52 protein-coding genes, 1 tRNA gene and 1 pseudogene are annotated in these 54859 nt (G+C 36.7%); 29 read left to right on the forward strand and 25 right to left on the reverse strand.

The features are described 5' to 3' along the window. The coding region (locus B5440_RS13510; protein ID WP_143533314.1) for a transposase at positions 1-268 on the reverse strand (268 nt) is incomplete at its 3' end. 76 nt (positions 269-344) lie between these two features. Between B5440_RS13510 and B5440_RS13515 the strand changes: the two are divergent. Then, a pseudogene (locus tag B5440_RS13515) lies at positions 345-797 on the forward strand (DUF892 family protein); the annotation flags it as partial. 164 nt (positions 798-961) lie between these two features. On the opposite strand, the gene B5440_RS13520 reads toward B5440_RS13515, so the two are convergent. Next, complete coding sequence (locus B5440_RS13520) at positions 962-1855, reverse strand: diacylglycerol/lipid kinase family protein (RefSeq protein WP_070054331.1); 894 nt, start codon at positions 1853-1855, stop codon at positions 962-964. A gap of 218 nt (positions 1856-2073) precedes the next feature. Between B5440_RS13520 and surE the strand changes: the two genes are divergently transcribed. The 4 genes from surE (at position 2074) to B5440_RS13540 (ending at position 7071) form a co-directional block, all read left to right on the forward strand. After that, positions 2074-2805 carry a 5'/3'-nucleotidase SurE gene (gene surE, locus B5440_RS13525; protein ID WP_070054332.1) on the forward strand — a complete coding sequence of 244 codons (732 nt, stop codon included), beginning with the start codon at positions 2074-2076 and terminating at the stop codon, positions 2803-2805. A gap of 132 nt (positions 2806-2937) precedes the next feature. After that, positions 2938-3591, forward strand: a complete 654-nt coding sequence (locus B5440_RS13530; RefSeq protein WP_070054374.1) for a flavodoxin family protein — start codon at positions 2938-2940, stop codon at positions 3589-3591. 147 nt (positions 3592-3738) lie between these two features. After that, positions 3739-4146 carry a BLUF domain-containing protein gene (locus B5440_RS13535; RefSeq protein ID WP_070054333.1) on the forward strand — a complete coding sequence of 136 codons (408 nt, stop codon included), beginning with the start codon at positions 3739-3741 and terminating at the stop codon, positions 4144-4146. Positions 4147-4404: 258 nt separating this feature from the next. Further along, positions 4405-7071, forward strand: a complete 2667-nt coding sequence (locus B5440_RS13540; protein ID WP_232756019.1) for a cation-translocating P-type ATPase — start codon at positions 4405-4407, stop codon at positions 7069-7071. Positions 7072-7477: 406 nt separating this feature from the next. Here the strand turns inward: B5440_RS13540 and B5440_RS13545 are convergent, their stop codons facing one another. The 3 genes from B5440_RS13545 to B5440_RS13555 form a co-directional block, all read right to left on the reverse strand. Further along, complete coding sequence (locus B5440_RS13545) at positions 7478-8683, reverse strand: site-specific integrase (protein WP_070054335.1); 1206 nt, start codon at positions 8681-8683, stop codon at positions 7478-7480. A 247-nt stretch (positions 8684-8930) separates the two neighbouring features. Next, positions 8931-9004: transfer RNA gene (locus tag B5440_RS13550), tRNA-Pro, on the reverse strand. Between the two features lie 326 nt (positions 9005-9330). Beyond that, the gene (locus tag B5440_RS13555; protein WP_070054336.1) at positions 9331-10593 is read right to left on the reverse strand and encodes a carboxypeptidase-like regulatory domain-containing protein; all 1263 of its coding nucleotides are present in this window, start codon (positions 10591-10593) and stop codon (positions 9331-9333) included. Positions 10594-10765: 172 nt separating this feature from the next. Here B5440_RS13555 and B5440_RS13560 point away from each other — a divergent pair, with 172 nt between their 5' ends. Together B5440_RS13560 and nusG are read left to right on the forward strand one after the other, a co-directional pair. After that, a complete protein-coding gene (locus B5440_RS13560; protein ID WP_070054337.1) occupies positions 10766-11641 on the forward strand; it encodes a cation diffusion facilitator family transporter in 876 nt (291 codons plus the stop codon). A 285-nt stretch (positions 11642-11926) separates the two neighbouring features. Next, positions 11927-12400, forward strand: a complete 474-nt coding sequence (gene nusG, locus B5440_RS13565) for a transcription termination/antitermination protein NusG (RefSeq protein ID WP_070054338.1) — start codon at positions 11927-11929, stop codon at positions 12398-12400. Positions 12401-12512: 112 nt separating this feature from the next. Here nusG and B5440_RS13570 read toward each other — a convergent pair whose 3' ends face one another. Together B5440_RS13570 and B5440_RS13575 are read right to left on the reverse strand one after the other, a co-directional pair. Continuing rightward, positions 12513-15539 (reverse strand): SbcC/MukB-like Walker B domain-containing protein, encoded by a 3027-nt coding sequence (locus B5440_RS13570; protein ID WP_070054339.1) that lies wholly within the window; start codon positions 15537-15539, stop codon positions 12513-12515. 3 nt (positions 15540-15542) lie between these two features. After that, positions 15543-16760, reverse strand: coding sequence for an exonuclease SbcCD subunit D C-terminal domain-containing protein (locus tag B5440_RS13575; RefSeq protein WP_070054340.1), 1218 nt, complete (start codon positions 16758-16760; stop codon positions 15543-15545). Between the two features lie 117 nt (positions 16761-16877). Here B5440_RS13575 and trhA point away from each other — a divergent pair, with 117 nt between their 5' ends. The 8 genes from trhA (at position 16878) to B5440_RS13615 (ending at position 23479) form a co-directional block, all read left to right on the forward strand. Next, positions 16878-17528, forward strand: coding sequence for a PAQR family membrane homeostasis protein TrhA (trhA, locus tag B5440_RS13580; protein WP_198550883.1), 651 nt, complete (start codon positions 16878-16880; stop codon positions 17526-17528). Positions 17529-17627: 99 nt separating this feature from the next. After that, positions 17628-18260, forward strand: coding sequence for a Crp/Fnr family transcriptional regulator (locus tag B5440_RS13585; protein ID WP_057481758.1), 633 nt, complete (start codon positions 17628-17630; stop codon positions 18258-18260). Between the two features lie 70 nt (positions 18261-18330). Then, complete coding sequence (locus tag B5440_RS13590) at positions 18331-19128, forward strand: sulfite exporter TauE/SafE family protein (protein ID WP_070054341.1); 798 nt, start codon at positions 18331-18333, stop codon at positions 19126-19128. A gap of 38 nt (positions 19129-19166) precedes the next feature. After that, positions 19167-19619, forward strand: a complete 453-nt coding sequence (locus B5440_RS13595; protein ID WP_070054342.1) for a methyltransferase family protein — start codon at positions 19167-19169, stop codon at positions 19617-19619. Between the two features lie 56 nt (positions 19620-19675). Further along, positions 19676-21073 (forward strand): cytochrome ubiquinol oxidase subunit I, encoded by a 1398-nt coding sequence (locus B5440_RS13600; RefSeq protein WP_079711158.1) that lies wholly within the window; start codon positions 19676-19678, stop codon positions 21071-21073. Between the two features lie 2 nt (positions 21074-21075). Then, on the forward strand, positions 21076-22113 hold the full coding sequence (locus B5440_RS13605; protein ID WP_070054343.1) for a cytochrome d ubiquinol oxidase subunit II: 1038 nt from the start codon (positions 21076-21078) through the stop codon (positions 22111-22113). A 132-nt stretch (positions 22114-22245) separates the two neighbouring features. Further along, positions 22246-22860, forward strand: a complete 615-nt coding sequence (locus B5440_RS13610) for a class I SAM-dependent methyltransferase (RefSeq protein WP_070054344.1) — start codon at positions 22246-22248, stop codon at positions 22858-22860. Between the two features lie 7 nt (positions 22861-22867). Then, the gene (locus B5440_RS13615) at positions 22868-23479 is read left to right on the forward strand and encodes a class I SAM-dependent methyltransferase (protein WP_070054345.1); all 612 of its coding nucleotides are present in this window, start codon (positions 22868-22870) and stop codon (positions 23477-23479) included. Between the two features lie 52 nt (positions 23480-23531). Here B5440_RS13615 and B5440_RS13620 read toward each other — a convergent pair whose 3' ends face one another. The 5 genes from B5440_RS13620 to B5440_RS13640 are packed head-to-tail and all read right to left on the reverse strand — an operon-like array spanning position 23532 to position 26856. Further along, on the reverse strand, positions 23532-25181 hold the full coding sequence (locus B5440_RS13620) for a bifunctional metallophosphatase/5'-nucleotidase (protein WP_079711159.1): 1650 nt from the start codon (positions 25179-25181) through the stop codon (positions 23532-23534). An 11-nt stretch (positions 25182-25192) separates the two neighbouring features. Beyond that, entirely contained in the window at positions 25193-25612 is a 420-nt protein-coding gene (locus B5440_RS13625) for a DsrE family protein (protein WP_232756020.1), read from the reverse strand. 32 nt (positions 25613-25644) lie between these two features. Beyond that, positions 25645-26061 carry a DsrE family protein gene (locus B5440_RS13630; protein WP_070054346.1) on the reverse strand — a complete coding sequence of 139 codons (417 nt, stop codon included), beginning with the start codon at positions 26059-26061 and terminating at the stop codon, positions 25645-25647. Between the two features lie 30 nt (positions 26062-26091). Beyond that, positions 26092-26499 carry a DoxX family protein gene (locus B5440_RS13635; protein ID WP_070054347.1) on the reverse strand — a complete coding sequence of 136 codons (408 nt, stop codon included), beginning with the start codon at positions 26497-26499 and terminating at the stop codon, positions 26092-26094. A gap of 60 nt (positions 26500-26559) precedes the next feature. Next, positions 26560-26856, reverse strand: a complete 297-nt coding sequence (locus B5440_RS13640; RefSeq protein WP_070054348.1) for a hypothetical protein — start codon at positions 26854-26856, stop codon at positions 26560-26562. Between the two features lie 138 nt (positions 26857-26994). On the opposite strand from B5440_RS13640, the gene B5440_RS13645 reads away from it, so the two are divergent. Genes B5440_RS13645 through B5440_RS13655 form a run of 3 tightly spaced genes read left to right on the forward strand, consistent with a single transcriptional unit; the run spans position 26995 to position 29471 of the window. Then, the gene (locus B5440_RS13645; protein ID WP_070054349.1) at positions 26995-27555 is read left to right on the forward strand and encodes a hypothetical protein; all 561 of its coding nucleotides are present in this window, start codon (positions 26995-26997) and stop codon (positions 27553-27555) included. Beyond that, entirely contained in the window at positions 27456-28217 is a 762-nt protein-coding gene (locus B5440_RS13650) for a hypothetical protein (RefSeq protein WP_141728129.1), read from the forward strand. The genes B5440_RS13645 and B5440_RS13650 overlap by 100 nt, the downstream gene beginning before the upstream one ends. Positions 28218-28232: 15 nt before the next feature. Further along, positions 28233-29471, forward strand: coding sequence for an MFS transporter (locus tag B5440_RS13655; protein ID WP_070054351.1), 1239 nt, complete (start codon positions 28233-28235; stop codon positions 29469-29471). A 240-nt stretch (positions 29472-29711) separates the two neighbouring features. Here B5440_RS13655 and B5440_RS13660 read toward each other — a convergent pair whose 3' ends face one another. Then, on the reverse strand, positions 29712-30704 hold the full coding sequence (locus B5440_RS13660; protein ID WP_070054352.1) for an aldo/keto reductase: 993 nt from the start codon (positions 30702-30704) through the stop codon (positions 29712-29714). Between the two features lie 303 nt (positions 30705-31007). Here B5440_RS13660 and B5440_RS13665 point away from each other — a divergent pair, with 303 nt between their 5' ends. Both B5440_RS13665 and B5440_RS13670 read left to right on the forward strand, forming a co-directional pair. Then, complete coding sequence (locus B5440_RS13665) at positions 31008-31898, forward strand: sterol desaturase family protein (protein ID WP_070054353.1); 891 nt, start codon at positions 31008-31010, stop codon at positions 31896-31898. A gap of 20 nt (positions 31899-31918) precedes the next feature. Beyond that, on the forward strand, positions 31919-33265 hold the full coding sequence (locus B5440_RS13670; protein WP_070054354.1) for an MBL fold metallo-hydrolase: 1347 nt from the start codon (positions 31919-31921) through the stop codon (positions 33263-33265). Between the two features lie 77 nt (positions 33266-33342). On the opposite strand, the gene B5440_RS13675 is transcribed toward B5440_RS13670, so the two are convergent. Further along, entirely contained in the window at positions 33343-33756 is a 414-nt protein-coding gene (locus tag B5440_RS13675) for a PepSY-like domain-containing protein (RefSeq protein WP_070054355.1), read from the reverse strand. Positions 33757-33922: 166 nt separating this feature from the next. Between B5440_RS13675 and B5440_RS13680 the strand changes: the two genes are divergently transcribed. From B5440_RS13680 to B5440_RS13705, 7 genes are all read left to right on the forward strand, one after another. Next, positions 33923-34408 carry an acyl-CoA carboxylase biotin carboxyl carrier protein subunit gene (locus tag B5440_RS13680; protein WP_070054356.1) on the forward strand — a complete coding sequence of 162 codons (486 nt, stop codon included), beginning with the start codon at positions 33923-33925 and terminating at the stop codon, positions 34406-34408. Between the two features lie 35 nt (positions 34409-34443). Continuing rightward, the gene (gene accC, locus B5440_RS13685) at positions 34444-35886 is read left to right on the forward strand and encodes an acetyl-CoA carboxylase biotin carboxylase subunit (RefSeq protein ID WP_070054357.1); all 1443 of its coding nucleotides are present in this window, start codon (positions 34444-34446) and stop codon (positions 35884-35886) included. Positions 35887-36017: 131 nt separating this feature from the next. Beyond that, complete coding sequence (locus B5440_RS13690) at positions 36018-37559, forward strand: acyl-CoA carboxylase subunit beta (protein WP_070054358.1); 1542 nt, start codon at positions 36018-36020, stop codon at positions 37557-37559. A 48-nt stretch (positions 37560-37607) separates the two neighbouring features. Beyond that, positions 37608-37754 carry a hypothetical protein gene (locus tag B5440_RS15565; protein WP_157823646.1) on the forward strand — a complete coding sequence of 49 codons (147 nt, stop codon included), beginning with the start codon at positions 37608-37610 and terminating at the stop codon, positions 37752-37754. Beyond that, positions 37745-38647: an NAD(P)-dependent oxidoreductase gene (locus tag B5440_RS13695; protein ID WP_070054359.1), complete on the forward strand. Its 903-nt coding sequence runs from the start codon at positions 37745-37747 to the stop codon at positions 38645-38647. Before B5440_RS15565 ends, B5440_RS13695 begins: the two co-directional genes overlap by 10 nt. 140 nt (positions 38648-38787) lie before the next feature. Then, positions 38788-39345, forward strand: a complete 558-nt coding sequence (locus tag B5440_RS13700) for a YeeE/YedE family protein (RefSeq protein WP_070054360.1) — start codon at positions 38788-38790, stop codon at positions 39343-39345. A gap of 9 nt (positions 39346-39354) precedes the next feature. Continuing rightward, a complete protein-coding gene (locus B5440_RS13705) occupies positions 39355-39768 on the forward strand; it encodes a YeeE/YedE family protein (RefSeq protein WP_070054361.1) in 414 nt (137 codons plus the stop codon). A gap of 26 nt (positions 39769-39794) precedes the next feature. Here B5440_RS13705 and B5440_RS13710 read toward each other — a convergent pair whose 3' ends face one another. Beyond that, entirely contained in the window at positions 39795-40424 is a 630-nt protein-coding gene (locus tag B5440_RS13710; RefSeq protein WP_070054362.1) for a trimeric intracellular cation channel family protein, read from the reverse strand. Between the two features lie 248 nt (positions 40425-40672). Here B5440_RS13710 and trxB point away from each other — a divergent pair, with 248 nt between their 5' ends. Next, on the forward strand, positions 40673-41665 hold the full coding sequence (trxB, locus tag B5440_RS13715; protein ID WP_070054363.1) for a thioredoxin-disulfide reductase: 993 nt from the start codon (positions 40673-40675) through the stop codon (positions 41663-41665). A 156-nt stretch (positions 41666-41821) separates the two neighbouring features. Here trxB and B5440_RS13720 read toward each other — a convergent pair whose 3' ends face one another. The 9 genes from B5440_RS13720 to B5440_RS13760 form a co-directional block, all read right to left on the reverse strand. After that, positions 41822-42790 (reverse strand): Gfo/Idh/MocA family protein, encoded by a 969-nt coding sequence (locus B5440_RS13720; RefSeq protein ID WP_070054364.1) that lies wholly within the window; start codon positions 42788-42790, stop codon positions 41822-41824. 76 nt (positions 42791-42866) lie between these two features. Further along, complete coding sequence (locus tag B5440_RS13725; protein ID WP_070054365.1) at positions 42867-44570, reverse strand: sodium:solute symporter family protein; 1704 nt, start codon at positions 44568-44570, stop codon at positions 42867-42869. A 105-nt stretch (positions 44571-44675) separates the two neighbouring features. Further along, positions 44676-47165, reverse strand: coding sequence for a PIG-L family deacetylase (locus B5440_RS13730; RefSeq protein ID WP_070054366.1), 2490 nt, complete (start codon positions 47163-47165; stop codon positions 44676-44678). A gap of 160 nt (positions 47166-47325) precedes the next feature. Then, the gene (locus tag B5440_RS13735; protein WP_070054367.1) at positions 47326-47865 is read right to left on the reverse strand and encodes a mechanosensitive ion channel domain-containing protein; all 540 of its coding nucleotides are present in this window, start codon (positions 47863-47865) and stop codon (positions 47326-47328) included. A gap of 149 nt (positions 47866-48014) precedes the next feature. Beyond that, positions 48015-48608, reverse strand: coding sequence for a Maf-like protein (locus tag B5440_RS13740; RefSeq protein ID WP_070054368.1), 594 nt, complete (start codon positions 48606-48608; stop codon positions 48015-48017). Positions 48609-48614: 6 nt separating this feature from the next. Next, the gene (locus B5440_RS13745; protein ID WP_070054369.1) at positions 48615-49526 is read right to left on the reverse strand and encodes a geranylgeranylglycerol-phosphate geranylgeranyltransferase; all 912 of its coding nucleotides are present in this window, start codon (positions 49524-49526) and stop codon (positions 48615-48617) included. An 8-nt stretch (positions 49527-49534) separates the two neighbouring features. Next, positions 49535-49861, reverse strand: a complete 327-nt coding sequence (locus B5440_RS13750) for a DMT family transporter (protein ID WP_070054370.1) — start codon at positions 49859-49861, stop codon at positions 49535-49537. After that, entirely contained in the window at positions 49861-50373 is a 513-nt protein-coding gene (locus B5440_RS13755) for a KdsC family phosphatase (protein WP_070054371.1), read from the reverse strand. The genes B5440_RS13750 and B5440_RS13755 overlap by 1 nt, the downstream gene beginning before the upstream one ends. Next, positions 50357-51118 (reverse strand): Rossmann-like and DUF2520 domain-containing protein, encoded by a 762-nt coding sequence (locus B5440_RS13760; RefSeq protein ID WP_070054372.1) that lies wholly within the window; start codon positions 51116-51118, stop codon positions 50357-50359. Before B5440_RS13760 ends, B5440_RS13755 begins: the two co-directional genes overlap by 17 nt. A 123-nt stretch (positions 51119-51241) precedes the next feature. On the opposite strand from B5440_RS13760, the gene ccsA reads away from it, so the two are divergent. Beyond that, complete coding sequence (gene ccsA / locus B5440_RS13765; protein ID WP_070054373.1) at positions 51242-54430, forward strand: cytochrome c biogenesis protein CcsA; 3189 nt, start codon at positions 51242-51244, stop codon at positions 54428-54430. Between the two features lie 234 nt (positions 54431-54664). Here ccsA and B5440_RS13770 read toward each other — a convergent pair. Then, positions 54665-54859, reverse strand: a 195-nt coding sequence (locus tag B5440_RS13770; protein WP_143533315.1) for a transposase, incomplete at its 5' end; no start/stop codon positions are given.

The following is a 54859-nucleotide window of genomic DNA, read 5'->3' on the forward strand; positions in this document are numbered from 1 at the left end:
AGGCGTTTTTTAAAAAATCATTCTCCACTTTAAGCTCCCCAATGACTTTAAGAAGCTGGTCTTTCTTTTCCTCTGCTTCCGATTTTTTTGATTTTTCACCCTTGGAAAAAACAGTATCGGCCTCCTTTAGGAAATCGCGTTTCCAGGTGCCTATTTGCTGAGGGGTGATTTCAAATTTTTGTGCAAGCTCCTTGACAGTTTGCCGCTCCTTCAAGGCTTCAAGGACTACTTTCGTTTTAAACTTGGATGTGAATTTTCTTCGTGTCATAATACAGTAAAATTAAGGTTATTTTTGAACTTAACTTACTGTCCTAATTTTTGGGGGATGATCACATTTATTCGAATACCAGATAAAGGACATTTATAGTGCAGAGGAGCAATTAACTGATGCCCTGCCAAAAATGCATGAAGAATCAGAGAGCAAAAACCTTCAAAAATTATTTTGGACTCATTTAGAGGAAACCAAAACACACAAGACTCGGATTGAACAGGTATCAGGTAGATTAAACATTGAACCTACAGGTCAAACTTGTAAATCAATGTTAAGACTTGGTGAAGGTGTAAATTGCTTTATAAAAAAGGAGGCAATAAATGAAATAAAGGATATTGGTCTTATTGATGAGGCTAAGAAAATAGAAAATTATAGAATTGCTTGCTATGAGGCCTTAATAAACTATTCGAAAAGTCTAGATTTAGAAAATCAAGCAGAGGAGTTGGAATTATCACTGAAAGAAGGTCAGAAAAGGTATAGAAATTTAAGTGATCTCTTAGAGGAAATCAATATTAAAAATGATTAATAGATGAGGGTGATTAAAAAAGTTAAACTGATTTTATTCAAATTTATTCCCAAGTTCTAAAGAAGGATTTTTTAAATCAAAAAAAGGGTATTTAAATTTATTAATTCTGTGGATTAAAACTATTTAATACCTTCCGGATCCTGCTCTTGAAGATTAATAAAATTTCACATCTTAAATTTGCCAGGTATATTTTCGATTATTATTTCTGCGTCAGACTGGTTCTCAATAACTTCATCGTCAACGTGCAGATTTGCATTTGAATTCAAAATTGACAAACTTCTTACCCGCCTGGTTTCGGTAAAATGCCTTAAATCAATATCGTTATTTTTATTTTTGTTTAAATTATCAATATATTTTGAAAATTTCTTCCGGGAGTGCTCTCTTATTAGGACCAGGTCAAAATAGGAATCATCAGGATTGGCATTTGGTGCCAGTTCAAGATTTGGCCCCAGGTATTTAATATTCATAACTTCCACCAGTAAAAAGGAATCTCTAATAATTTCTCCATCAATTTTGATGATGCTTTCGGTAGGTTTATAAGTTTCTATAAGATGTTTTAATACGGTGTGGGTATATTTTAATTTTTCAGAAGGAGTACGCTTAATTTCTTCATTTTTCATTTTGAGAATTAACTTAGGGAAAATTCCCAAGCCTAAACTCTCTATAAAAAATCTTTCTTTTCCTAATCCGTTAATATTTCCACAATCAAAAGCTTTAAATCTCGTACCTTCCTTAATAGTTTCAGGAATTTTATTATGGGCAATTCCTAAGGTTTTAGCGATATTATTCGCGGTTCCTAAGGGTAATATTCGTATCGGTACTTCCGTATTAACATCCTCGTTTTTTAGTAAGGCCTCGGTTACTTTATGAACCGTACCATCACCACCGGCTGCATAAATTATTTCTGGTTTTTCTATTAAAGAAGCTTCCCAATTTTCATCATCTGTTGAAACGAAATAAACCGTATAACCAGCATTTTTTAAAAGTTCAATTAATTGATCCTCATCGTGATCTTCATCTCCTGCAGTTGGGTTATAAACCAATTGTACCTTCTTCATATGGCCTAATTTATTTTAGAAAGAAATTAAATATAGGAGATAATGCTTGGTTTAAAATCTAATTTATTTAAAATTTAGAAAAATTTATTTCTTTCCGAGCCAATTGTTAAAATAAGAATAATATTAGCTTTCCCTGTCATTCTTCACAAGCTTCCCTAATATAAATTTTGTAATTTAAGTCTTGACATAATTTTATTGTTGAATTTAAAAATTTAGGAATGAAAATATTAGTGACAAATGATGATGGTATTTACAGTCCTGGCCTTATGTGTCTAGCTCAAGTAGCTGCTGAATATGGAGAAGTAATTGTTATGGCGCCAGATATAGAACAATCTTCCATGGGCCAGGCGATTACCTCTCGAAAACCTATTACCTATAAAAAATCACCCATACATTTTGAGGGTATTGAAGCCTATCGTGTCACCGGAACCCCAGCCGATTGTGTGGCTTTGGGATCTCACTTATTTGAAGATATAGATCTGGTGTTATCAGGAGTTAATATAGGCTCAAATATTGGAAATTCTGCCTGGCACTCAGGTACGCTTTCGGCAGCAAGACAGGCTGTTCTATTTGATATTCGAGGAATAGCTTTTAGTGTGTCTACAGGGGATGATGAACCCGATTTTGAAATGTTGCGTCCTCATTTGGTTGATGCCTTAAAAGAGGTAATAAAAGAAAACGAATTAAAATTATTAAATATCAACCTACCTAGAAAACCAAATGGGGAGATTGTATGGACTTCTCAATCTGTGAGGCATTATGATGGTAAAGTTATAGCAAATAAAGACCCTATGGGTAGACAGCATTATTGGTTTACTGTAATACCTTTAGAACCGGAGGAAGAAGGTTCTGACCGGTGGGCGGTAAAACATGGAAAAATTAGTATTACCCCTATGATCTTAGACCTTACTGATAAAGATTATCTTACTTCAAGAAATAAGGTGAATTGACAATTATCTTTTCTAAAATAGAGGAATAATTGGGATCCTTTGTAGACTTTGTTCTATTCTTTACCAATTATTTGCACCCTAGGAAAAACTATTTCTTTTAGTTATGCGTATTTCAACCTTAAATTAATAATTATGAAACTTAAAGCCTTATTCCTTAATTGTACATTAAAAAAGTCACCAGAAACTTCCAATACTGCAGCTTTTATAGAAAACACAGAAAAAGTTTTTAAGGAACTTAAGGTAGATACTGAGATTATTCGGGTAGTAGATCACGACATAAGTTTTGGTAATACTTCAAATGAAGGTGACAATGATGAATGGCCAGAAATTCTTAAAAAGGTAAAGGAGGCCGATATGCTAATTATCGCTACCCCTATCTGGAGAGGAGACCGTAGCGCTGTAGCCAAGATGATAAATGAACGCTTTGACGGAATTATGGAAGAAGGGAACGATGAGAATGGCCAATACCCTACTTACCACAAAGTGGGAGGTGTAATGGTAGATGGGAATGAAGATGGAGCGAAAAAAGCGATCTCCAGTATTCTTTTTGATCTTTCAGAACAAGGATTTAGTATTCCTGTGAATGCTTTCTGCTATTATGTAGGTAAAGCTGGTCCAGGCCCAAGCTACATAGAGGCTAAAGGGGGCAAGCACGAATTTACCAATAATATGATGCTACTGATGGTTCATAATATGGTACATCTAGCAAAAACACTTAAGAATAACCCTTATACCACAAACATCAAACAGCTTGAACAAAGAGCAAAAAAAATGAGTGAAGAATAAGAATGTGCTAAGGAAAACTCACCTTCGTAGGGAGAACTATTTGGTAAGAAGAGTTTGAAAATAAAGACTAAAATAAACATTGGAGAATAAGCAGGAATTTCTATTAATCATCTAAACCTATTTTTCAGCCTTGTAAAAAGTTATCATATGAAATATGCAATTTGTCATGTCAGTAATGCTAGTAAGAACTTAAATCTCCAAAAAATTAAGATCCTTTTAGATCTCTGGGAGAAAAAAAATAATTCCTTAGAGATAAAAGGTATATTACTCTATTCTGAAGGAAATTTTTTCCAAATATTAGAGGGTGAAAAAGATATTGTTTTACCATTGTTTCATAAAATACAAAAAGACTCTCGTCATTATGGACTTATTCAAATAATTGGAAAAGATATTGCACACGGTTCATTTGATGGCTATATAGCAGATTTATTAGATGAAAATTCCCCTGACAATTTTCGAGTACCCAAAGAATATATGGAAGCCTTAAATGGTATGTCTCCTGAAGTAAAAATTCCAATGGAAAGAATGCTAGAGAACTTTATTGCTACGCGATAAGTTCCATAAGATTTGGATATTTAGCTTGTGCATATAAAAATGCTATTCTAGCTATTATTTCTAGCACTGAAACGGTAGAAGACGTGAATTTCAACTTTAACCGAATTAAACTGTAATTTGAGTTGCTAATACTTTACGAGATAGTTTCTTAGATAAGAAAATTATAAATTCACTATAAAGCCTGCTAAAAATACGTTAAGCTAAAAAGCATTTTAATGTGTTTTCCATATTTTATAGATTAATTAAAAATCAAGTATTTTGGAAATTTTTTACCAAAAAGAAGTAGCCGAAGTAACCAAAAATTTTGAGGTAGACCCTGAAAAAGGTTTGAGCAAAGAAGAGGCTAAAAAAGTCTTGCAGGAACACGGGCGTAACAAACTAGAAGAACATGAGGGTAAAAGCGTTTGGGAAATTATTCTGGCGCAAATTAATAATCCTGTAGTTTATCTGTTAGTCGCCGCTGCTGTTTTGGCTTTTACTATGGGCGATTTTGCGGAGGGAATTGCCATTACCGTGGTACTTTTAGTAAATACCATTATTGGTTTTTGGATGGAATATCAGGCCCAGCAATCTATGCAAGCCATTAAAGAAATAGACAAGGTAAAAGCAAATGTACTTCGGGAAGGGAAAGAAGAAGAAATAGATGCTGAAGAAGTAGTGCCGGGCGATATTCTAATCGTTACTGCAGGCGATTTAATAGCCGCCGATGCCCGCGTAATCGAAGCTACCGAATTTAAAGTAGATGAAGCTGCCTTAACCGGCGAGTCGGTGCCAGTAGATAAAAAACCTGAGGTAATTCAAGAAGAGAAACAGGTGGCCGATCGGAAAAATATGGTGTATAAAGGTACACCGGTTACGGGAGGAAAAGGTAAAGCCATCGTCGTTGCCACCGGAATGAATACCGAAATGGGAAGTATTTCCGCATTGGTGCAAGATCAGGAAGCTAGCCAAACGCCTTTAGATAAAAAGCTGAACAAACTTACCAAAGTACTTATTTACGTAATTCTGGGGCTGGCCGTAGCCTTTTTTGCCTTTGGCTATTTGGCAGGCAAAGATGTGTATTTATTGGTGCAAACTGCCATTGCCTGGGCTATTGCCGCCATTCCGGAAGGTTTGCCTATTGTAGCGAGTATAGCTCTGGCACGAGGAATGTTGCGACTTTCCAAAAAAAATGTACTCATAAAACGCTTAAGCGCAGTAGAAACTCTGGGTGAAACTACTGTAATTTTCACCGATAAAACCGGAACACTTACCAAAAACGAGCTTACCGTAAAAGCTTTCTCCATTCCCGGCGATAACTATTGGAAGGTAAATTGGAAGGAATACCAACCAAAACTTTCTGATGCTGAAAATGCAGAAGATCAGGATAATTTTCAAGCTTTATTTAAAATAAGCGTTCTCGCCAACGACGCTTCTTTGCAGGAAGAAGACAACGATGCCAAAGGCGATCCGCTGGAAATTGCTTTACTAAATTTCACCAAAGCTTTCAACGAAGAAAAATTTCAGGAGCATCAAAAATTAGAGCGAAAATTACACGACCCGTTTGACTCTGACGCTATGGTAATGGGTGCGGTTTACGAAGTGGAAGAAGGTTTTTATATGGCTGGAAAAGGTTCTGCAGATAAAATTTTGGAACGCTCTAAAAAGATTCTGGTCCACGGCGAAGAAAAAGAGTTTACCGAAGAAGATAAAAAAGAATGGCTCGAAAAAAACGATCAACTTTCTAAAGACGGTTTGCGCGTGTTAGGTTTTGGTTATAAAGAACTAAAAGAACTCCCTCAAGGTGAAGCAGAAGAGGATTTTCTTTACGAACTGGTCTTTGCGGGACTGGTTGGATTTATAGATCCACCGCGTAAAGAAGTGGAAAACAGCATGGATAACACCAAAAACGCCGGAATAAAAGTGGTTATGGTTACAGGAGATCATCCAGGAACGGCACAAAACGTAGCCAAAGAAGTTCATCTCGCTAGTGAAGAAGACGACCAGGAAAACGTAGTACACGGAAAAGATTTGGGTGAAAAATTAAATAAAGACGCCAAAAAATTATTAGCCACCAAAGTATTTTCGCGAGTTACGCCCGAACAAAAATTAAAACTCATCGAATTTTACCAGGAACATGGCGAAATTGTAGGAATGACCGGCGACGGGGTTAACGATGCACCTGCCTTAAAAAAAGCCGATATTGGGATCGCGATGGGAAAACGAGGCACGCAAGTAGCACAGGAGGTGGCCGATGTTGTATTAAAAGACGATGCCTTTCAATCTATCGAGTTAGCCATAGAGCAAGGAAGAATAATTTTTGAGAATATCCGTAAGTTTGTGGTATACCAACTTTCGTATCATTTAAGCGAAATTATTATTATCGCTTTAATGAGTTTTACGCTGTTTGTGTTGCCAATTCTACCTTTGCAATTACTGTTTCTTAACTTACTTTCTGATGTTTTTCCGGCGCTGGCTTTGGGAATTGGACGCGGTAATCCTGGCGTGATGGATTTGCCGCCAAAAGACCCGGAAGAACCTATTATTACCAAAAAAAATTGGACACAAATTGCCGTTTACGGACTTATAATTGCAACAAGTGTGAGCGGCGCTTATCTTTATGCGCATTTCGTGTGGAACAGCCCCGAGGATATTACCAACAACATTGCCTTTTTTAGTTTGGCATTTTCTCAATTCCTACATGTTTTTAATATGCGGGATGGCACCGAACCGTTTTTTAATAATCAGGTTACGCGCAATAAATATGTGTGGATGGCAGTAGCTTTGTGTTTTGCAACAGTAATCGTTGCTTATTTTATCCCCGGCCTGGCCGATGTTTTTAACTTCCAGGATTTAGAAACGCGGGTTTGGGTACTCATTGCAATAGCCAGTTTATTGCCGAGTGTCGTTATACAACTAATAAAATTTATAAAGAAGGATTTTTAACAGGTGTGATTGGGATCAGAAAGCATATTTAAATTAAATATGGAATCCAATTTGAGTAATTAAATGGAAAAACAAAACCTTAACACTTTGTGCGGAAAGAGTGAAATGGAAGATGACGGTTTTTCGCTTTTAATTAGCTGATTTGTGATTAAGCTTGAGGTAGGGTAGGCTATAATACGCAGAAGGTGATAGTAGATATTAGAAAATAAATAATATTCTTAGGTTATAAAAGCTTAAGAGCTAGTAAGCTTAAAAGAAAAAAAATATGAATTTGTTGTATGATAAAAAATGAAGCTGGTATCTCATTTGAGACCCAATGAAGTGTATAAAAGTTAAAATAACAGGGATGCGAACTCTGTTATTTTAACTTTATATTATTTACTAGATAGTCCTTACTAGAATAATTCTAGGCGTTTAACTTTTTCCTCAAATTATCAATATCGCTAGATATTTTAGAGTCAATTACCCGAGCATAGATTTGTGTAGTTGATATTTTAGAATGCCTCAAAAGCTTTGATACCGTTTCTATTGGAACTCCATTTGCCAAGGTTACGGTAGTAGCGAAAGTATGTCGGGCGGTATGAAAACTCAATTTCTTTTTTATTTTTAGTTTATCTGTAACCTCTCTTAAATATTCATTAGTTTTCTGATTGGAATAAACCGGTAATAATTTTTCTGTCCCATCAATTTTTGGATGCGCTTTATATCGGTCTAGAATTTTCTGAGCTTCTTTCAATATCGGAATACGAACGGCCGTATTAGTTTTACTTCTTCTGGTATAAATCCAATTTTTACCATCAATCCCAATTTGCAAATGATAATTTTTTAATGCCTTGACATCTGCATATGTTAGGCCAGTATAGCAAGAAAAAATAAAAATATCTCTGTTAATAGATAATACAGGTTTTTCTAATATTTCATTTTTAATCTTTTCAAGCTCTGTTTTGTTTAGGTATACCATATCTACTTGCTCAAACCGTAGCTTGAATTTTTTACTAGGATTTTTTTCAATCCAATCTAAATCTCCGGCTAGGCCCATTAACTTTTTGAAACGCTCCATATGCTGCATTACTCCATTATTATGAAGACCTGGCAAGGCTCGTAAAAAACTTTCAAATCCAAGAGTAAATTGATAATCAATCTGCTTTAAATAGATATCAGAGATATTTAAGTGTGTTTTTAGATATTTTTTTAAGTAAGATTCTGTAGTGTAGTAGTTTTTCATGGTTCCATACTTCAGAATTTTATCCATCTTTTCTTTATGATAATTAATTAAATAGGTTAGTGTAAAATGTTGTTGATCACTTTTTAAGTATCGCGACTTGATTTTCTGTGCATTTATAATCTGGTCTTCTTTAACGAGAGTATCATATGCATCATATAATAATGCTTTGGTTTCATCAATCTTTTTATTGATCTGCTGACTTTCTATACTATTCCCTTTTAATCTATTTGCAGCCTGATTCCACTTATCAATTGGAATAGTACGTTTTAAACTAATTTCAAGGAATTTACCGTTAACGGTAATTCGGGCATAAAGAAGGGCTAGATCTGATTGGTTTTTCTTTTTTCGGACAATAAAAGAAATAGAAAAGGTTTGACTGGTACGCATAGCTTAACAATTTAAATTAAACAATCATTAAGAATACGAAGTCAAACTGCACATGTAATTATAAAAAATGAGACGTATAAAAATACAATAAAAAAGCTCACGATTAACTCACAGTTATAGCCATGAACTCACGATTAACTCACATTAAATTTGAAATGTTTTATTAAAGTTTGAGAAACAAAAAAGGGTAACTATATGAAAACCATACAATTACCCTTTATTTTTGATATTTTGAAATCTTAAAAAGTCGGGATGACAGGATTTGAACCTGCGACCCCACGCCCCCCAGGCGTATACGCTACCAGACTGCGCCACATCCCGATTCAACATTCAATTTTAGTTTTCAGAATCCGTTTTATTTAAGTTTCTGGCTTTCCCTCTTAAACTGTAAGAAAACAATAGACACTGCCTAAAATCGAGATACAAATTAAAGTGCTTATTTGCTATTATCAAAACGAAAAGCCTATTTTTTAGATGCTTAATTTCGTGTCATCTTAAGGTGTTGATAGTCAGTTTTGAAATTTTATAAAATAAACTTTCAGTCTATTATTTTATAAGATGGAATTTGTGGGATTGGTTTTTACAACAAAAAAAGGTCGCTTGAAAAACTATTCAAACAACCTTCTGCAATTTATATAATTAATTCTTTATTGGATATTTCTCTGAATTTTATCTATTGCGTTTTGTATAGACTTATCGGGTTCTATTATATTATTGCTTCCCCAGAATTGCAAATCAGTGAAACCAGAAATATCATCGCCCATCACAACTCTCTTATTCAGGAAATTTTCATTTTTCTTAATTCGGTCTTCTGTCTCAAGCTGCCAATTGGTTACAGCCATTTCAGAATTTACCTGGTATCTCGAATTAAACAGTTTTTTCTTCCAGTTTACTACAAAGAGAAGTTTGGCGTTGGAGTATCCAAAATACCATTTTCCGTTTTGCTGATGATAGTCTATATCATACATTACTTCAATGGGGTATACCTTGGTTCCACCCGGTTTTTTATTTACAAACATATTGGTAGCTGCCCGCCTGTTATCTACATTCATATTTAATTTCGCTCTTACCAGGCTTTGGGTTTCGGCATCTATATAAAGCTTTCCAAAAAACCAGGGCATTTCTTTATTCATATCTTTAAAGCTTACCACATATAATTGACGGTTGTCAATTCGAGTTGGCTCTTCAAAATTGAATTCATAATTGTCTAAGTTCTCTTCGTAAAATAGATAATCAGGATATTTCATGACATCAATAAAGAGCGTATTAAATGGCCCGCCACGTAATTTAAGTGCCAGGGTGTCTAAACGGTCATAATCTGCCGTTTTACGGGCTTTTACTAATTCTATATCTTCCTCTCCATAATGACTATAAGGTTTTTTATGAATTTTCACCACGGCTTCGCTTAATGAAACGTTTCTATTGCCTTTACTAATACTTTCTCTATAGAAAGCAGTCATTTGGGTAGGATTATCAATATAATTATCCCCGCGATTATCCAACATTGATCGCACCAATCTTCGCGCATCGCCTGCTTCATAAACTTTCACTTCAGAAAGTTCTTCTACCACCGGGTCCAGATAAATTAAAGTACCCTCGGGTTTAAAATAACTAAGAGGTAAATTTTTACTCTGGTAGCCCAGGTATGAAATGTTTACCGTGGCAGGGCTTATGTCTGTTGGGACTTTAAGAGAAAATTTTCCTTCGGAATTAGTAACCGTAGAAATATTGGTTTCATTTACCGAGATATGGGCGTTCATAATTATATCCTCGCTATTGGAGTTAATTACTTCACCTTTATATTCTACATAATCCTGAGAGGTATTTTGTAAAATTATTGTCGCATTTAGGGGCGTATAGCTAACAAGTACACCCACTAAAAAAAGAATTAGGGTTTTTAAATTTTTCACAGCTATAAAGTTTTGATATTCATTCTAATATACGAAATTTTAAGCAGAAATAATAGTGAGATTCCAGGCTTCAATAAATATAGTTTTCTGTGTATTAGCAGGGGGAATTTAGCCATAGCCAAAAAAATGACTAATTTCGAAAGGAAAAGATAATGGACTTTTAGTATAAATTATGGGTCACCAGCATCATCATCACTCTTCTGGAAAAAACCTTAAACTGGCTTTTTTCTTGAATCTTGGATTTACGATTCTTGAATTTATTGGTGGAATTTATGTGAATAGCATTGCTATAATTTCAGATGCGGTACACGACCTGGGAGATAGCCTATCCCTTGGTACTTCCTGGTACCTGGATCACAAAGCACAACAAAAAAGCGATTCAAAATTTTCCTTTGGTTACAGAAGGTTTTCGCTGTTAGGAGCACTAATTAATAGTTTGGTACTTATTGGCGGTTCTGTGTATGTGATCTATGAAGCCGTTGGAAGATTAATGAATCCTGAGCATTCTGATGCACAGGGAATGATGATCTTCGCGATAATAGGGGTAGCCGTGAATGCTTATGCGGCCTGGAAATTGAGTGGCGGGAAAACCCTTAACGAAAAAGTGGTTTCCTGGCATCTAATGGAAGATGTTTTAGGTTGGGTTGCCGTGTTGGTGGTCTCCATTATTCTTCAATTTAAGGATATCCATTACCTGGATCCTGCTTTATCGCTGGCCATTACGTTATATATTCTTTGGAATGTATTTAAAAGATTAAAAGAGACGTTATTTATTTTTTTGCAGGGCACTCCGGCAGATATTAATTTGAAGGAAATAAAGAATAAAATTGAAAACATCCAGGGAGTAGCTTCTTCCCACCACGTACACATTTGGTCGCAGGAAGGAGAGCACCACGTTTTTACGGCTCACGTGAAGCTTGAACACGTTAATAAATTTGAAGAATATTTAAAGCTGAAAACCGAAGTGTTGAATACGCTTGAAACATACAATTTTGAACATTTCACCGTTCAGTTTGAGCTGGATTCAGAAACCTGTAGTTTAGAATAGAAGTTTTTTCATCGCCTGTATACCGTTTAGTTTTTTATCTAGAATATTCAATTTAAATATTTACTTGAATTTATTGCTATAGGTAGATTTCCCTAATAAATTAGCTGTCAGTGTTTCATCGATTAATCGTTTTTTCTTACAAGTTCTCATTATAATAGTTCCTAAAAATCTTTGTATTTTTGAGTAACTAATTAGCAAATCAATCTAAATTTCTTCAACATTACCCTACTGCGAAGAGATGGAGTTAGAACTCCTGTACGTAATACTTGCAGATAAATCTTAATTATGTCGTGGTACGTTTTATACACCAAACCAAGAACTGAAAAAAGAGTGGCCGAAAGTTTGGAACAAATGGGGGTGAAGGTTTATTGTCCTTTAATTACCGAAATCAAACAGTGGAAAGATCGCAGGAAAAAACTAAAGACTCCTCTTTTTAAATCCTATGTTTTTATTAAGCTGGAAGAAAAGAATCGCAACCGGGTTTTTGATGTGCCAGGAGTAGTTAGGTATTTATTCTGGCTTGGGAAGCCGGCAATAGTAAGAAATGAAGAGATTGAAGTTATCCAGGAATGGCTTGATGGTGAAAAAGTTGACGATGCGAAAGTAGAGCACCTTAACGAAGGGGATAAAATAAGCATCAAAAACGGACTTTTTAAAGACCAGGAAGCCATTATTCGTGAAGTCGGAAAAAGAAAAATGCGACTTATTCTCCCAAAATTAGGATGTACAGTTGAGGTTTTAACCAAAGAGGTGGTTTAAAAGTTTTTTCAATTATTTTGAAATTGCTAAGTACTAAGTAAGAATAGATTTTTTAATTTTCACTCACAACTCACAACTCACAACTCACAACTCACAACTCACAACTCACAACTCACAACTTCACCGTCAAACTACTATAACCCTGTCCGTTTCGGGTTAATTGAATTTGGGTGGCAATACGTTCCTTCAAAGATGCAACGTGGCTTATAATTCCAATTGTTTTACCAGATTCTGCCTGTAGTTTTTCTAAAGTGTCCAGGGTTTGATCTAAAGTTTCAGGATCTAAAGTCCCAAAACCTTCATCAATAAATAAACTGTTTATTTCAACGTTTCTTGACGCCAGATCAGATAAGGCCAGTGCCAATGACAAACTTAAAAGAAAGGTCTCGCCGCCAGAAAGTGTTTTAACCGATCGTCTTTGCCCGCCCATATCTTCATCAATAGCAACCAGGCCGTCGTCTTCATCTTCGTTTGCTTTGTCTATTCTATAACGTTGGCTTAGATCTTTTAACCTCACATTTGCCAGATGAATTAATTGCGAAAGGGTAAGATCTTGAGCAAAATCATTAAACTTTTTCCCCTGCCTGTCGCCAATTAGCGTATTTAAAAGTCGCCAGCGTTTGCTCTGTTTTTCTTTTTCAGCAATTTGTTTTTCCAGTTGCTTTAGTCGCGATAGATATTCTTTGTTATTTTCTAGTTTTCTTCCCAATTCTCTACAAGTAGACTGGGCTAGCTCAAATTCTTTCTGTTTTCCTGACTGTTCTGCTACTAAATCAGCTGCAGCGCGTTCACTTTCATTTTCTTTAAACTGTTTTAATTGCTTTTGTAAAGTAGAAATTTCAGTAGAGGCAATACTTCTTTGTTTTAAAATATTGTCTTTTTTGTCTTTTAATTCCAGGAATTTGTTGCCTGGCAAGAGTGATCGGAATGCACTTTCAACAGATTCAAAACTTTGTTTTAAGATTTCGGGTCGAAGCTTTTCCAGCAGTTCCTCATATCTTTTTGATTGCTGACTCAACTGCTCTTTTTGCTCTTTTTCGTTTTGTTTTAAGTAATTCTTTTCGTGAATTAAAGCATTCCATTTATCCAGTAATTCCCGGCTGTCTTCCACAATATTATTTCCTGAATAACTTGATTGAAGTTGCTGCTGTAGTAATTTGCCTTGTTGCAGAATTTGATCTAATTCTTCCAGAATCGGTAATCCAGTTGTTATTGCTCTTAATTTCTGTTGCGTAGTTACAAACGCGTCCAGGCTTTCAATTTTAGTATTTATTTTCGCGATATAAGTTTCCCAATCTATCTTTTCAGCTAAATTTAAATCAGGATATTTTTCACTGAATATTTTCTCGTTTTCAGAAACCTGGTTTTCAATCTCAGTTAATTCCTTTTTAGCTTTTTGTAGCGATTCTTCTATATGTAAAAATTTGGATTGCGCCTGGGTAAGTTTTTTGTTTTGCTCCTCTATTTCATTACTTTTTGCTGAAATCTTTATTTCAAGCTCATCTTCAAATTCGGGAAGATGTTCAGAATAAGGATGCTCCTTAGAACCACAAAGCGGACAGGCTTCCCCGGTTTTTAGTGAGTTTCTAAGTTCTTCTAATTCTGCTGTTACTAATTGATTATCTTTTTTAAGCTGAAGTATCTTTAAATCTTTTTTTAAGGAAACAATTAGATCTTTTTCCTTTTCAATAATTTTTGGGAGAGCTTCCAGTTCCGGTTGATGTGCCTGAATATCTTTAGTAAGTTTGGCACTATTATCCTCGAGCTGGAGTTTTTTTTCTGAAAACTGCTTGGCCTCACGGGCCATTTCCAAATCGCTTTTTAAACGTGATTTTTCAGAAATCAGTTTTTCTAAATCGACTTCTTTCAGCTCAGTTTCGAGTTGATGTTTCTGCTGAAGTTGATCGGCCTGAAGTTCTTCCAGAAGTTTCTTTCCGGTCTTTAGATCATTCTCCGGAAAGTTCAGTCTTAATTCACGAATCTCGGTTTTGAATAATTGTAGCTTACTTTTATAATCACGACCCAAAGAAGTTTTTTCATCCTGAAGCCTGACTATTTTTTTGGTAAAAAGATTCAGTTTTTCTTTTAAATTTTCCGCATTAACATCTTCCTGAACAAAACCTTTTACCTGCTGAATAAACCCGGAGGTATTCTCTTTATTTGCTTCAATTTTTTCTAAGGTCCTGCCCAGGTTTTCTTTTAAACTTTGCAATTCCTGCTGAAACCTGTTCCAGGATTGTAATTCTTCAGCAATAGGTTGTAGTTTCTCGTGTTGGCTGAGACTTTCACCATATTCGGCTTCAAATTCTTTAAGCTGTTGATTCAGTTTTGATTCTTCCTCCTGTAAACCGCTTATTTCTTTTTCCTGCTTTTGAATGTTCTCCTTTAACTCCAGCTGTTTTTCAATCAGTTTCAGATCCTTCTGCAAACTTTCAGTTTGAGTAGTTTTTTCTTCTAAATCTTTATTGAAAGTGTCAAGATCTTCTTTGGAAAGCAAATAAGATTCAAAGAGTTTTATTTCGTTTTGCTGGGATTCAATCTCTTTAGTTTCGGCTTTAAAACGTTCAAAAGCCATAATGCCTAATTGGCGATAAATGCCTGTACCGGTAATTTTTTCCAGTAATTCGCCGCGTTCTTCTTTTTTAGCCGAAAGAAATTTAGCAAAATCGCCCTGGGCCAGTAAAACCGATTTAATAAACTGATCGTAATTTAAACCGATCAATTCTTCATTTTTCCCCGGAACTTCAGATTTTTTAAGATCTAGTAACGAGTTATCCTGAAGATTGGCAATCTCCATATTATAATCATTGAGATTTCCATTTCGATTCACCTCAATACTCCAGGAAGATGTGTAGCGACCTGAACCGGTCTCAAAAGTTACTTTGGCGTAAGCTTCCTTTTGGTTTCGGGTAAGAATGGCTCCTTTTTCCCTAATTTCTTTTTTACTGATTTTCCCCAGCCTTGGCACCTGATTAAAAAGCGCGAGTGAGATCACATCCAGAATACTGCTCTTACCACTTCCGGTTGGTCCGGTGATGGCAAAAAGAGTATTTCCCGAAAACGGAGCTGCTTCAAAATCTATAAAATTTTCACCTTTTAGGGAATTAATATTTTTAAAGGCTATGCTTAGAATCTTCATTATTTAAGCTTTTTTAGATTGATGCACTTCTTCAAGAATTTCATTAAAAGCGCTCATTAATTCCTTGCGGGTTTCCTCATCTTCTTCCTGTTTGTCTACCAATTTTTGAAAAACATCTAAAGGTTGCAGATCTTCCAATTGTTGTTTTTCTTCATAAAGTTCGCCGCTACCACTAATCTTATTTTCAAAACTGGCGCGATGTTTTACAATCTGGTAACCTTCCACCTTAAAATTATCGACTAACTGATCGAGTTCATAGATTTTATTAGCATCAAAATTTTCTTCCAGCAATTCAATTTCAATTAAAGAAGCTAGTCCTTCCCGATCTTGCAGCTCTATTAATTTCTGCTGAAGTTTTTCCAGGTTTCCAGTAATTTTCAATAATTCTCTAAAGCCTGGAATTTCTATACTTTTTGGTTCCCAACCGGTCTCGGTATCCAAAAGTAGGATTCTATTAATATTGCTGCGCTCACTAAACGAAAGTGGAATAGGAGAACCGCTATAAAAAGTAGGAGTAGCTGCATTTACCCTTTGTGGTTTGTGAATGTGGCCAAGGGCGATATAATTATAATAATCTCCAAACTGAAGCGCATTAAAAGCTGCCTGGTTGCCAATTTGAATGTCGCGCTCACTTTCTGAGGTTTCTGCGCCGGCAGCAAATAGATGCCCCATAGCAATGGTAGGAATTTCAGGGAATTCAGATTTACAAATTTCAGCAGTATCTAAAAATGTTTGCTGAATTCCTTTTCGCAAAGCTTCCAGCCGGTCTTCGTAAGAATTTCCCTGGCTGGCAGTTCTTAAATCTGCATCCCGAAGATAGGGGAGTGCGGCAATAAGAAGTTCGGTTTCATTTTTATCATTTTTAATAGGAACAATACATTCTGAAAGTTCATCTGGCAAACCTCCAATAATATGAATATCTAATTCCCGTAGCACTTCCTGCGGGGCATTTAGCATAGTTGGAGAATCGTGATTTCCACCGGTAAGAATTATTTTGCAGTCTAGTCGCTTCAGTTTCATCAAAGCTTTAAAATATTGCTGCCTTGCTTCCGAAGAAGGATTTGCGAGATCAAAAACATCTCCCGACACCAATAAAACCTTTACTGTATTTTCAGAAATACAATTGCAAAGCCAATCTATAAAAAGATCAAAATCGGGTTGTAAACTATGTTTATGCAGTTTTTTACCAATATGCCAGTCGGCAGTATGCAGAATTTTCATAAGAATCGGTTAAGAATTTGTGCCGGTGTGAAAGCCCGAAAATAATAAAAATTGGGCGTTTAAAATATTCCGTTTAAGCCTGAATATTTTTAATTTTATAGATTCAATTAAACACCTGTGAAAAACGTACCTCACCAAAAATATGATGACCTGGAAGAGAAATTAAATGTGCTCTCCCACGGATTTGGTTTAGTTTTAAGCATTTTAGGTCTCGTTTTGCTAATATCAAGGGCGAACGAACTTGGTGAAACGGTACACCTTGTAAGTTTTAGCATTTTTGGCGCAAGTATGATCTTGCTATACGCGGCTTCAACTTTTTACCATAGCGCGACCAATAAAAGTTTGCGTTATAAATTAAATATTCTGGACCACGCTTCAATTTACGTGCTTATCGCAGGAAGCTACACGCCCTTTGCCCTAGTAACATTAGACGGGTGGATTGGGTGGACCATTTTTGGTGTGGTTTGGGGTATTGCACTAACCGGGATTATTCTTAAACTTTTCTTTATCGGGAAATACCAAACCCTGTCTACTATTATGTATGTACTTATGGGTTGGATCATCGTTTTTGCCATTAAACCTTTATACGATAATTTAAGCACAGAAGGTTTGTGGTGGCTGTTTGCCGGCGGGATTTCGTATACTATTGGTGCGGTGTTATTTAGTTTTGATAAAGTGAAATTCAATCACGCTATTTTCCATATTTTCGTGCTTTTCGGGTCGTTTTGCCATTATCTTTCTATTTATTTTTATGTGTTGCCGGGCTAGACTTTCGGTTAAAAACACAAGCAATTCTCAATTTAAATACTAATTTTAGTTTCTGAAAAAGAAATGTTTTCAGAATTAATAAATAGCACAGCAATATATATGTTACAGGAATTAAAAGAAGCCTACGGTTTTATTTTTGAAGATGAACTTATTGAAGAGATAAACAAGGTAGGCCAACTTCAGTTTAAAGCGCAGGGCGAAAAAATTATTGAGATTGGCGATTATGTGAAAATGATGCCTTTACTAATTGAAGGCGCTATTAAAATTATGCGTGAGGATAAAGATGGAGATGAATTATTATTGTATTTCCTGGAACGTGGCGATACCTGTGCCATGACTCTTTCCTGTTGTCTTGGCCAAACCAAAAGTGAAATTAGGGCTGTGGCAGAGCGAGACACAAAGTTAGTGATGATCCCTATTGAAAAAATGGAAGAATGGACTTCGAAATATAAATCCTGGCGAGATTTCGTCTTTGCGAGTTACCAGGCCCGTCTTACCGAAATGCTGGATACCATAGATACCATTGCTTTTATGAATATGGATCAGCGTTTAATGAAATACCTTGAAGATAAAGCGAAGATTAATCAAAATGAGGTGATTGCGGTTACACACCAGCAAATTGCATACGATTTACATACTTCACGAGTGGTAATTTCCAGGTTGTTGAAAAAACTTGAACTGGACGGAAAGATAAAACTACAACGCAACAGCATAGAAGTAATGGCACTTTAGACCTATGTAACCCTTGTTACTGTACGAGCCCCATATTGCAAGTACTTTTGCACCGAAATAATATTTAGATATGGAAATACTAGAAATACTGGGTTACTTTGGAGCATTAATAATTGGAGTTGTCTTAGGTCTTATTGGCGGCGGTGGTTCTATATTAACGGTTCCCGTGCTTGTTTATTTACTGGCAATTAATCCTGTAACAGCTACGGCTTATTCCCTTTTCGTAGTTGGTGCTTCTGCTTTAGTGGGTGCGTTTAAAAATATGCAGAAGAAACTGGTAGATTTTAGAACCGCTATCGTGTTTTCTATTCCGGCTTTTATAGCTGTTTATGCCACTCGAAAATATATGGTGCCCGCCATTCCCGAATCACTTTTTAGTATAGGTGGTTTTGAAATCACGAAAAATATCGGGATTATGCTGTTTTTTGCGATCATTATGATTTTGGCTTCGGTCTCCATGATTAGGGAAAATGGCAAGAAAAAAGCAGAAGCAGAAAAAATAAGTTATAACTACCCATTAATTATTATTGAAGGGATTGTAGTTGGTGTCTTAACCGGGATTGTTGGTGCCGGCGGAGGGTTTTTAATTATCCCAGCCCTGGTGCTTCTGGCTAAGCTCCCCATGAAAAAAGCCGTGGCTACATCTTTATTAATTATTGCAATTAAATCGCTTATAGGATTTATTGGGGATGTTCAGAATATGAATATAGATTGGATATTTTTAGCCATCTTCACCGGTCTTTCGGTAGTAGGAATGTTTGTAGGTATCTATCTCAATAAATTTATAGATGGAAAAAAACTTAAAAAAGGTTTTGGTTGGTTCGTCTTGCTAATGGGTGTGTATATTATTTGGGCCGAAATCTCATAAAATTGAGAACTATTAGAATAGATTAAAAACTGAAATAAATGCATTATAAAAACTACATTTTTGTTGGGATACAACTTGTACTTTTTATTGCTTTTATTTTTGAAATAGATACTTTAAAATTTAACCGGCTGGAAGGGCTCCAACCGGTTTTTTTAGTTTTAAGTGGGCTGGGTTTCTTATTTATACTTATAGCTTTGCTGCAATTAAATACCAATCTGTCACCTTTCCCGAAGCCGAAGAATAATGCTATTTTAATTACTTCTGGGGTTTATAAATATGTTCGGCATCCCATTTATTCAGGAATCCTCTTTGCGCTATTTTTTCTGGCCCTGTATTTTAATTCGTTTTATAAGCTTGGCATCGTGCTCTTGTTAGTTTTACTTTTTAGGTATAAATCAAATTACGAAGAAGAACAATTATGTTTAAAGTATCCAAATTATCGTGATTACCGGCAGAACACCGGTAGATTTTTCCCTAAATTTATTTGTTGAAAATTATATTGATAAGTCCATATTTAATGGTTTTAAAATCAATAAACTAGAAGTTGATGGAGAATTTAGATTATGCTCGCCTACAAATGGCCTTTACTTTAGGCTTCCACATTATTTTTGCCTGTATTGGTATGGTAATGCCTTTCTTTATGGTGGTAGCGCACCATAAATGGTTAAAAACACGAAATCCCGTTTATAAAAGATTAAGTATGGCCTGGCTAAAAGGAGTGGCCATTTTTTTTGTAACCGGTGCGGTTTCAGGTACTGCTCTTTCTTTTGAACTGGGAATGCTTTGGCCCGAATTTATGAAACACGCAGGGCCAATAATTGGAATGCCCTTTTCGCTGGAAGGCGCTGCATTTTTTGTAGAAGCCATCGCCCTTGGATTCTATCTCTACGGCTGGAATAAGCTCCCGGAAAAATTTCACTGGTTTACTGGAGTCATTATAGGTGTTTCAGGTGTAGCTTCAGGAATACTAGTAGTTTCAGCAAATGGATGGATGAATGCTCCCTCAGGCTTCGATTATATTAATGGGGAATTTACTAATATAGATCCTGTTGCCGCCTTATTGAATCCTGCCTGGTTTACACAAGCTTTGCATATGACGTTAGCTGCCTTTGTAGCCACTAGTTTTGGAGTTGCAGGAATTCATGCTTTTCAAATTTTCCGGAAAAGAAATGTAGAATTACATACTAAAGCTTTTAAAATCGCAATCATTTTTGGAGCAGTTGCCGCATTTTTGCAGCCAATAAGCGGCGATCTTTCGGCAAAAGATGTAGCCGAACGCCAACCGGTAAAGTTGGCTGCTATGGAAGCACATTATGAGACCGAAAAAGGTGCTCCGCTCTATATTGGAGGCATTGTAGATGAAGAAAACCGAACGGTAACCAATAAAATTGAAATTCCTAATGCTTTATCTTTCCTGGCTTTTGGGGATTTTGATGCCGAAGTAAAAGGATTAAATGATTTCCCTGAAGATGAACTTCCTCCGGTTGCGATTGTGCATTATGCCTTTCAAATTATGGTGGGGATCGGGACATTATTGATGTTTGCCGGGCTCATTTATTTTATCAGTTTAAAGAAGAAAAAATTGCTTAATAATAAATATTACTGGCTATTATTTATAGTTGTTGCTCCGCTTGGTTTTGTAGCCATAGAAGCAGGTTGGGTTGTTACCGAAGTTGGACGCCAGCCCTGGATAATTCACCAGATAATGCGCACCAAAGATGCCGTAACTCCTATGCCTGGAATGAAGTATAGTTTCTTTTTCTACCTGTTTTTATATACGGTGCTGGGAATAACCGTTACCTGGTTAATGAACCGACAGATAAAATCTCTTAATCAAGAACCCAACGAGGACGGTTCTAAGGAAAATTCCTCTCAGAAATCTTTTGATCGTGAAAGAGCGCGTAAAAACAATCCTATTAACATGAAGAATAAAAGCAAAGATTAGTTATGTTGTATATAGTGTTATTTTTTCTGCTGTTTTCATTGCTTTTATATGTGCTACTCGGTGGTGCCGATTTTGGTGCTGGAATTGTAGAATTGTTTTCTTCTGCAAAAAATAAGGAGCATACCAGAGATACAATTTATAGGGTAATGGGCCCCATTTGGGAGGCAAATCATATCTGGCTTATTATTATGCTTGTAATTTTGTGGGTGGCTTTTCCCGCTTACTTTAATATCATGATAATCTATTTGCATATTCCTTTAACTTTAGTTTTGCTGGGGATTACCCTGCGAGGTGTGGCTTTTGTTTTTAGGCATTATGATGCGGTGGTAGATAAATCTCAATTCTGGTATAACTGGCTTTTTAGAATAGGAAGTTTTGTTACACCAGTTTTTCTGGGAATGTCTTTCGGGGCACTTATTGGTGGTAAAATTATTATTACCGAAGATTATGAAAATTACGGCTTTTATGATCTTTTTATGCAACACTGGCTCAATATTTTTAGCCTGTTGGTTGGTTTATTTTACGCGGCTCTTTGCGCATTTTTAGCATCCACACTTCTAATTGGTGAAGCCGAAGGTAAAGCCCGAAAGCACTATGCTAGAAACTCGGCATTCTTTACTTCGGTTTTGGTGGTGCTTGGATTTATTTTAATCAGTTTTGGATATTTCAGCGATGTAAAATTTGCCGAAGATTTTATACATAATCCGGTTTCCCTGGCCTGTGTGGCTTTTTCCGGAATCTTATTATTTCCGTTGTGGAAATTCATTAAGAAGGAATACCGAATAGCCAGTAGATATTTAGCTGTTTTCCAGGTGATTTTAGTTCTGTTTGCAGCACTTTACGCTCATTTTCCGTATATAATTATTACTGCAGACAAAGAAGTAAGTTTGCTGGCAAACCTGGCCCCAGAGGCTACGATTAGTAATCTGGCCATCATGCTTCTTATTGGAGGATTTATAATTTTACCCGGACTTTTTCATTTGATGCGTTCTTTTAATATGATTAAGGTTTTAGAGAAAAATGAGAAAAAATATGAGTAAGTTGTTGTACGGTGTAGATTTATGATTATAAAACAACTGATTATAAAGCCTGTTTTTTATCCTGAGTCCAGGAAATTTTTCGGGTAAAAATTGATCACAAATTATTTTGCAAATTCAGAGGAAATAAAGATTATGAAAGAGATGAAAGCACATTGGGAAGAAGTATATGCAAAGAAGTCTTATCCTGAAACAAGTTGGTATCAGGAAAAACCTGAGATTTCATTAAATTTTATTCAACAATTAGAATTGCCCTATACCTCGAAGATTATAGACATTGGTGGTGGAGATTCTAATCTTGTAGATTTTTTAATGAAAGAAGGTTATCGCGATATTTCGGTTCTGGATATTTCTAAAGAGGCTTTGGAAAAAGCTGAAGCCCGATTGGGCGCCGAAGCGGAAAAGGTAACCTGGATAAACGCTGATGTTTCAAGCTTTGAAGCAACCCAAACCTATCACCTTTGGCACGATAGAGCGGCGTTTCATTTTTTAACTGAAGATCAGCAAATTGAAAATTATATACGTACACTGGAAAATTCGGTTATTCCCGGTGGGTTTGTAATTATTGCAACTTTTTCAAAGAATGGACCTACAAAATGTAGCGGCCGTACGGTTAAGCAATATGATAAAGAAGATCTTGAAAATTTACTTGAAGCCAAATTTAATCTTGTTGAAAGTAAAAACATAGATCACACAACCCCAACGGGAGCTATTCAGAATTTTACGTTTTGTTGTTTCAGAAAAAAATAGAAATTTTATGAAAGAGTTTTGGGATGAACGCTACGCCGAACCGGATTATGTTTACGGAAAAGCTCCCAACAAGTATTTCAAAAGGAAACTTGATGAAATACAGCCAGGGAAAATTTTGTTCCCGGCAGAAGGGGAAGGCCGTAATGCAGTTTACGCAGCCAAAAGAGCTTGGAAGGTTTCTGCTTTTGACATTAGTAAAGAAGGAAGGGAGAAAGCCCTTAAGTTGGCAAATTCAGAAGATGTAGAAATTGATTACCAAGTTGGGAAATTGGCCGATATGGATTATAAAGCGGAACAGTTTGATGTTATAGCTTTAATCTTCGCCCATTTTTCACCGGAGGACAAACAAAGCTATTTTGCAGAATTTAGAAATCTATTGAAACCTGGCGGAGTTATTATTTTTGAAGCTTTCAGCAAAGAGCAGATAGATGTTCAGAAAGAGAATCCAAAATCAGGCGGACCTAAGAATGCTGAAATGTTATTTTCAAAAGAAGAATTACAAACCAGCTTTAGCGGATTTAAATTCGAGGAATTTGAAGATAAATTAATAGAACTTTCTGAAGGAAAATACCATAATGGCAAAGCAGCGGTAATTCGTTTTGTAGCTACGAAGCCGTGATTTATAAAAAAACCTCACAAGCTATTCTCTTCACCTGTGAGGTTTGTTTTATCTAGTGGAATTCATAATCGGTTCCGGGAACCGTTGAAAAAGATTTTTCACCTAAATATTCGCAATAAGAACGCCCATCCAGTCTTGGGGAAACCGGGGAGTGCTTTTGCAGGTATTCTTCTACTACTTCGTGAATAGTATAGTCTTGTACCTCAACATTTTTAACGTTCGGCATTCGGCAAAGATTATCAATGGGGTCACCGGGCCGCACACAGGCTGAAATAGTGTAATACTCATCATCCTGGATTTTCTCGCCATTTACCTTAACCGATTTTATACGTTCCCCTTTTTCATTCTGAGAATTAAAATCTACTTCCATTCCAGAGAATCTAACCATCCAGCCGCCAAAACGCTCGGTAGGAGTTTGGGCAAAGGCATTGTGCATCTCACTTTCCAGCCAGTCTTTTATCTGCTTTCCGGTAGCCTTCCCGGTTTTTACTTTTTCATTTACCGGGAGCACGTTCCATAAATTAGCCCGGGTTATAGGCGCAGGTTTTCCGTTCTCGGGAACTATGGGATTTCCAAAACGAAATCCGTTAGAGATAGAAATATCGGCACCGGTTTTCCACCTTGCTGCATCTGTGATCATATTATCCATTGGGTTTTCCACCGTTAAATATCGGTAAAGTGGCGTTTCGGTATAACCAATTACGGTCTCCAAATGCTCTTTATAAGGTTCCTTTGCCTTGCTGACTAGTTTAGCAATTTTAGGATTGGCCGGGTATTTTTTCGGATCAACTTCTAATAACTCATATTCCTCATCTACAATCTCGCCATTTTTAAAATAAAGATTTAATTTTCCTACAAAAGAGCCAAAAGCTCCGGGTTCGGTAACTTTCGCATATTTCCCTTTAATAGGCTCCCGAACGCGTTCGTGAGTGTCGTTTCCGAAGATATAATCTACATCTTTAGCAATTGGATTGTTAGCTAATTCTACCTGCTTAAAAATTCCGAAGTGGGTTACCAAAAACAGCGCGTCAACTTTCTCTTCTTTTTTTACTTTCTGAATTAGTTCTTCCACGCCCTCGTCTAATCCGCTAAAGTCAATACCTTCACTAAAAATCGGATTTTGCCTTACAGGAACATCAGGATCGTTTATCCCGATAAACCCAAGTTTTACATCTTCAATTTCTTTAGTCCAGTAGGGTGGAAAAAGCTCTTTTTTATCTTCCTGGTGAAACATATTCTGAACAATTACAGGAGTTTCAAAACCCTGTAAAACATCCATCATTACTTTCTTGCCATAGACTACTTCCCAGTTACCCGGCACTAGAAGGTCGTAATCCATATTCTTTATAATTTCAGGAAAAATTTTTCCTTCAGAAAGTGCGGCATAGCCACTTCCCTGGATAAGATCACCGCCATCAAAAATTATGGTATTAGGGTTTTTGGCTCTTTCTTCTTCAAAGAGGGTTTGAATGTGTGCGAGGCCGCCACGTTCTTTAAATACTATTTCTTCATCTTCCCAAAATAATTCGGGGTGAGAATCAAGTTGCCCGTGAATATCGGCCGTTTGTAAAATGGTGATTTTAGTGGTTTCATCTATATTTTTCTCCGGGTTTTTACCATTTGCATTGTTGCAAGAGGTATATAAACCAATGGTAGCAATGCCTGAAAACAGGATCATTGCTGTCTTTAAACTAATTTTCATAAATTATCTTTTTATAGCTCTATACTGTAATAGTTCTTATTCTTTTGTAATTGTAAAAGATGCGTAAAGGCGTGGTCTACTACTTTTATGTAGGGATGTAAATCTTTTTTATCAATTTTTAAATAGTTTATTGAGAGTTTACAAACCTTGATCTCTACGCCCGCAGCTTTAGCTTTTTTTACGTAGTTGTTCATCTTCTCTTTATCTGTAAGCTCCTTAACATTTCGTCCATAAAGGACTATCTGAAAATCACCAAATTTGTGACCATCTTCTTGTTTCAGTGCTTCAGCAGTAAGGATTATTGGCTCTAACTGTGGAATTTTGGAAGTAGAGACTACATAATTATTCTTCTCAATTCCTGTTTTTGTTTGGGCAAAACCTGAAACGCCTAGCATAAAGACTAAGATTAGAATTCCTATTTTTTTCATCATCTTGATATTTTATATGATTTAGAATACTTTTTTTAAAGCTCTATACTGAAATATCCTTTTTTCTGAAGTTGAAAATCATATAGAATTCCATTCTCAACAACTTCCATTTCAGATGGAATTTCTTTAGGATCTACACCAAATTTTTTGAGGGAAAATCCACAGGCTTTAAGCGCCACATTAGCTTTTTTGGCTCGCTGGATAAACTTTTGCATTTGTTCTTTATCGGTTAAGCCTTTTACGGTCTGGCCGCAAACAATAACCTGGAAATCACCAAAATGATGTGCATCTTCTGCCTGTAATTCTTCCGCAGTAATTAGAATGGGTTGTAACTGCGGAATTTTCTTGGTTAAAACCACATAATTATTCTTTTCAGGATTGTGATTTTGTGAATTTGTTGTTATTGAAAACAGCATAAAAAAAGCTGTAAAGATTAAAATTGATTTTTTCATTTTTTGAATTTTGATGGCTGAAACAGCCGATTATATTTTTGTTGTTTGTTGATCTTTAAAATCGTTGAGGATAAAAAACAGGAGTCCGCCGGCTATTGCAATATTTTTAAAAAGCGGCCCCAGTGTTGTAATTTGTCCTACCTGCACGGTAAGGGTAATGGGAATTAAAACTGCCAGTAGAATTATGGCTGTCCAGCGAGTTTTGAAACCTATAAGAAGGCCAAGACCCGCAGTAAGCATAATCACGCCAGAGAGAATTACCAGTAATTCCGGATTTCCGAAAAAATAGGCGATTCCTTTGAAACTGGCCTGGTCAATTCTATTTACCGTTTTTTCAATATTGAATAAATGGTGTAAACTGGCTACGAGAAATATCCCGCTGAGCATCACCCGTAACAATTGTATAGAGCGACGACTCACTAAAATTTGTGAATTCATTTTGATTAAGAATTAGTGAATAAAAATATCTTCCGAAGTTATATTCGGAATTATATATGTTTATGCCACTAATGCCTTTGGAGGCGGATAATCTTTAGAAAAGTAAATGGAAATTATAGCCGGATTCAAATAATTGAAGTCGTGAAAATTGTCTTCAACCTCATTTTCCTGGAATTCTGGATTTGTAATAAAAAAGAAAGAATTACATATTGCATCACTACTTATAACCAAAACAGAAGAATCCTGGCTTAAAATATTATCACCGGCTGTTTGCTGATCATTTTTCTTACAAAACGGATTTACCAGCGCAATGCCTTCAGAATTCAAAACACTATTAAGCACTTTTGCGTCTAGCATTAGGAATTTTCCGAAGAAAACTACAGTGAATAAAATTGCTATGTAAGTTTTGAATCTCACTATTATAAGAGAAGGGCAAGTTTAGGTTCTTAAAACATGGGCGAAGATAATTAGAAGATTTTGGAATGGAAGTGACTTATGTTACAAAGCTTAATTTTAAAAGTAATCCTTGTTACTGCGGCTGCCTTTATTATTCAGGAATTTTGCACTCCAAACCTGAAAAATTTTGTTTTGCAAGACCTCGATAAACTTTCTTTTCTCATTGTTTTAATGTTGAGCTTAAATCTTAATGCTCAAATTAATGAGCAACCAGAAGAAGAACGTTTTCACCTGCAAGATATTTTTTACAACGCAGCACTTAGTGGGAATATTAGAAATTTCTATATGAACACAATAAATAGGGGAGATCTAAAAGACTATTATAGCAATGCAACAGGTGCCACAGTTGGTCTTACTACCGGAAATTATTATGGTTTTCAACTTGGAGCAAAAGGGAGTTTCACCTACAAAAGCTTTGGGAGCGATTTGGGTAGGGAAGACCCAGTAACGGGAAAATATGCTAAGTGGTTGCCCCTCGTTCTACGATTAAATGGTTTGCTTTGGATGATGCACTCGGTCTTTTTTATAACGGCTATCAACCCAACGGAGAAAAGGCCAACTACCATAATTTTTATCCTTCTTCTGGAATTGGGATCATAAACTATAATTTAAGTAAAAAGGATTTCCAACTTAATTTGTATGATTTTTACCAGGATAAAGTAATGAATACAATTTGGGCGCAAGTTGCGTATAATCCTGCTGGTTTTAACTTTGGCGTTCAATATGTTTATCAAACTCCTTTTGCCTACAATGAAGATCTAAATTATAGGAATAGATATGTACAACCCGGAGAAAACGGGCAGGTACTAAGCTCGCAATTGGGTTGGGACCAAGCCGGATTTAAATTGGCTTTTGCCTATACCCACGCTTTTGATACCGGCCGGTTTTTATTTCCGAAGGAATTAGGGAGAGATCGCTTTTATACTTCAATTTCACGATCCCGATTGGAAGAAATGGGAGATGTTGATGTTTTTGTTTTAAAAACCGAATACCGGTTACCTGGAGATGATTTTAATATTGGAATAGAAATGCAGCAAGTTAGGGGCGCCAAAGTTGATGACTTTGAATTCAATAAATATAATGTTGATGAGTCTTTTCAGGTAAATAGTCACTTAAATTACCAGGCAAAGGGTTTTTTTGAAGGATTGAGTTTTGATATCTTATGGGTTTATAGGAGAAATCAAAACCATACCGATGCAGAAAGTATATTTAACAGAAGTAATTTTAACCAGTTAAACTTTGTTACCAATTTCAGTTTTTAAAGTTATAAAACACGAATGAAAAATATAAAATTAGGATTAAAAGAGAACTGGAAGCAATTTAGTTTATTGGTATTGGTGAATGCCTTTGTTGGCGGGATGGTAGGGCTGGAACGTAGTATTTTGCCCGAAATTGCTGAGAAGGAATTCGGTATTGCCGCCACCAGTGCTATTTTGTCATTTATCGTAGTTTTTGGAGTGGTAAAGGCTATTTCTAATTATTACGCCGGCGCATTGGCCAACAGGTTTGGAAGGAAAAACTTGTTGGTTTTAGGATGGATTTTTGCCATTCCAATTCCGTTTATCCTGATTTATGCTGAAAACTGGAACTGGATAATCGCCGCCAATGTTTTACTTGGAATAAACCAGGGATTGGCCTGGAGTAGTACCGTAGTGATGAAGATTGACCTGGTGGGTGAAAAGCAGCGGGGTTTTGCCATGGGATTAAATGAATTTGCCGGATATTTTGCAGTAGCTGTTGTAGCTTTTCTTACGGGTTGGGTCGCTTCAGAATATGGCATTAGGCCATATCCTTTCTACCTGGGAATTGGACTTATGATTCTGGGTTTACTCTTTAGTATATTCCTAATTAAAGATACGCGACACCACGTTGCAAAAGAGGAGGGAAGCAGCGATATGTTGCGATTGAAAAATATTTTCTGGGATACAACCTGGAAAGATAAAAACCTTGGTTCCGTTAGTCAGGCTGGGCTAATCAATAATTTGAATGATGGAATGGCCTGGGGCCTATTTCCAATTTTACTTTCTGGAAAAGGTTTTAACCTTGAAGAAATAGGAATTGTTACCGCACTTTATCCTGCAGTTTGGGGAATAGGCCAACTGTTTACCGGAAGAATGGCCGATATTTTCAGCAAAAAAGATATGCTGTTTATAGGAATGCTTTTACAGGCCATAGTTCTGATAATTTTAGTTTGGGCTGAATCAATGACTCATTTTGTGATACTTTCTTTTTTACTGGGTTGGGGAACCGCAATGGTTTATCCGACATTTCTCGCAACCATCGCCGATAGTACCCATCCTCAGGATCGTGCAAAGAGTATTGGTGTTTTTAGACTTTGGCGTGACCTGGGATACGCGATAGGAGCTATCTTAACAGGGGTAATTGCGGATTTGGTAAGTATTGAAGCGGCGATTATGTTAATTGGGATTCTAACTTTAATTTCAGCCGGAATTATTTTTCTTCGAATGGGTTATAATGATAATAAAGCTATTAAATTACTTAAAATGAAAAAATAATATTAATATAGGGTAGATTAATTATAATGTTATCCGATGATAAATAGCGATGAACCTCATTTTAATGAAAGAAGGCTTTCCCCCCGGCCATAATTTTAAAAAATGATCGTAAGAAATATTATGCAGCATTAAATGCTGCCACAAAAAGTAATTTTTCAAAATTGCCTCTCTGAGACTATAAATTAATAAGCCACGAATTCACGAAAAATAAATAATTCGTGAATTCGTGGCTTTTATTTTTTAAGCTGGTACTTCTGCTTTTTGTTCAATTAAGTTTTCCTGTTTTAAATCAGACCAGAATTCAGCAGGAATTTTTTCTTCCAGGGCTTTTATATTTTCCTGAACCTGTTCGGGTTTACTTGCACCCGCCAGCACGGTATCTGCCGCTTTTGGTGCTAAAGAAAACTGTAATGATGCCGCTACAAGGTTTACATTATGCTTTTCAGCAACTTTCAAAATCTTTTTATAACGATCGCTAATATCTTCAGGCATTTCCCCGCCATAATTATAACGTTCTTGGCCCGTAAGAAGTCCGGCGTTAAAAGGAGCGGCATTTATTAAAGTAGCATCGCTTTGTTTAATAGCCGGCAATAAACGCTCTAAGGCATCTTTATGATGTACTAAAGAATACTGTATAGCTGAAAGGAATACATCTGGTTTGGCAACCTCCAGGGTTTTTAAAATAGGATCTATGGTATTTACTCCAAGTCCCCAGGCTTTGATCAAGCCTTCTTCTTTCATCTTTTCAAGCTCTGGCATAGCGCCATTTTTTGCCACTTCAAAATGATCTTCCCAGGTTACTCCATCTTCGTATTCTCCATTATGATCTGGAGAAAGGTCGTGGATAAAGGCATAGTCTAAATAAGCTACTCCTAATCTCTGTAAACTATCTTCTACAGAACGTCTCACGGCTTCTGCAGAATAGTCGTATTTATAATCAAAAGGGGAAGGCTTTTGCCACATTACTTCGGGGATGTTTTTAGTTGCTTTTAAAACCCTGCCTACTTTAGTAGAAAGAACATAATCCTCCCTTTTTTTACTGCTTAAAAAGTGGCCAAACCGTCTTTCACTTAAGCCAAGCCCGTACCAGGGAGAAGTATCGTAATATCTTACACCTGCCTCCCAGGCAGCTTTTAATGTTGATTCTGCCTGCTCATTACTTATAGGTTTAAAGCCGTGACCTATGGCCACACCGCCTAAACCATACTTGTATTTCAATTTCATCTTACTCATAATCGTCTTTTTTGGTTCTTTATTCTGAATTAAAATTAAGCAGAAATGACTGAAATATTGAGTATTTAACGTAAGCTAACACTACATCGTTTAAGAATGTTAAGGTCTACTAAAAATATTTTTTTACTCGATAATCGAGATTAAATGTTCCAAAGCTTTCCTCGAAATCAAATAATATTTTTCAATAATGCTGCGTGAGCTTGTTCCGAAGTTTTTTACTAATTTGCTAATTAGCAACTGTAACAAAAGTTACTGCCTGAAGTGCAGGATTATTATATTTTTGCCTCAAGAAATTAAAACAGTCTGGAAAAGTACTTTAACATAATAGCCAATTCCTTTACCGGGTACTTCAATTACCTGGTAAATGAAATTAGCAATCCTTCGTGGACCAATTATTTTTATTGGCTTATAGGATTGTCGCTGTTAGTTTGGGTATTGGAGATTGTAATTCCCTGGAGGAAAGATCAAAAGATTTTTCGGAAAGGATTCTGGTTGGATACATTCTATATTTTATTTAATTTTTTCCTGTTTTCGCTAGTTGGTTATAATGCGATCTCTAATGTTGCCGTAGAACTATTTAATGATTTCCTGGGCCTTTTTGGAGTTACTAATATTGTAGCCATAGAAGTGCAAAATTTCCCGGTTTGGGTGCAGCTGCTCATTATGTTTGTGATCGCAGATTTTATACAGTGGAATGTTCATCGCCAATTGCACAAGCAGCCCTGGCTTTGGGAATTTCATAAAGTACATCACAGTGTTAAAGAAATGGGGTTTGCTGCGCAGTTTAGGTTTCATTTTATGGAAACTGTAATCTATAAATCGGTGCAGTATATTCCTCTTGCAATGATAGGTTTTGGGATTCAGCAATTTTTTGTGGTACATATGTTCGCAGTGTTTATTGGACATTTAAACCACGCCAATGTGGGCTGGAATTACGGTATTTTTGGTTATCTTATTAATAATCCAAAAATGCATATCTGGCATCACTCTAAAGCGCTTCCGGAAAATAGACCATACGGGATGAATTTTGGCTTAAGCCTTAGTCTTTGGGATTATTTGTTTGGTACGGCATATATTCCGCAGGAAGGAAAAAATATAGAACTTGGTTTTGAAGGAGATGAGGAATTTCCTGAAGATTTTAAAAGTCAGATGACTTTTCCATTTAAAAAGAAGAACATACAGAAATCAACTTAATAATTAAAAAGAGACATAAAATGAAAATAAAACAATTTAAAGACGAACCCCTGGCGCATTATTCTTATGCCTTTGTAAGTAATGGAGAAATGGCAGTGGTAGATCCCAGCCGTAATCCTATGCAGTATTACAAATATGCTGAAGATAACGACGCAAAGATTGTTGCAGTTTTTGAAACGCACCCACACGCCGATTTTGTAAGTGGACATTTACAAATTCAGGAAGAAACAGGTGCTAAAATCTATATTAGTGAAAAAGTTGGGGTAGATTACCCGCACACTCCTTTTGATGAAGGTGATGAGGTGAAAATAGGAAGTATAAGTGTAAAAGCTTTACATACACCTGGTCACTCGCCAGACAGTTTAACTTTTATTGCTGAAGAAAAAGGAGAAACGGCTATGTTTAGTGGAGATACCCTTTTTATAGGAAATGTGGGTAGACCAGATTTACGTGAAAAAGCCGGTAATATGAAGGCAAAACGTGTAGAACTTGCAAAGCAAATGTATAACACGATGCAGACCAAATTCAACGATTTGCCAGACGATACAATAATTTATCCAGCTCACGGGGCAGGTTCGCTTTGTGGGAAGAATATGAGTGATGCTTCTTCCAGCACACTTGGAAATGAGCGCCAGGGAAACTGGGCATTTAAAGATCAGACCGAAGAAGAGTTTGTGGAAGAGATCTTAAAAGATCAGCCTTTTATTCCTGCTTATTTCGGTTTCAATGTAGACCTAAATAGAAATGGAGCTCTAAACGTGCAGAAAGCGAAATATGAAGTGCCAGTAAAGCTTTATGTAGATGCAGCACCAGAAGAAGGAAAGACCATAGTAGATGCTCGAGATGGTGATGCTTATAAAAATGGACATTTGCCAAACAGTATCAATATTATGGCTAGATCAGAAAGTGATAAATATGAAACCTGGTTGGGAGCTATCATCAAACCAAACGAAGAGTTTTACCTGGTAGTTAATAGCGTAGATCAAATTGATGAGCTGTTGGAAAGAACAGCAAAAGTAGGCTACGAAAAGCAAATGAAAGGTGTTCTTACTTTATCTGAAAAAGTTTCTAAATCTTCAGATGATTTTGATCTAAAGGATTTCAAAGAAAACAAGGATAAATATACTATTGTAGATATTAGAAATGCAGGAGAACTTGCTGAAGGTAAAATATTTGAAAATGCTGAGACAATTCCTTTAAACGAGCTAAGAGACCGTGCCGATGAGTTACCGGAAGATAAGCCATTTATGGTGCACTGTGCCGGTGGATATCGCTCTGCGGCTGGAAGCAGTATTCTTGAAAATAAATTTAAGAATACCAAAGTGTACGATCTAAGCGAAGCGATTAAAGAATTTAACGACAAGTAATTTTTAGGTACTTATTTAATCAAAAATCCCCGTAGAATATCTCTACGGGGATTTTTTAATTTAATAGGAAAAACCTGTTAATCCAGTTTTACAAAATTTCCTTCTGAATCAAATTCTAGTTCATCTCCATTTTCCAGTTCAACTTCGTGTCCTTCTTCATCCATTTCATATTCTACAATTTTAATATTAGGATGGTTTTTAGTCACGTAACCCGCAATATTAAGCGGTAATGCTGATGCGGGAATTCCGTTTTTACATTTTATCTCAGTAGGCTGGTTATTCTGGTCGAAACTAAGTTCGGTGCCTCCAGACATTTTAACTTCATAAGTTTCCCAATTGTCTTCTTTATCAACTTCTACTGTTTTAATTTTTTCATTCGGAAAAAGTTGCGAAACATAGGCCGATACCATTTCGGGTAATTCAGATTTTTGAGCATGCCCAAAAGTGAATCCGAAAAACATTAATAAGCCTGTTATAAATAATTTTTTCATAATTCTTAGTTTTTTGGTTTAAATCTAAAATAAGAAATGTAATTCAGGTTTATTTTAATTTTTTGTGAATTTATATCCCGTAATTCTGATTTATCTTAAAACTAATTTCAAACGATTTTCTATATTTACAAAACAAGCTTCAAATTAGATTTGAAAACAACGAAATATGGAAAAAAAATATAAGGTTAAGGTTAATGATTCTTATGAATTTGAATTTACCAAAGACCAAATTACTTCTTTAGATACTCAGGAAATTGGAGATAAGCATTACCACCTACTAAAGGAAAATCGCAGTTTTAAAGCTGAGGTTTTTACCGAAAATTTTCTTCAGCGACAATATGATATTAAGATCAACTCCAATACTTATAAAGTAGCTATTTCTAACGAGCTGGATTTGCTTATTGAAGAGATGGGACTTTCCCTTGGCAGTGCACAAATGATCAATGACATTAAAGCACCAATGCCGGGACTTATTCTGGAAGTTAACGTAGAAGAAGGTGCTGAAGTGCAGGAAGGTGACTACTTGCTCGTTTTAGAAGCGATGAAAATGGAGAACACACTTACTGCCCCCAGGGACGGTGTGGTTAAATCTGTTTCGATCAAAAAAGGGGAAACGGTAGAAAAGAATCAGTTGTTAATTGAAATGGAATAATTCAATTAACAGAATCCAAATTCAAAATCATTAAAATGAAAAAAATATTAGTAGCCAATAGGGGAGAGATTGCGCTTCGGGTAATGAAAACCATTCAAAAGATGGGAATTAAAACCGTGGCCGTTTTTTCTAAAGCGGATAGGAATGCACCTCACGTAAAATTTGCCGACGAGGCGGTTTGCATAGGAGAAGCTCCTTCTAACGAATCTTATCTAAAAGGCGATAAAATAATTGAAGTAGCAAAAGAATTAGGCGTAGACGGGATTCATCCCGGTTATGGTTTTTTAAGTGAAAATGCCGGTTTCGCAGAAAATGTAGAGAAAAATGGCATTACCTGGATTGGCCCAGGTTCTAAGGCTATTAAGATTATGGGAAGCAAACTTGCAGCAAAAGATGCAGTTAAAGCCTACGATATCCCAATGGTTCCCGGAATAGACGAAGCCATCACCGATCCTGAAAAAGCTAAAAAAATTGCTAAAGAGATCGGTTTTCCAATTCTAATAAAAGCCTCTGCCGGTGGTGGAGGAAAAGGAATGCGTATTGTTGAAAAAGAAAAAGATCTTGAAGATCAAATGAAGCGCGCTATTAGCGAGGCTGAATCGGCTTTTGGAGATGGTTCGGTTTTTATTGAGAAATACGTTTCGTCCCCAAGGCATATAGAAATCCAGGTTTTAGCAGATTCTCACGGAAATTATTTTCATCTTTTTGAGCGAGAATGTAGCATTCAGCGTAGGCATCAAAAGGTGGTAGAAGAAGCTCCTTCGGTTGTTCTTGATGACAAACTGAGGAAGCAAATGGGAAAAGCTGCGGTAAAAGTAGCCAAGGCTTGTGATTATGTTGGTGCCGGTACAGTAGAATTTTTATTCGATGAAAATAAGAATTTCTATTTCTTGGAAATGAATACACGTTTGCAGGTAGAACATCCCGTAACCGAATATATCACCGGGATAGACCTGGTAGAACAACAAATTAAAATTGCCAGGGGTGAAAAACTAAAGTTGCTTCAGGAAGATTTAAAGATTAAAGGGCACGCGGTAGAACTTCGGGTTTATGCTGAAGATCCTATGGATAACTTTATGCCAAGTGTTGGAAAGCTTGAAAAATACACTATTCCTAAAGGAGAAAATATTCGGGTAGACAATGGTTTTGAAGAAGGGATGGAAGTTCCTATTTATTACGACCCGATGTTGGCGAAGTTAATTACTTACGGGAAAACGCGTGAAGAAGCGATTCAATTAATGATTAAAGCCATAAAGGAATATGAAGTTGAAGGGGTAATGACCACGCTTCCCTTTGGTAAGTTTGTTTTTGAACACGAAGCCTTTAGAAGCGGAAACTTTGATACACATTTTGTAAAAAAGTATTATTCCGCCGAAAAACTTGAAGATGAAATTCAGGAAGAAGCAAAACTTGCCGCCCTGGTAGCCTTAAAAAAATATCTGGAAGACAAACAACAATTGCGTATACCTCAAAACTAATGTTCCAATCTTTTTAAGTTGAAGTAAATTACCTTGAGGCATATCTACGAGGAATTAAATGGAAAAATTTTTGAATTTCGAGGCTTGCCTCGGAGTATTTAAATCTCGATTATCGAGTTAAAAAAATATTGATGAGTCAGAATATAGAAAAGTTACAGGATAAAATTAAGCAGGCGCACCTTGGTGGTGGGGAAAAACGAATAGCTAAACAGCACGAAAAAAAGAAACTTACCGCCCGCGAACGTATTGATTATTTATTAGATGAAGGTTCTTTTGAAGAAATCGGAATTCTGGTAACCCATAGAACTACCGGGTTTGGCATGGAAGATCAGAAATTTTATGGCGATGGTGTGGTAACCGGTTATGGGACCATCAACGGAAAATTGGTTTATATTTTCGCCCAGGATTTTACCGTATTTGGAGGTTCCTTATCTGAAACCCACGCAGAGAAGATTTGTAAAGTAATGGATCTCGCGGTAAAAGTTGGGGCGCCAATGATTGGTTTAAACGATTCAGGTGGAGCCCGAATTCAGGAAGGCGTAAAATCGCTTGGTGGTTATGCCGATATCTTCCATAGAAATGTAAAGGCATCTGGGGTAATTCCGCAGATTTCAGCGATAATGGGTCCTTGTGCCGGTGGAGCTGTTTATTCTCCGGCAATGACAGATTTTACACTTATGGTTCAGGATACCAGTTATATGTTCGTTACCGGGCCAAATGTGGTGAAAACAGTGACTAACGAGGAAGTAACTTCAGAAGAACTTGGTGGCGCTTCTACCCACGCAACAAAATCAGGAGTAACGCATATCACTTCTTTCAACGATATCGCCTGCCTGGAAGATATCAAGAAACTGGTGAGTTATATGCCCCAGAACAACAAAAAGGCACCGGAAAAACTTCCGTATAAATTAGGAGATGAAATAAGGGAAGAGCTTGACAGTATTGTACCCGATAGCTCTACAAAACCTTATGACATGCACGAGGTGATTAAAGGAATAATCGATGAAGATTCATTTTTTGAAATTCATAAAGATTATGCCGATAATATTATTGTTGGTTTTGCTCGCTTAGGCGGAAGAAGTATTGGGATCGTTGCCAATCAACCAATGAGTTTGGCTGGGGTTTTAGATGTGGATTCTTCGAAAAAAGCCGCTCGTTTCACCCGATATTGTGATTGTTTCAATATTCCGTTGTTAGTATTGGTAGATGTGCCAGGATTTTTACCCGGTACAGACCAGGAGTGGAATGGGATTATTCTAAACGGGGCTAAATTACTTTATGCGCTAAGTGAAGCCACTGTGCCAAAAGTAACCGTAATTACCCGAAAAGCTTATGGCGGGGCTTACGATGTGATGAATTCCAAGCATATTGGCGCCGATCTTAATTTTGCCTGGCCAACTGCCGAAATTGCGGTGATGGGAGCCAAAGGTGCCAGTGAAATAATCTTTAGGAAAGAAATTAAAGAAGCCGAAGATAGTGAAGCAAAATTAGCAGAGAAAGAAGCTGAATATGCAGAAACTTTTGCTAATCCTTTTGAAGCCGCCCAACGCGGATTTATCGATGAAGTGATTATGCCTAAAGAAACCCGTAGAAAATTATTAAAAGGTTTTAGTATGTTGGAAAATAAAGAAGTACTGAGACCTGAGCGAAAACATGGAAATATTCCTTTGTAGAATATCTTGTTTTTAATCATATTTAACATACTAAACCTAAAAAAATTAATGAGCGTGTCTGAAACTACTGCATCAAATATAAAATTCGAAAGAAAAAAGTTAGAACTGGAATTTGAAATTTCCAGAAAGATTCGTGAAGATGGCATTTTACTGAACCAGGTTTACGATGAAACTATACTACCGGAATGGGAGTAAAATTTAATAAGATTGTATGTGTAGATCATACTAAATTAGAAGACTGGGCTATTGAAGAACTCCAGCAGTACAGTGAAGCTGAGGTTGAGGTTTTTAAAGACAGTCCAGATTCAGAAAAGGAACTTTTAGAACGAATAGGAGAGGCGGAAGCTATAATTGTTTCCTGGAAAACCCAGATTCCAAGAAGTGTTATTGAAAAATGTAGTCATCTTAAATACATCGGGATGGCTTGCAGCCTTTACGACGATGAATCGGCAAATGTGGCCGTAGATTTTGCAAGTGAGAAAGGAATTAGCGTTAAAGGTATTTTTGACTATGGTGATCCCGGAGTGATAGAATTTATAATTTCAGAATTAATTCAATTGCTCCACGGTTTTGGTGAAAACCAGTGGCGAAAAATGCCGGTAGAACTCACCGATAAAAAGATTGGAATTATAGGTTTGGGAACTACTGGTCAACTGTTAGCAGAAGCGCTATTGCCACTTGGGGCGGATGTTTATTATTTTAGCAGAAGTAGAAAGAAAGATTTTGAGGCAAAAGGACTTCAATATTTGCCACTAAACGAATTACTGAAAACTTCAGAAATCATCTCACTTCACCTGCCAAAGAACACTAAATTGCTGGAAGAACAGGAATTTGAAAGCTTGGGTTCAGGAAAAATTTTGATCAACACCTCCTTAGGGCTTGCTTTTGAGGAAAAAGCTTTTGTAAACTGGATAAAAGCCGAAGGTAACTTTGCGATTTTTGATGGCGATGGTGGAGCTTCACTTTCCGAGAATACAAAAAGGTTAAATCGAGTTATTTCTCATGAGAAAAGTGCAGGCTGGAGCGCCGAAACCCAACGAAGACTATCAGAAAAAGTGTTCGAGAATTTAAAAGCTTATTGCAATTAGTTAGAAAAAATCTTTATTTATATTGTTTGAAACCCTGAATTTATTTTCAGGGTTTATTATTATAGTTTCAGGCTGTAACAATTGTTACTGTCTTACTGGAAAAATTCTAGTTAATTTGCACTTCGAAAAAAATAAGAACTATGGAATGGATTTTTGAGCCGTGGCCCTGGTATGTATCGGGCCCGCTAATAGCTTTAATAATGTTTTTACTCATCTTTATCGGTAAAGGTTTTGGAATGTCTTCCAACCTAAGAACGATGTGTACGCTTTGTGGTGCAGATTCTAAAGCCGATTTTTTTGATTTTGACTGGAAATCACAACGCTGGAATCTTATTGTTGTAACCGGCGCTATTATTGGCGGATTTATAGGAGCAAACTTCTTAAGTAACGATCTATCGGTAGCTATTAATCCTGATACGATTAATACCCTCGAAGAACTGGGCTTTAGCAGTGCGGGAGAAGCTTATCTTCCTACCGAACTTTATAGCTGGGAAGCCGTAGGCGGGATTAAAGCATTAATTATTCTATTAGTTGGCGGAATCTTAATTGGTTTTGGAGCGCGTTATGCCGGAGGTTGTACTTCAGGACACGCAATTTCAGGACTAAGTAATTTGCAATTACCCTCTTTAATAGCTGTAGTAGGCTTTTTTATTGGTGGTTTGGTAATGGTGCATTTATTATTTCCGTTAATATTTTAAATTGAAATTATGAGAAGTATAGGATATTTATTGATAGGTATATTTTTTGGAATCGTAATGTTTAAATCTGAAGCTGCTTCCTGGTTTAGGATCTATGAGATGTTCCAGTTCCAGTCATTTCATATGTATGGAATTATTGGTTCAGCCCTGGTTTTAGGAGTTATAGGCGTTCAAATTATAAAACGGAAAAACCTGAAATCTTTTTTCGGGCAGCGAATAACATTTATTCCGAAGGAAAAAAGTTTTAGCCGTTATATGTATGGTGGGATTATCTTTGGATTAGGTTGGGCGCTTGCAGGAGCCTGTCCGGGACCTATTTTTACTTTAATTGGCGCAGGATTTATGCCAATATTAATTGTATTTGCAGGATCACTTTTAGGTACTTTTTTGTACGGATTGCTTCGGAAGAAACTTCCGCATTAATTTTAGCATAATTCAGAAGTAGAAATCTAATTTTTACTTTCCGAAGAAATATAGAAATAGGGGAGTGAGATATGATATTTTACTACAACTAGCCTAATTGATATCACAATTAGCGAGGTGGTAAGGTAAATAATATCCTGGTTAACACCCAGATCGTGCATAATTACAAAAACGAGTCCGCCAAAAATACAAGCAGTTGCGTAGATTTCCTTTCTAAAGATAACGGGAATTTCATTACAAAGGATATCACGTATGGCTCCTCCAAAAGTACCGGTCATCGCACCTAGGGCTATGCAAATTATGGGATCGAGATCGTTTCTAATTCCTATTTCAACGCCGGTTATAGTGAAAATTCCCAAACCAATGGTATCAAAGAGGAAGAGGGATTTTTTAAGGTAATTAATTTTATTTCTAAAAACGATGGCAAGAATAGTCACGACACCAATTAGGTAAATATATATGGTATTTTCCATCCATGTAACAGGCGTGTTGCCAATTAAAGTATCCCGTAATGTACCGCCACCAATGGCAGTTACAAAACCAATAATAAAGATACCGAAGAGATCAAGACGGCGGTCCATAGCCGCCAATGCACCGGAGATAGCAAAGGCGATGGTTCCTAAAATATCAAGTATATTGAATAAAGTAAGTTCCATTTACTCGATAATCGAGATTTTAAAATTTTTGGGGACTCCCCGAAATAAAAAATTTATCCTGAAAATCTAAGGGTTTCACGATAGAGAATTTTAAGACAAAGGTATAGTTAATTATGAGAAGCCGGTAATTTTTATTTTAGGAATGAAGGCTATACCCTGGAATTATTACTAAATAGTAAATCTTAATAAGATTCATGTAAGTTTATAACGAAAGTTACTACTTTTGTAAGACAGAAAAACAAGATAAAATGAGTGATAAAATAGAAAGAATAAAAACTTTAATCATAGGTTCTGGTCCTGCGGGATATACCGCGGCAATTTATGCATCCAGAGCCGATCTTAAACCTGTAATGTATACCGGGCTTGAGCCGGGCGGGCAATTAACCACAACTACCGAGGTTGATAACTTTCCAGGTTATGCTGATGGTGTTGACGGGCCAAAAATGATGATGGACTTGCAAAAGCAAGCTGAACGTTTTGGAACCGAAGTACGTATGGGAATGGTGACCGAAGTTGAATTTAGCGATAAAGCAGGTGGAATCCATAAGGCTTGTGTAGATAATTCTAAATGGGTTGAAGCGGAAACTATTATTATTTCTACTGGCGCTACAGCAAAATATCTTGGTTTACCTAGTGAGCAACGTTTACGTGGCGGGGGAGTTTCAGCTTGTGCCGTTTGTGACGGATTTTTCTATAAAGGTCAGGATGTTGCCATAGTTGGTGGTGGAGATACGGCTGCTGAAGAAGCAACATATTTGGCTAATATTTGTAATAAAGTAACTATGTTGGTTCGTGGTGACCAGATGCGTGCTTCTAAAGCTATGCAGCACCGCGTAACAAGTACTAAAAATATAGATCTTCGGTATAATACAGAAGTAGATGAAGTAATTGGCGAACAAGTGGTAGAAGGCCTTAGAATGCTGAATAAGGAAACTGGTGAAAAAGAGCAAATCGATATTACCGGATTATTTATAGCGATTGGTCACAAACCAAATACCGATATCTTCAAAGATAAATTAACGATGGACGATACCGGATATTTAATTACCGAAGGTAAATCTACTAAAACCAATATCCCGGGAGTTTTTGCTTCTGGAGATGTACAGGATAAGATTTATCGCCAGGCAGTAACTGCAGCAGGAACCGGTTGTATGGCCGCTTTAGATGCTGAGCGTTATTTGGCCGTAGTTGAAAGTGAAGAAGGAGAAGAAGTGAAAACTACAAAGAAGGTAGAAGCTTAATTTCTAAGACTTTATATAAAAAAACCTCACAGGTCTTTTAGATTTGTGAGGTTTTTTGTTTTTGGTTGAAATTTATGGTCAGCCTTGTTTCAGAGCCTGCTCCGATTTCTATCGGAGGTCTAAGACGAGCTAAATATGAATTGCAGAGCTATGAATTTAATATTCCAAACCAATTTGATCTCTAACTTTGTCCAGTAACTCAATTAACTGCAAACTTTTTTCGAAGGTCATTTGGGTGCTTTCGGTTTTACCTTCCAGCAGCATTTTTTGAACGTGTTCAGCTTCAAAATTATATCCGTTGGAATTCACTTTAAACTCTTTGGTTTTTTCACCTTCCGGAGTTTGAATACTTACGCTGGTAGGTTCATGAAACCTGGTGTTTAGTGTAATTGTAGCTTTTTCAAACTGAATAATAGCCGCAGTAGGGGTTTGCTTTATAATAGAACTTCCCAGCTCAGCTTCAACACCGTTTTTATATTCAAAAACCATATCACATTCGGTATCGATACCGGTTTCACTAAACTTAGCACTTGCCTGAATATTTTCAGGAGTTCCCAGGGCACTCATCGCCATGAAAATAGGATAGATTCCAATATCTAGCAAACTGCCGCCACCCAGGTTCTTGTTGTAAAGTCGCTTATCCAGATCTACCGGCGCCGGAAAGCCAAAATCGGCTTTCAGGTTTTTGATCTTACCATATTTCTCTGACTCTATTAGGTCAAGTACGAAATTAAAATGCGGAAGAAATTTTGTCCACATCGCCTCCATAATAAACACTTTTTCTTTTTTGGCCTTGGCGATCATTTCTTCAACTTGTTTCTTATTAATCGCGAAAGGTTTTTCGCATAAAACCGCCTTTTTATGATCTAAACAGAGTAAGGTTTGTTGATGATGAAAAACGTGTGGTGTGGCGATATACACGACATCTAATTCATCATCTTTTAACATCGCTTCGTAGCTGGAAAACGATTTTGTGGCGCTATATTCTTTGACAAAATCCACTGCTTTAGATTTAGATCGGCTTGCTACAGCATATAGTTCTGCTCCTTCCACATCTTTTAATCCAGTTGCGAATTTTCCGGCTATTTTACCAAGGCCAAGAATGCCCCATTTTATTGTTTTCATCTCAAATAGATTTTATTCCCGAGTTATAGATATTGGTTCTTATTGATCTAACAATTTACGAAATAACCATTATTGGCTATGTCCTTTTAATTTTGTGTTCTGGTGTTTTTATAAATAATTCCAGGATTAAAGCAAGTGCTATAACTAGCAAGCATCCCGCTAAATTGAGCCATAAATAAGGCATAACATCAAATGTAAAAATGATAATAATTAAAATTTGTGTGATTATTGCTGCGATAAACACCGAATTACTATTTACGATTTTTATAAAAAAGGCGAGTAAAAATATACCCAGCACATTTCCGTAGAAAATAGAGCCTATGATATTTACCAGCTGAATAAGATTATCAAACAAATTGGCAAAGCTCGCAAAAGCAATGGCTATAAGTCCCCAAAGCAGTGTAAACCACTTCGAAGCTTTTACGTAATGTTGATCAGATTGTTCTGTTCGCCGGCTTCTTTTGTAAAGATCTATAGAAGTAGTGGAGGATAATGCGTTTAATTCTGAGGCGGTAGAAGACATCGCGGCAGAAAGGATTACTGCCAGAAGTAAACCAATTAATCCTCGTGGGAGATTATTCAGTATAAAATGGATGAAAACATAATCTTTGTCGTTGCTTTCGGCGTCTTTATCGGAAGCATCAATTAAGTCTCTTGCTTTTTGCCTGGTTTCTCTTTCAGAAGCATTTAAAGAAGCTAGGTTTTCACGGTAAGATGAATTATTGGCAGGGGTAAAATCGTTGTTTTCTGCAAATTGGAAATGTAGATTCTGTTTTTTCTGCTGAAGCGCATCGTGCTCCTGCATTAAATCTTCATATTGATTGCCATAATCTGAATTCAGAACGGTTTCAGTCGCGGCGGGATTAAAATTGAGTGGTGCATTGTTGAATTGATAAAATACAAAAACCATGACACCAACCAGCAAAATAAAGAACTGTAACGGCACTTTTAGCATTCCGTTCATAATCATTCCCATTCTGCTTTCTTTGACTGATCTTCCGCTTAAATAGCGTTGCACCTGGCTTTGATCTGTTCCAAAATAAGAAAGTGCTAGAAAGCCACCACCAATAATCCCACTCCAAAAAGTATAACGGTTTTCAAAATCGAAAGAGAAATCGAGGATATCCATTTTACCGCTGGCACCCGCGATTTCCAGGGCATTATTAAAATTAATATTTTCGGGTAAATAGCTTAAAATAATAAAAAACGCGGCAAACATCCCGGTAAGGATTACAGCCATTTGCTGTTTATGGGTCACACTAACCGCTGTGGTACCGCCAGCAACGGTATAAATAATTACCAGGGAACCTATAAGAACAGTAAGTCCAGAAAGATTCCAACCTAAAACCGCCGATAAGATTATGGCCGGTGCGAAAATGGTAAGCCCGGCGGCGAGACCTCGCTGTATTAAGAATAAAATTGCGGTTAAAGTTCTCGTTTTTCTGTCGAAACGGGATTCTAAATATTCGTAAGCTGTGTATACATTAAGCCTTTTATAAATTGGAATAAAAAACATACAAACCACCACCATCGCCAGTGGCAACCCAAAATAAAATTGTACAAAACCCATCCCATCGTGAAAGGCCTGTCCAGGTGTAGAAAGGAAAGTGATCGCACTAGCTTGTGTGGCCATAGTAGAAAGTCCGATGGTCCACCAACGGGTTTCGCTACCACCACGAATATAATCCTGGGCGCCTTTATTATTTCGGGTTTTATAAACCCCGTAGGTTACAATAAAAGCCAGGGTACCAAGAAGAATTATCCAGTCTATTAATTGCATATTATGAGAATAGGGACATTATGAGGTAAAAGATTATGATGTAAGCGGCGTTGGCCAAAAGAACGTAGGTGTATGAGTTACTCCAGGTAAATTTTTCGGGCTTTTTCATTCTTTTCCTATTGAAATCATATTTGCAAAAAGTCTATAAGCACCCGGAACGCCCGCAGGAAACTGCCTGAAAAAACTAAGCCCGGTATAAATAAAATAGCCTTCTCCGTACTGGGCGACAAGCAAACTTCCATTTTTGGGAGTTTCATTTTTATCGTTCATAGAGAGAATTGGTGTAAATTCTTCACTCCACGAATCCGGGAAATAAAGTCCGCGTTCCTGTACCCAATTCTCAAAATCATTTTTAGTGATTTTGTTCGGGGAATTTAAAACGGGATGGTTTTCAGCTAGAAATCTAACTTCAGCAGTTTCGTCGGTCACGCGGTCACGTGATAATTCCAGCGGTAATGGAGATATATTTTCGGTCACTAAACCTCGATTAGTATTGTATTGCACAATTAAATTCCCACCGTTATTTACGTAATCAAAAAGTATCTGTTGTTTGTATTTTAATGCTTCAACCGTATTTAAAGCACGAATTCCCAGTACTACAGCATCATATTTTTGCAAAGAAGACCTGGAAATTGTCGCAGCATTTAATTTATTTACACGATAACCGATTTGTTCCAAACTTTCGGGAACAACATCGCCGGCACCTTCAATATAGCCAATGAGTTCTCCTTTTTTCTCAATCTCTAAGCGTGCAACCTTTAATTTTGAAGGAACTACCAGGTTTTGTTTCGGGATATGAGTATAATCTATGGAGATAAGTTTTTCTGAAAATTCCCTGCCGTCTATTGTTGCCGTTGGAATGATAAAGCTTTCATCCTGATCTTTTGGAGGCGTGACTTCAAAAGAAAGGTTTGTGTTACTTCCTTTTTGCTGAAGCTTAAACATATGAGTTTCGGGCTTTATTATCCAGCCTTCTTCGGCTGAAAGGCTCACTTCACCCTGTACATTTGCCTTTCCTGAAGTGAGTTTTACTGAAATGTTTTTGGGTTCATCGTTTTCAAAAATTATCATTTCGTCTTCAAAGGAGAGCGAAACTTCGGGGATAATCTCAAATGGCTGATAAGTTTCCCCCAGCACAGGGTCGTTGTATTTGTAGACTATGGGTTTTTCGAAACTTAGCGTAACTCCATTGAAATCAAGGTGAAAAAGGCTTTTTGTAAGCGTGGGTGTTTCGGGAAGACCTATTAATTGTTGATCTTCTACTTTATACATTCCATTATTAGCGGCCTCTTTTAGCCAATAGGGAGTTGTGTATGCTGTATTTTCCGGAACTTTCAGCGTGATATCATTTTGCCAATTTTCGTTATTTCCCAGTGTAATTTCTGGTTTAATTTTAGCATTATTCGGATTTAATTCAACCGAACTCAAAGTAACCTGGAAATCACTGCGATTAATAGCTTCCAGGTTTATCTGAACGCTATCCCTTGCTGTAGCCGAAGCTTGATTTGCCACAGCCTCCAAAAATAAACCTGAGCTGGCATAAATGATGTTCTTAATTTCTTTGGTTTTTAGTTCACGCCAGTGCTCATTGGGTAATTCGCGAATCAATTTATAAGCTTCTACCAGTTTTGGTAAACTAGCAGCAGGATCTTTAAAATTATAATTCTTTTCAACTTGAGTCAGGATTTCGCCAATTTCTGCGCCGCCCTCTAACTTTTCCCAGGAAGTATCAATGCCTTTAAAAACGTTTTGTGAGCGAATGGTATCTCCTTTAATTGGCTCCAAGTATTCCATTTGACTTCCCCGGGAACCTGTACTGCCAAAGCCCTGAGATTGGTGCTGGCTTCTGCTTAAAGAGGAAATTTCGGGATTTGAAAGTCCAAGGAGTGGAAAATAAACTCCGGTATCAAAGCTTACAAATTGGTTTTTATTAGCTTCTTCAAAAGCTTCCTGCCCCCCATAAAACCAGGGAGAAGTATTAAAATACGCTCGCCTGGCTTGATGTGTTTCGGTAAATTCTAATTGGTCAGGGAATTTATCAGGATTTGCCGCAGCTTCAAAAGCTTCAAGGCTTAGGATGGCAGAGGAGGTGTGGTGACCGTGAGTGCTGCCGGGAGTGCGATGATCAAACCGGTTGATAATAACATCGGGTTTAAAATTTCTAATGATCCAAACCACGTCACTAAGTACTTTTTCTTTATTCCAGATTTCCAAGGTTTCCTCTGGAGTTTTTGAATAACCGAAATCGTTGGCACGAGTAAAAAATTGTTCTCCACCATCTATACCTCTTGCCGCAAGTAGTTCCTGAGTTCTAATTAGGCCTAATTGCTCTCGTAATTCAGGGCCAATAAGGTTTTGTCCACCATCGCCACGAGTTAAAGAGAGATAAGCAGTTCGAGCATTTTTTTCGTTTGAAAAATAAGAGATCAACCGGGTGTTTTCGTCATCTGGATGGGCGCCAATGTATAACACAGAGCCAAGGAAATTAAGTTTTTTTATTTCCTGAAATATTTCAGCAGCGTTTAATTTTTCAGGCTTCTGTGCGTGTAAATTCAACAGAAAAAAACAGAAAAGGAAACTAAGTAGTTTGCGCATAGATCTCAAGGCGATTAAATAAAGATGACCAAATATAAAAACTTTAGCCGCCTGAAGATAAGAATTTACTCGATAATCGAAGTTATATGATCCGGAGCTAGTGGCAAATTAAAATATTGTTCTTAATTAAATCCTCGAAGAATCTTCTAATGTGATTTACTTAGAGGCTACTTTTATCCTCATCTAGGTAAACATCTTTTTCTACCAAAGAGACTGCTTTTTGTAGAATAAGATTATTTGGATAAGTGATTAATTCGCCCTCTAAAGTCCTGAGGTGTAAGTGGAAGGCCTTTATGTCTTCAATAATAGCTTCAATAGGAAGATCTTTATCATGAATCTTGATCTTGTCGCCTATTTTATAGGGAAAAGAAAAGAAAAGAATAACCCCGGAAGTAATATTGCTTAGAATAGACCAGATGGCGAATAACGCAACCCCAAGTACCGCGAAAACAGAAGAAAATATAAGTGAAAGTTCTGTAAGCCCCATTCCCCAGGCGATAGCTAAAAGGAAAAAAGCAATAAACAGAATAAGAATATTAATGTATTTAAACATTAATTTAGTTCGGGTGAAGTTTATTTCACTGCGTTTACCAACTCTATGTGCGGCTTTCTTTAGTAGAAACTGAACAATTAATAAGGCGAAAACTGTTACTACCGTGTAGGAGATTTCAGTTCTATACAATGAAAAGATTTCATACATATCTACTCTCAAATTTTATATAAAGGTAATTCCAAAAAGATGTTTTTTAACGAATAAATATAAGCTGTTTTAGGTTTTTTATTTGTAAGCTTTTAATTAATTAAAAACTTTATACGGGGTGTTTTAACATGCTTAAAATTAAATAGTTATTATTGAATAGAAGCAAGATTAATCAGTTCGTTGTAAACCAGGTGGGTGGGAAGACCAACTACATTAAAGTAACTTCCTTCCAGATTAGTTATCCCGATAAGGCCAATCCATTCCTGGATAGCATACCCGCCTGCTTTATCAAAAGGTTTAAAGTTTTCTACGTAATAATCAATTTCACCGGTGGTAAGTTCTTTGAAGCTTACCCGGGTTTCACAATTTACTGTAGACTGGTGATTGTGCGTTGTAAAACAAACCGATGTAAAGACACTATGGGTTTTGCTTGAAAGTGATCTAAGCATTTCTTTGGCTTCAGGTGCCGTTTCCGGTTTTCCCATTGCGTTTCCTTCATTATAAACAATGGTATCGCTGGTAATTAAAATTTGATCTTTTTTTAATTCTTTCTGAAAAGCTTCGGCTTTCAATTGCGCTAAAAAATCGGTTATTTCTTCTTTCTGAAGGTAATCTGGATGAACTTCTTTAACCGGTCTAACATCTGCTTTAAAAGGAATGTCTAGATCTTTAAAGAATTGATGTCTCCTTGGAGAGCCTGATGCAAGAATAATTTCTTTATTTTTTAAAAGTTCTTTCAACATAATACATTAGAGTAAAAATTGATAAAATCCGATAGAGATGAGTCCGAAAAATAAAATAATTTTCAGCATTAAACTTAAGTGCGTGTAATCTTTTTTCTTTTTAGCCTCCCAGAGACGAACCTGAAAATAGAGCAGGGGCGCAAGAATAAAAAGTAGCGAGTAAATTACCAGAAAAGTATTCTCAAAAAGATAATTATAAATATAATAGACCATTGCGGCTATAGGTAAAATACCAATCGCAAAAATTATTTTGTTAGTACGACTTTGACCAAGCACAATAGGCAAGGTTTTGATGCCTGCGTTGTAATCGCCTTTTATATCTTCGTGGTCTTTTACCATTTCTCTCAATAAATTCAATAAAAATGCAAACACAACATAATCCAGTAGAATAGAAAATAGTAAAGACTGAATTTTTTTATTTTGAGGGGAAATAGCAGGAAAAAGATCGAAAACTGCTGGTAATAGCACTACAAAAGCTACGAGGAAACTTATTAAAACATTCCCTAAAACCGGAATTTGCTTCAGGTAACTCGCGTACAAATAAAGTAAAGCTGAAGAAAAGATAAAAATCGCTACAAAAGCAGGTTTTTCCAACAAATTCGCCAGGTAAAAACCTATTGCCACTCCGATAACATTTAGAGTGATAAACAAATTATTAGCATTTTTCTCTGAAATCTTATTTCCAACGATCAGCTTTTCGGGTTTATTAATTTTGTCTGCCTGGATATCATAAATATCATTAATTACATATCCCGAAGCCGCGATACATAGCGTAGCCAGAATTAATAGGGCATAGCCAAAAGCATTAAGCGTAATTGCGGCACCAAATTCTTCAAAAAATGAAAACTTTATTAGAATTAGGGTAAGGGCTATAAAAATAAGATTAGGCCATCTTAGTAGCTTTAAGTATGCGATCATATGCTAGTTTATTCTGAAACAAATTTTAAACCTACACTTGAAATTATTAGTGTGCTTAGAAAGAAAATACGCCAAAAATTAGCAGGTTCTTTAAAAATGAAAATTCCTAATAGAACAGTGCCTACTGCGCCAATTCCTGTCCAAACGGCATAGGCTGTACCAATAGGTAATGTTTGTGTGGCTTTATAAAGCAAAAGCATACTTATGCTTAGCGAAATTAAAAACCCGGCAAACCAAAGGTTTGAATTGAGACCGGTGGTCACCTTGGTTTTGCCAAGGCAAAATGCAAAACCAACTTCAAAAAGTCCGGCGAGAATAAGTAGAATCCAGTTCATTAGGCTTTATCAATCCATTTTCCCTGCACCTTCATCACTTGTTCTATAACATCACGAACGCAGCCTTTCCCGCCTTTTCTGTGAGAAACATATTTACTGATCTCTTTAACTTCAGCGGCAGCATCCTGTGGGCAGCAAGGTAAACCCACTAATTTCATTGGATAATAATCCGGAATATCATCGCCCATATAGAGTACGTTTTCTGCATTGATTTCATAAATATCGAAGAATTCATCCATTTGTTCCACTTTATCGTGAATGCCCAGGTAGATATCGTTAATCCCAAGATCTCTTAGCCTTTTTCTAACGCCTTCATTTTTTCCTCCGGAAATAACGCAAACCGTGTAACCAGCCGTTTTTGCTGCTTTAAGCGCATAACCATCTTTAATGTTCATAGTACGCAGAAGTTCTCCTGCGGTACTAATTTGTATGCTACCATCGGTGAGTACACCATCTACATCAAATACAAAGGTGTTGATTTGGTTTAGGTATTCTTTATAATTTTTTTCCATGTAAATCTTGAATAGATTGGGTTAAAAGGCTGTAAATATCCTTATGTTTTTTAGATAAAAATGCTAAATGTGTTTCAATTGTTTTTTGATCATTCCTTAAAGCCGGGCCTGTTTGGGCTTCCTGTGGTCTTAAAATCTCAATTTTCGAGGTAGTTTCTGCTATAAGTGGCTTTAAAATGCTGAAGTCTATTTTATTCTCGGCACAAATTTCAGCTCCAATTGAATATAAATGATTGCTGAAATTATTCACAAAAACTGCTGCAACGTGTAAAGCTTTGCGTTGTTCAGAATCAATCTCCCGTACATCTTTTGTGATTCCTGAAGCCAGACTTCTTATTTTTTCTAAATTTTCGGCTGAATTTGCTTCAATACAAACCGGTATTTCGGCAAAATCTACTGCTTTGTTTTTCGAAAAGGTCTGTAATGGATAAAACACGCCAAAATTAGTTGCGCCCTCCAGTGCATTCAAACCAACGGCGCCCGATGTATGTAAAATGATACCGTCATAACTTCTAAGTTGTTTGGCTATTTCAGGAATAACATCATCTTTTAAAGCAAGTAAATAAAAATGAGCAGGTTTTAAGTCATTGATATTAGTGGTGGTAGCTGTAACATTTGGGAAATACTTCAGGCTTTCCTGCTTATGATTATAAACCTGGATCACGCGGATATTTTCCGCTTCAGAAAAGGCTTTGAACAAATGAAAAGCTACGTTCCCGGTGCCTAAAATTACCACTTCTATCATTCGGCTAAATTATTAAAAATAATCAGGCAATAAAATTAACATTCGTGTAGGAGATTGTCTTTGTTTTTACCTTCCCAAACCGTTAAAAATCCTTAAATTTGCAGCCGTAAAAAGAGTTACTTCATGCAGAATAAAATAGCGTCTGTCATATTTTCTACACGTATAATGGCAGTCTTGTTTGTGGTTTTCGCAGTGGCCATGGCGTTCGGGACATTTATTGAAAGTTGGTATAGTATTGAAACAGCGAGAGTGTTAATCTACAACACCTGGTGGTTTGAAGCTATTATGGTATTTTTTGTGATTAATTTCGCCGGAAATATTAAGCGTTACAACCTCCATAAACGCGAAAAATGGTCTTCCCTTTTAATTCACTTATCTTTTGTGCTAATCCTGGTTGGGGCGTTTATTACGCGTTATATTAGTTACGAAGGGGTTATGCCAATACGTGAAGGCGAAACTACCAATGTTATGCTTTCCCAAAAAACTTTTCTCACCACTTTTATTGACGGCGAAATTAATGGCGAGCCTAGGCGTAGGGTTTTGCAGGAACCGGTGCTTTTTGCTCCAGAGACTGAAAACGAGTATGTGCTGAACACCGACTATAATGGCCAACCGGTTACTATTGAAGCGACTAATTTTATTTACGGTGCTAAAGAAGAATTAGTGCCGGCTGAAGATGGGATAAATCATCTTAAAATTGTTGAAGCAGGAGGCGGGGAGCGTCACGATCATTATTTGAAGGAAGGCGAAGTTCAAAATATTCATAATGTTTTATTCTCATTGAACGAACCTACCGAAGGCGCAATTAATATAACCTACGATGAAGCTAGCGGGAAATACACCATAGATTCTCCTTTTGAGGGAGATTATATGCGAATGGCAGACCAGAAGCGTGGAGATTTAGTAAAAGATTCTACCCAAAACCTGATGCTTCGGTCTTTATACAATATTGGGAATATGCAGTTTGTAATTCCTGAACCGGTGGTGAAAGGGAAATACGATATTGTAAGAACCCCAGAAAAAGCCGATGGTCAATCTGATGCATTAACCTTAAGGGTTTCTTCTGAAGGCGAATCTAAAACTGTCACCTTAATGGGTGGACAGGGAATTACCAGCGAACCTCAAAAGGTAGAACTTGCCGGACTAGAATTTTACCTGGATTACGGCAGTAAAGAAATAGAATTGCCATTTGCCATAAAGCTTAATGATTTTATAGCTGACAAATATCCCGGTACAGAAAATAGTTACTCGGCTTTTAAAAGTAAGGTAGAGATAGTTGAGGAAGGAAAAGAGAATAGACCTTATGAAATTTATATGAACCACGTCTTAGATCACAAAGGATTTAGGTTTTTTCAAGCTAGTTTTATGCCAGATGAAAAAGGAACTATACTTTCTGTAAACCACGATTTCTGGGGAACCTGGGTTACTTACATTGGGTATTTTCTGCTTTATTTAGGCTTAATGCTTATCCTTTTTGATAAAGGCTCTCGATTTGGAAATCTTAAGGAAATGCTGGAAAAAGTAAAAGACAAAAAGAAAAAGTTAACTACGGTACTTATTTTCTTTATGGCTGCAGGTTCTATGTTTGCCCAGGTGCCTGAAGATGATCACCAACACGCTCAATCGGCTAAAAAGGAAGTAGATTCCATTCTTAAAAGTAACGCTGTAAGTGAAGAACACGCAGCTAAATTTGGTAGACTGGTAATTCAGGATGCCAGTGGTAGGATGAAACCGGCCAATACGTATTCTTCTGAATTACTTCGGAAATTAAGTAAGTCTGATGAATATGAAGGTTTAAGCTCAGATCAGGTTCTGGTGTCGCTAACCCAAAATCCAATGATCTGGTACAATGTGCCTATTATTTATGTTGAAAAACATAATGATAGCTTGCATAATATTTTAGGAGTAGATGAAGGAAAAAAGTATTTAACGCTAAGTAGTTTCTTTGATGAAACTGGAAGTTATAAACTCTCGCCATTACTGGAAGATGCCTACCAGGCAGCGGTTCCCAATAAATTTCAAAAGGATTTTATCAATACCGATAAAAAAGTGAATTTATTGTATCGTGCGCTTCAGGGTAAAATACTTCGCATTTTCCCAATTCCGGGAGATGATAATAATAAGTGGGTTTCTTATCCTGAATTAGAGGATGAAGGTGTAGTTTTTAAAGGAATGGATTCGGTGTACACTAAACAGATTCTTCCCTTGTATATGACCTCACTTTCTGAGGCCAGTGAAACCGGAGATTATACAAAAGCGAATCAATTTCTGGAAAGTATAAAAGGATTTCAGAAGAAATTCGGAGAAGAAGTAATGCCTTCAGAAGATAAGATCAATGCTGAGATCGCTTATAACAAATACGATATTTTTAAGAACTTATTCTGGATGTATATGACAGCCGGACTACTTATGTTGGTGTTTGTTATTGTTAAGATCTTTAAGGAAAATAGTGTAACAAAATGGCTGGTGAAGATTAGTGGCGGTGTTATTGTAGTTCTTTTTATACTGCATACTTTGGGACTAATTGCCCGGTGGTATATTTCTGGACACGCTCCCTGGAGTGATGCTTATGAATCTATGATCTATGTAGGTTGGGCCACTATGTTCTTTGGTTTAGCTTTCGGAAGAAAAAGTAGCTTAACTGTTGCATCTACGGCTTTTGTAACTTCAATGATTCTAATGATCGCACATTGGAACTGGATGGATCCTTCTATAGCTAATTTACAGCCCGTGCTTGATTCTTATTGGTTAATGATTCACGTGTCGGTAATTGTAGGAAGTTATGGTCCTTTTACCCTGGGAATGATCCTTGGTGCTGTGGCCTTACTATTAATGATTTTCACCACAGAAAGCAATAAGAAAAAAATGGATCTCAATATAAAGGAGATCACCATTATTACTGAAATGGCTTTAACGGTAGGCCTTGTAATGCTAACCATTGGAAACTTCCTTGGAGGACAATGGGCCAACGAAAGCTGGGGACGTTATTGGGGCTGGGATCCAAAAGAAACCTGGGCTTTAATAAGTATTATGGTATATGCATTTGTAATCCATATGCGTTTAGTTCCAGGGCTTAGAAGTAGATGGTTCTTTAATTTTATGGCTATTGTAGCTTTTGCCAGTATTATGATGACTTATTTTGGGGTGAACTTCTACCTGGCCGGATTACACTCTTATGCTAGCGGAGACAAAGTAATCACACCTACTTTTATTTACTATGCAATAGCAATAGTTGCATTATTGGGAGCTGTATCTTACTGGAGATTTCAGAAGTTTTATGCGAAAAAGCCTAAGAAGAAAATTGAAAAGTAATTAGAAAATTACGGACTGAAAAGTCTAGTGTTTAAAGGAACTTGGTTAGGCTTCTAATATGTTTAGATTCATAACAACTTAGATCCTGAAACAAGTTCAGGATGACGAATAATAACAAAGAGGCCGTCTAAAAAGTATTTAGATGGCCTTTTTTATTGATAAAAGTTTTTGTGAGAGAAGCGCTTCTTCTTTTGTAGATATTCTTAATGATAAAAAAGGAAGGAAGCCCCCTTCCTATGCTATACTGAATTTTCTTAAGTTGTGCGCCATAGCGATTAACCCTATTTCAGTAGTTACTTTCTCCATTCCCCGAAGCATAAATCGCTTGAAGCCCATGTTTTGCTTGATATTCCCAAAAACGGCTTCCACATCCCAGCACCGACGTTTACGATGTGCTATTCCCGCTTCACTTAATAGTAGGTTCCTAGC

The sequence above is a fragment of the Salegentibacter salarius genome (assembly GCF_900168265.1).
Taxonomy (GTDB): Bacteria; Bacteroidota; Bacteroidia; order Flavobacteriales; family Flavobacteriaceae; genus Salegentibacter; species Salegentibacter salarius.

What these genes read in the sequence shown, in the direction of transcription:
- B5440_RS13520 (WP_070054331.1), bottom strand. Translation starts at nt 1,855, where the DNA reads ATGAAGAAGGTACAATTGGTTTATAACCCAACTGCAGGAGATGAAGAT.
- B5440_RS13720 (WP_070054364.1), bottom strand. Translation starts at nt 42,790, where the DNA reads ATGAAAACAATAAAATGGGGCATTCTTGGCCTTGGTAAAATAGCCGGA.
- B5440_RS13695 (WP_070054359.1), top strand. Translation starts at nt 37,745, where the DNA reads ATGGGAGTAAAATTTAATAAGATTGTATGTGTAGATCATACTAAATTA.
- B5440_RS13705 (WP_070054361.1), top strand. Translation starts at nt 39,355, where the DNA reads ATGAGAAGTATAGGATATTTATTGATAGGTATATTTTTTGGAATCGTA.
- B5440_RS13640 (WP_070054348.1), bottom strand. Translation starts at nt 26,856, where the DNA reads ATGCTAGACGCAAAAGTGCTTAATAGTGTTTTGAATTCTGAAGGCATT.
- B5440_RS13755 (WP_070054371.1), bottom strand. Translation starts at nt 50,373, where the DNA reads ATGGAAAAAAATTATAAAGAATACCTAAACCAAATCAACACCTTTGTA.
- B5440_RS13590 (WP_070054341.1), top strand. Translation starts at nt 18,331, where the DNA reads ATGGAAATACTAGAAATACTGGGTTACTTTGGAGCATTAATAATTGGA.
- B5440_RS13725 (WP_070054365.1), bottom strand. Translation starts at nt 44,570, where the DNA reads ATGCAATTAATAGACTGGATAATTCTTCTTGGTACCCTGGCTTTTATT.
- B5440_RS13610 (WP_070054344.1), top strand. Translation starts at nt 22,246, where the DNA reads ATGAAAGAGATGAAAGCACATTGGGAAGAAGTATATGCAAAGAAGTCT.
- trxB (WP_070054363.1), top strand. Translation starts at nt 40,673, where the DNA reads ATGAGTGATAAAATAGAAAGAATAAAAACTTTAATCATAGGTTCTGGT.
- B5440_RS13605 (WP_070054343.1), top strand. Translation starts at nt 21,076, where the DNA reads ATGTTGTATATAGTGTTATTTTTTCTGCTGTTTTCATTGCTTTTATAT.
- B5440_RS13635 (WP_070054347.1), bottom strand. Translation starts at nt 26,499, where the DNA reads ATGAATTCACAAATTTTAGTGAGTCGTCGCTCTATACAATTGTTACGG.
- B5440_RS13535 (WP_070054333.1), top strand. Translation starts at nt 3,739, where the DNA reads ATGAAATATGCAATTTGTCATGTCAGTAATGCTAGTAAGAACTTAAAT.
- B5440_RS13575 (WP_070054340.1), bottom strand. Translation starts at nt 16,760, where the DNA reads ATGAAAATTCTGCATACTGCCGACTGGCATATTGGTAAAAAACTGCAT.
- B5440_RS13625 (WP_232756020.1), bottom strand. Translation starts at nt 25,612, where the DNA reads ATGATGAAAAAAATAGGAATTCTAATCTTAGTCTTTATGCTAGGCGTT.
- ccsA (WP_070054373.1), top strand. Translation starts at nt 51,242, where the DNA reads ATGCAGAATAAAATAGCGTCTGTCATATTTTCTACACGTATAATGGCA.
- B5440_RS13730 (WP_070054366.1), bottom strand. Translation starts at nt 47,165, where the DNA reads ATGCGCAAACTACTTAGTTTCCTTTTCTGTTTTTTTCTGTTGAATTTA.
- B5440_RS13660 (WP_070054352.1), bottom strand. Translation starts at nt 30,704, where the DNA reads ATGAGTAAGATGAAATTGAAATACAAGTATGGTTTAGGCGGTGTGGCC.
- accC (WP_070054357.1), top strand. Translation starts at nt 34,444, where the DNA reads ATGAAAAAAATATTAGTAGCCAATAGGGGAGAGATTGCGCTTCGGGTA.
- B5440_RS13600 (WP_079711158.1), top strand. Translation starts at nt 19,676, where the DNA reads ATGGAGAATTTAGATTATGCTCGCCTACAAATGGCCTTTACTTTAGGC.
- B5440_RS13680 (WP_070054356.1), top strand. Translation starts at nt 33,923, where the DNA reads ATGGAAAAAAAATATAAGGTTAAGGTTAATGATTCTTATGAATTTGAA.
- nusG (WP_070054338.1), top strand. Translation starts at nt 11,927, where the DNA reads ATGTCGTGGTACGTTTTATACACCAAACCAAGAACTGAAAAAAGAGTG.
- surE (WP_070054332.1), top strand. Translation starts at nt 2,074, where the DNA reads ATGAAAATATTAGTGACAAATGATGATGGTATTTACAGTCCTGGCCTT.
- B5440_RS13675 (WP_070054355.1), bottom strand. Translation starts at nt 33,756, where the DNA reads ATGAAAAAATTATTTATAACAGGCTTATTAATGTTTTTCGGATTCACT.
- B5440_RS13615 (WP_070054345.1), top strand. Translation starts at nt 22,868, where the DNA reads ATGAAAGAGTTTTGGGATGAACGCTACGCCGAACCGGATTATGTTTAC.
- B5440_RS13530 (WP_070054374.1), top strand. Translation starts at nt 2,938, where the DNA reads ATGAAACTTAAAGCCTTATTCCTTAATTGTACATTAAAAAAGTCACCA.
- B5440_RS13545 (WP_070054335.1), bottom strand. Translation starts at nt 8,683, where the DNA reads ATGCGTACCAGTCAAACCTTTTCTATTTCTTTTATTGTCCGAAAAAAG.
- B5440_RS13630 (WP_070054346.1), bottom strand. Translation starts at nt 26,061, where the DNA reads ATGAAAAAATCAATTTTAATCTTTACAGCTTTTTTTATGCTGTTTTCA.
- B5440_RS13750 (WP_070054370.1), bottom strand. Translation starts at nt 49,861, where the DNA reads ATGAACTGGATTCTACTTATTCTCGCCGGACTTTTTGAAGTTGGTTTT.
- B5440_RS13585 (WP_057481758.1), top strand. Translation starts at nt 17,628, where the DNA reads ATGTTACAGGAATTAAAAGAAGCCTACGGTTTTATTTTTGAAGATGAA.
- B5440_RS13620 (WP_079711159.1), bottom strand. Translation starts at nt 25,181, where the DNA reads ATGAAAATTAGTTTAAAGACAGCAATGATCCTGTTTTCAGGCATTGCT.
- B5440_RS15565 (WP_157823646.1), top strand. Translation starts at nt 37,608, where the DNA reads ATGAGCGTGTCTGAAACTACTGCATCAAATATAAAATTCGAAAGAAAA.
- B5440_RS13690 (WP_070054358.1), top strand. Translation starts at nt 36,018, where the DNA reads ATGAGTCAGAATATAGAAAAGTTACAGGATAAAATTAAGCAGGCGCAC.
- B5440_RS13760 (WP_070054372.1), bottom strand. Translation starts at nt 51,118, where the DNA reads ATGATAGAAGTGGTAATTTTAGGCACCGGGAACGTAGCTTTTCATTTG.
- B5440_RS13700 (WP_070054360.1), top strand. Translation starts at nt 38,788, where the DNA reads ATGGAATGGATTTTTGAGCCGTGGCCCTGGTATGTATCGGGCCCGCTA.
- B5440_RS13735 (WP_070054367.1), bottom strand. Translation starts at nt 47,865, where the DNA reads ATGTATGAAATCTTTTCATTGTATAGAACTGAAATCTCCTACACGGTA.
- B5440_RS13745 (WP_070054369.1), bottom strand. Translation starts at nt 49,526, where the DNA reads ATGATCGCATACTTAAAGCTACTAAGATGGCCTAATCTTATTTTTATA.
- B5440_RS13570 (WP_070054339.1), bottom strand. Translation starts at nt 15,539, where the DNA reads ATGAAGATTCTAAGCATAGCCTTTAAAAATATTAATTCCCTAAAAGGT.
- B5440_RS13560 (WP_070054337.1), top strand. Translation starts at nt 10,766, where the DNA reads ATGGGTCACCAGCATCATCATCACTCTTCTGGAAAAAACCTTAAACTG.
- B5440_RS13645 (WP_070054349.1), top strand. Translation starts at nt 26,995, where the DNA reads ATGTTACAAAGCTTAATTTTAAAAGTAATCCTTGTTACTGCGGCTGCC.
- B5440_RS13655 (WP_070054351.1), top strand. Translation starts at nt 28,233, where the DNA reads ATGAAAAATATAAAATTAGGATTAAAAGAGAACTGGAAGCAATTTAGT.
- B5440_RS13740 (WP_070054368.1), bottom strand. Translation starts at nt 48,608, where the DNA reads ATGTTGAAAGAACTTTTAAAAAATAAAGAAATTATTCTTGCATCAGGC.
- B5440_RS13670 (WP_070054354.1), top strand. Translation starts at nt 31,919, where the DNA reads ATGAAAATAAAACAATTTAAAGACGAACCCCTGGCGCATTATTCTTAT.
- B5440_RS13710 (WP_070054362.1), bottom strand. Translation starts at nt 40,424, where the DNA reads ATGGAACTTACTTTATTCAATATACTTGATATTTTAGGAACCATCGCC.
- B5440_RS13595 (WP_070054342.1), top strand. Translation starts at nt 19,167, where the DNA reads ATGCATTATAAAAACTACATTTTTGTTGGGATACAACTTGTACTTTTT.